Below are 56,807 nucleotides of genomic sequence, written 5' to 3' on the forward strand. Positions count from 1 at the left end.
CGCGCCCTGGAAACTGCGCCGGGAGCTGTGGTGCTGATCAGCAACGAGGTGGGCTGTGGCGTGGTACCGGCCGACCCCTTGAGTCGCCGCTTCGTCGACGAGGCGGGTTGGCTGCATCAGGCGATCGCTCAGCGAGCCCAGCAGGTGGTCTTGGTCACCGCAGGTCTGCCGCTGATCCTCAAGGATGAGACGAGCCAGGGCACCAAGGAATAGGAAGAGAAGCCAATGACACCAGATAACTCAAGTAATCAGCGCAATCCGAGTAAACAGAGCAAGCAGGGCAAGCAGGGCAATAGCCATCAAGAGGCGAGTGGCAATATCTTGATGGTGCAGGGCACCACCTCGGATGCGGGTAAGAGCACCCTGGTGGCGGGCCTGTGCCGCTACTTCGCCCGTCAGGGGCGAAGGGTCGCCCCCTTCAAGCCGCAAAACATGGCGCTCAATAGCGCGGTGACCTTTGACGGCGGTGAGATAGGCCGCGCCCAGGCGCTGCAGGCCGAGGCCTGTTACCTTGCGCCCCACACAGACTTTAATCCCATATTGCTCAAACCTAACTCGGACACCAGCTCCCAGGTGATAGTGCAGGGCAAGGCCCTGTCTCACATGGAGGCCCAGACCTATTTTGGCAAAGACAGCCAGGGCTATCGCACCAAGGCGATGGCGGCGGTGCTCGACTCGCTGTCACGCCTGGAGCAGCAGTATGAGCTGATCCTGGTGGAAGGGGCAGGCAGCCCGGCGGAGATCAACCTGCGCGAGGGGGATATCGCCAACATGGGCTTCGCCGAGGCGGTGGACTGCCCGGTGATCCTGATCGCCGACATCGACAAGGGCGGGGTGTTCGCCCATATCGTCGGCACCCTGGCGCTGTTGTCAGCATCTGAGCAGTCCAGAGTCAGAGGTGTGGTGATCAATCGCTTTCGCGGTGACATCTCGCTGCTTAAGTCCGGCCTGGATTGGCTAGAGGCCAGGATAGACAAGCCCGTGCTGGGCGTCTTGCCCTACCTTAACGATCTGCATCTGGAGGCCGAGGATGCCCTGGATGCCCGTCAGGTGAGCAGTGGCAACGCACGCTTTCGGGTGTTGGTGCTGGTCTTTCCCCGCATCAGCAATCACACAGATTTCGATCCTCTCAGACTGCATCCGGATATCGACTTTCGCTATCAACAGGTAAACGAGGCCTACGACGGTCAGGCAATTGATGCCGATCTCATCATATTGCCCGGCAGCAAGAGTGTGCGGCAGGACCTGGCCGTTATGGTCGAACAGGGCTGGGATCGCGCCCTTAAGCGCCACCTGAGATATGGCGGCAAGGTGATAGGTATCTGTGGTGGTTATCAGATGTTGGGGCTGGCCATCGAAGATCCCCAAGGGGTCGAGGGCGAGGCTGGCGACAGCGATGGCCTGGGGCTGCTGCCCATAGTCACAGAGCTGACCCCTAACAAGCGTCTGGCTCAGGTGACAGGCAGGATAAAACTGGCGGGTGAGCGCGCAAGCATAGCAGGCTATGAGATCCACTGTGGCCGCTCCACTCTGTTATCGGCGGCGACCAAGCCCCTCACCCTAACGAGCGACGAGGGTAACCATTTCACCGAGGGCTGCCTGTCCCATGATGGTCAGATCCTGGGCAGCTATCTGCATGGTCTGTTCGACAGCCCTGAGGCCTGTGCATTGCTGCTAGAGTGGGCCGGGCTATTGACCGCGGTCACCATAGACCCACAGGCCATCAAACAGGCACAGTTAGATCGCCTGGCCGATACCCTGGCCGAGCATCTGGACATGGCGAGGCTGAGCGCCATCCTCGCCGAGACGCCACTAAGGCGACCTAACAAGAATAACTAAAGGAGAGAAGATGAGCGCGGACAAGCAGTCGGAAAATCACAAGGCCGAGCGTCATAAGGCGCGCCAGCAGAAGGTGAAGGAGGCAGTAGACGCCAAGATTGCCAAGGCCCAGACAGAGAAGGGCGTGCTGCTGGTGATGACGGGCAACGGCAAGGGCAAGACCACGGCGGGTTTCGGTAACATCACCCGCGCCGTCGGTCATGGCAAGAAGGCCGCCGTGGTGCAATTTATCAAGGGCAACTGGCCCTGCGGTGAGCGCGCCGTGCTGGAGCAGGTAGGCGTCGAGTTTCATGTGATGGCCACTGGCTTCACCTGGGAGACCCAGGACAGAGAGGCCGATACTCTGGCGGCGCTGAGTGCCTGGGAGGCCGCCGAGACTTTGCTAAAAGACGACACCATAGACATAGTGCTGTTAGATGAGCTGACCTATATGGTGAGTTATCACTACCTGGAGCTGGACAGGGTGCTGGAGGCGCTGAAAAACCGCCCGCCCATGCAGCATGTGATCATCACGGGGCGAGCCTGTCACAGGACGATTCTGGAGCTGGCGGATACTGTGAGTGAGGTGCAGCCGATAAAGCATGCATTCGAGAGCGGCGTTAAAGCCCAGCTTGGCTTCGATTACTAAAAATTGCTTTTGCAGTGCTCAATTGCGGCGTTGCGTCCTCATTCACGGCTCGCCTACCTATAGGTATGTCTTCGCCGTTCATTGCGGGGCGCCTTGCATTAGAGCACTTCATGACGCAATTTGGATTTCTGCCTGTTTGCCTCTGTGGCGGTATTGTCTGCGCCGACTCACCCAATTACATACTCCTGTATGCTCATGGGCTTAGCCACAGAAGCAAACAGTTTGAAATGAAGGATATGGGCTTCATGACGCAATTTGGATTTTTCTTTGAGCTCACCACGCAGTTCTATCTGCTTAAAACTAGAAAGGGAAAAGAATAGATGAGATTAAGGGTTAACCTCTGGCTGATACTGGCGTTATGGCTTTGTGTGCCTGGGCTTATGGCGGCGCCTGCGAAGCGGATCATCGCCTTGTCGCCCCATGGGGTGGAGATGCTGTTTAGTATCGGGGCGGGGGATAGGGTGGTTGCGACCACAGATCATGCCGATTTTCCCGATGCGGCCAAGGCGATCCCGCGGATCGGCGGCTACTACGGCATACAGATAGAGAAAGTTATCGAGCTGGACCCGGATCTGATTGTCATCTGGGGCGGCGGCAACAAGCGCGAGGATATCGAGCGCCTGACTCAGCTGGGTTATCCCATCTATAACAGCGACCCTAAGACGCTGGAGGCGGTGGCTGACGATCTGCTGGCGCTGGGCAAGTTGACTGGCAAGGAGCGCGAAGCGGAGCGAGTGGCCGAGCAGTACCTTATCGGCCTAAAGGCGCTCAGCAAGGAAAATCGGGCCAAGGCGGCGGTGCGGGTCTTCTATCAGCTCTGGTCAGTGCCCCTGATGACGGTGGCCGAGGGTAGTTGGATAGAGCAGATCATCCAGGTCTGCCACGGCGAGAATGTGTTTAGCGACGCGGGGAACGAGTATCCCCAGGTGAGCCTGGAGGCTGTGCTGCTAAAGCAACCTCAGGTGATATTGCAGAGTCAGGACGAGGGTAATGTGCGCGGCATCGACTGGTCTGCCTGGCAGGAGATCCCGGCGGTGAAGCAGCGCCACATCTATCAACTGGATGCCGACCTCTTGCATCGGGCGACTCCAAGGGCCATCTTAGGGATTGAATCTTTGTGCAAGGCCCTGGACAAGGTGAGATAAATACAAACTAAAGCTAAAACAATGCGCTAAACAAAAAGGAGATAAATGATGACTATGCTACTGGCCTGCTTACTCTTTGCCATGTTGCTTCCCTACCTGGCCAAGGTACCCGTGGCCATGGCGATGGCAAAGCAGGGTGGCTATGACAATGCCTATCCCAGAACTCAGCAGGCTCAGCTGACCGGCTTCGGCGCCCGCGCCTTGGCGGCACACCAGAACGCCTTCGAGTCCCTGCTGATCTTCGCCGTGGCGGCGCTGACCGTGATTGCACGGGACAAGGTCGACGACACTGTCGGTCTGTTAGCCCTGGTGCATGTGCTGGCAAGATGTGCCTATCATCTCCTCTACCTGCTGGATAAGAGCACCCTGCGTTCGCTTTCCTGGTTCGTGGCCATCATCGCCGCCTTCGCCATCTTCGCTCGGGCGTTTTAACTCCTTCCTCAATGCCCACTCAGTGGGTTCGCTATGAGAGCAGCCCTTTACCCTCTGTCGTTGGGGCTGACGCTTATTAGCTCGCTAATCTTCCAAGCGTTTTAACGCTCTATCAGGTTTTCTCCTGTGTCCGTACTTTCTCGTCTGTCCGGCTTTCCTCATATGCGGACACTCGGGGAAAATGACCGGACACTTTTGCGGGTGTCCGCGGACACTTTCATGGAATACTTAGCGGACATCTTTGTCTAAGCTGTTGAAAATTACCGAATATAAAAGTTGGCACGGCAATTGTAATCCTAATGGGCAGAAATCGACTCGGTCGAGTAACGGACACTGTTAGGGATAAACAATGATTAAAGATACCAGCGCACAAGATAAGCAAGTTGCCCCCAGCCTGGGACGTCGCATCAAATGGCCTGTCACTATCGGCGCAGGCGTTCTCCTGGTTTCTGGTCTGGTGTGGGCCAGCGTCAGCGGCAGCAGCGTGAGCGAGTCTATCGACCGTAGTGAGCTGCGTTTTGCCACCCTGGAGCGCGGCACCTTAGTGCGTGACATCGCCTCTACCGGCAAGATAGTCGCCGCCAATGCCCCTATCCTCTACGCCCCAGAGAAGGGCACAGTGACCCTAATCGCCAACCCGGGTGACAAGGTGGAGCAGGGCCAGGTGGTCGCCACCATAGAGAGCCACAGCCTGACCAACAACCTCAAGCAGCAACAGGCGCTGCTGGAAGGGATGCAGAGCAGCCTGGAGCGTGCCCGTCTCGACGCCCGCCGCGATCAGCTTAAGGCGATACAGACCCTGGACATGGCCAAGGTGGATCTCGAGGCGGCGGATCGCGAGAGTCGCCGTGGCGACCAGCTGATCGAGTCTAGCCTGATCTCTAAGATAGATTATGAGAAGAGCAAGGATGAGCTGCACAAGGCCAAACTGCTCTACGCTCACGCCCAACAGGAAGCCGAGCTGATGAAAGATACCTTGAGTTTTGAGCTGAAGAACAAGGCCTCAGAGGTGGCTCGCCAGGCTCTGGTAGTCGCCGAGCTCGAACGCCAGGTGGCGGCGCTGAATATCATCGCACCCGTCGGCGGCATCATAGGTAACTGGCTGACGGAGCAGAAGGCCCGTATCGGTCAGAGCCAGCCCATATTGACCGTGGTGGATCTGAGCGCCTTCGAGGCCGAGCTGGCGGTGCCAGAATCCTACGCCGACGAGCTGGGGATTGGCATGGATGTCGAGCTTAACTTCGGCGGCCAACTGGTGATGGGTAAGCTGTCGGCCATCTCTCCCGAGGTGCGCAACCGTGAGGTGACTACCCGAGTGCGCTTCGAGCAGCAAGTTGCCCTGCACCTGCGTCAGAACCAGCGTCTGTCGGCCCGCGTCTTACTGGAAAATCGTCCCGACGTGCTCATGGTCAAGCGTGGCCCCTTCGTCAACAGTGGCGGCGGCACCCTGGTCTATGCCGTCAAGAACGACCTAGCCGAGCGCACCGAGATCCAACTGGGTGCCCGCAGCATGAGCCACATAGAGGTGGTCTCGGGCGGTGAGGTCGGCGACCAGTGGATCATCTCCTCCACCGACGCCTTTAAGAACGCCGAACAAGTATTGATCCGCTAAGGAGCGAAGCGATGAAGACCCTGATGATAAAGCTACATCCAGAACGAGTGGTCGCAGGACTGGCGCTATTACTCCTGCTGGTGGCGACTCAGGTCTATACCCAGGATGCATCAGACTGGTTTCTGCTCGGGCTCAACATATTAGAAGCGACCGGCATGCACGGGCAGCCGGTCGATAGTAACCAACTTCCCGACGTCGCCAGAGTTGGCGGTGATTTAACTCAATGGTTATTGGCCCGATTGTCCTAGTCCGTCCGGGCATAGGTGTAATAACAAACTGAATAACGCGATACAAAAACAAAGGATACAACCCATGTTAACGATGAAAAATATCAACAAGGTGTTTAAAACGGATTTGGTGGAAACCCATGCGTTACGGGATTTCAATCTCGAGGTTAAGGAAGGTGAGTTTGTCGCCGTCACCGGGCCGTCTGGCTCGGGCAAGACCACCTTTCTCAACATCGCCGGCCTGTTAGAGGGCTTTACCAACGGCGAATATCATCTGGACGATGTCAACATCTCTAACCTGAGCGATAACAAGGCAGCCGCCATTCGCAACGAGAAGATAGGCTTCATCTTTCAGGGCTTTAACCTGATCCCCGACCTTAACTTGGCGGAGAATGTCGAGGTGCCACTGCGTTACCGCGGCTTCAACGCCAAGGAGCGTCAGCGCCGCGTGAAGGCCGCGCTGGAGCAAGTGGGCCTGGGGGCACGTATGAAGCATCTGCCATCACAACTTTCCGGTGGTCAGCAGCAGCGTGTGGCGATTGCCCGCGCCCTGGCTGGCGAACCAAGATTTCTCCTCGCCGACGAGCCAACAGGTAACTTGGACAGCCTGATGGCTCGTCAGGTGATGGAGCTTTTAGAAGAGATCAACAAGGCGGGCACCACCATCATCATGGTGACCCACGATCCCGAATTGGCGCGCCGCGCCCAGCGCAACATTCAGATCGTCGACGGTCAGGTGTGTGACTTCACCCTGTACCAGGGCGGTCAGTCGCACCTGGTCGATACGGCCGAAAAAGTGGCCAGCTAAGGAGAGTAAGCATGTTTCTATATTACGTCGATCTCGCCTGGCGCAGCATACGCAAGACGCCGATTCTGTCGCTGCTCATGGTGCTGGCCATCTCTGTGGGGATAGGCATCACCATCACCACGCTGAACGTCTACAGCATGATGGCCTATAACCCGGCCGGTGAGCGCTCCGAGCAGCTTAACGCGATTCAGCTCTGGTCACAGGGGCCGGACACCTGGGATGACTTTCATCGCCTGGTTACCTACCAGGATGCGATGAACCTGCGTAAGGGCAATGTGGCTAATGCCCAGGCGGCCATGTTCCGTAGCGGCATGGCGGTGCAGACAGACAACCCAGAGGTACTGCCCAGGCTGCAAGGCATCAGGGTGACCGACGGCGATTTCTTCAAGATGTTTGAGGTGCCCTTTGTCTATGGTAATCGCTGGGACAAGGCGGTGGACCTAGATCCTGCCTATCAGGCGGTGATTGGCGAGAAGCTCAACCAGAAGCTGTTTGGCGGCGAGAATAGCGTCGGCAAGACCATCTACCTCAACCGTAAGCCCTATCAGGTGGTGGGGGTGATTGGCGACTGGAATCCTCAGCCTAAGTATTACGATCCGACCAGTGGCGCCTTCGCCAAATCGGAGCAGATCTATATTCCCTTTTCGCTGTCGGCAACCGAGGAATTTAGCGTCTGGGGTAACTCCTCAGGTTGGAAACATGAGCCGATGAACAACTATCAGGACAGGTTGAATTCGGAGAAGGTGTGGTTGGAATACTGGACCTATCTGCCGAGCGCCGAAGATCGCGCCGCCTATAAGAACTACTTGGCCAACTATGTGGAGCAGCAGAAGGAGCTGGGCCGCTTCACCGACAACAAGTCACCTGTCGACTCTGTGCTCATGTCTGACGTCGCCGGCTGGCTGGAGCGCAGCCATGTGGTGCCGGAAGATAACAAGATTCTGGTGGGATTGAGTGCCTTGTTCCTCAGCGTCTGCCTGGTGAACATCCTCGGCTTGATGCTGACCAAGTTTCTCAAGCGTGCGCCAGAGGTGGGTGTCAGACGTGCCATCGGCGCCAGCCGTGGACAGATCTTCTCTCAGTACATGGTGGAAGTGGGCGTCATCGGCCTGTTTGGTGGCCTGGTGGGACTCTTGTGGGCCTGGGGCGCCCTCTATGCCCTGTCGGCACGCTTCGGCGTCGCCGAGGGACTGACCCATCTCTCCATGAGCATGTGGTTGATCACCCCCACCATCGCCGTGGGTACCGCGCTGCTGGCCGGACTCTATCCTGCCTGGGTGGTGTGCCGCACTAAACCAAGCGTCTACTTGAAGAGCCAATAAGGGATTGAAAATGCTTAATATTAAACCAATTTTTAGCAGCTTGCTCCGCAGTAAGAGTGGCCCGGTATTGCTGCTGGTGCAGATAGTTTTGTCGGTGGCCATAGTTGCCAACGCCAGTTTCATTATTCATGAACGTCTCGGGATGATGCAGCGTGACTCTGGGATTAATGAAGAGGAGGTGTTGACCTTTAGTGTGTTTAACTTCGACCCCAGCATAGATATCGATCAGCAGAACAAGATAGATCAGCAGATCCTTCGCGCTTTGCCTAACGTGCAGGCGGCCACCTCCACTAACATGTTGCCCCTGAGCGGCAGTGGCTGGTCGAGTACCCTGAATATGGGGCCAGATCCTGAGACGGCTAAGTCTACACCTCAATATGCCATGTATCTGGGCACCGAACACACCATCAAGACGCTGGGGCTCAAGCTCATCGAGGGACGTAACTTCTACGCCGATGAGATCAATAAGAGCGTCAACGATCCCGGTAAATTGATGATCATCTCCAAGGCATTGGCTGAGACGGTGTGGCCGGACGAGTCGGCCATTGGCAAGCTACTCTATATCGATGACGAGCAGCTCGAGGTGATCGGCGTGGTGGAGAAGTTCCAGGGTGCCTGGGTCGACAGCGACGATTTGGAATACAGTGTGATCCATAATGTCGATTTTGCGGGATATACCTACATGGTGCGCGCCGCGGCCAGCCAACATGAGGCGCTGCAGGATGCCATCGTCAAGGCGCTGATGAAGGAGAATCCTAATCGGGTGATCGATGACTTCCAGTCTGTCGCCGAAGTGAAGAAGCGCTCCTACCGGGATCATGAGCTGATGATAACCGTGCTCTCCATGATGGTGGTCTTGCTGCTGTTGATCACGAGTCTGGGGCTGACAGGTATGGTGATGTTCAACATCCAGCGTCGCACCAAGCAGATAGGTACCCGCCGCGCGTTAGGCGCTACCAAGGGGGATATCCTCAGCCTCTTCCTGGTGGAGAATTACCTCATCTGTATCTCGGGAGGGGTGTTAGGCGCCTGTCTGGCGGTACTGCTTGGACAACAGCTGATGAAATACTATGACCTGCCACAGCTCAACCTCTTCTATCCGGTCGTGACGGTAGTGGGTATGATGCTGGTGACCACCATTGCCGTGGTATTGCCGGCGCGCAAGGCGGCCAACATCTCGCCGGCCATGGCAACCCGCAGCGTCTAAGCCTGGTCTTTAACTCACGGCGCTAACCCTGGACGCTAAACAGGAGACGCCGAAAGCGTTTGCCCTTTTCATCGGCGGCGCTTTCGGTTAGTTTGTTGTTTTTATGTGAAAATAAGAATATATGGATACGATTCTCATCGTCGACGACAATCAGGCTGTATGCAGTGCATTGTCTTTGATGCTCGAACTCAATGGATTTAAGACCCTAACTTGTTTCTCTCCTGAAGACGCGCTGCGCCTGGTGGCGGAGCAGGAGATCGCCCTGGTGATCCAGGACATGAACTTCACCCAGGACACCACCTCGGGCGAGGAGGGCAAGCGCCTGTTCTACGATATCCGCGCCAGTCAGCCGCAATTGCCAATCATACTCCTGACCGCCTGGACGCAACTGGAACTGGCGGTAGAGCTGGTCAAAGAGGGCGTCGCCGATTACATGGGCAAGCCCTGGGACGATGATAAGCTGCTCAACAGTGTCAATAACCTGATCTCACTGCACTCCCTGTCGCGGCAAAATTCTCAGCTGGCCCGCTCCGAGCACCAGCGGATGTCGGCGATCAAAGATGCCGACCTCTGCGGCATCGTCTTCGGCAGCGGCGCCATGCAGCGCTGTATCGATCTGGCGCTGCAGATCGCTAAGTCCGATGTCTCTGTGTTGATCACGGGGCCAAACGGTGCCGGTAAGGACAAGCTGGCAGACATACTGCACGCCAACTCGCCCCTCAAACATAAGCCCTTCATCAAGGTGAATATCGGTGCACTGCCGATGGAGCTGCTGGAGGCCGAACTGTTTGGCGCCGAGGCCGGTGCCTTCACCGGGGCCAACAAGGCACGTATCGGTCGCTTCGAGGCGGCCGACGGTGGCACCCTGTTTCTCGACGAGATAGGCAACCTGCCGCTATCGGGTCAGGTGAAGCTGCTGCGGGTGTTGCAGACCGGCGAGTTCGAGCGTCTGGGCAGCCATCAGACCCGTAAGGTTAAGGTGCGGGTGATCAGCGCCACCAACGCGGATCTGGCCGAGGATATCGCCAGCGGTCGTTTCCGTGAGGATCTCTTCTACCGTCTCAATGTGATCGAGCTGGCCTTGCCGCCCCTCAATCAACGCCAGGACGATATCCTGCCCCTGGTGAATCACTTCATCGGTCAGGACTTTAGCCTGAGTAAGCCGACCCAGCAGGCGCTGGTGAGCTATCCCTGGCCCGGCAATGTGCGTGAGCTGGAGAATGCCTGTAAGCGGGCGGTGATCCTGGCCGCCAGCCCGACGCTGACCATGGCCGACTTTGGCTTAAAGCCTGTGAGTGGCGCGTCAGCCACCGCCCCTGAGTCCACGCCGAGTTCGGTCATTGCGCAGCAGATTCCAGCTCAGCAATCGGCTCAGCAACAGCCTCTGCAGCAGGGCGGGGGGGCGCAAGTCTCGACTCCCGCCGAGTCCCAGCCTGAAGCTAACAGGCCTCAGGCCTACGAGCCCACCGGAGCCGATATCGAACTGGCCCTGGCGGAGCATAACGGGGTGATCGCCCGGGTGGCCAAGTCTCTAGGGCTGAGTCGCCAGGCGCTCTATCGCCGCATGGAAAAATTTGGGATAGAGAAATAATGCCTGCGCTGCGCACTAAACTCATCTGGGGCAATGTGATTGCCAGCCAACTGGCGATCGGCCTGTTTATCCTGCTGCTCAATTGGCTGGCGCCCGAGCTGTATCAGGCTGTGGCGCCCGAGCTGATAGTCGCCTGCCTGCTGCTGTCCGGCGGCTTTGCCTGGCTGCTCAGCCGCTGCCTCACCCGAGGACTGTCCACCAGTCTTAAGGCGTTGGAGGTGGGGTTACTCAACATCAAGGACAATGATTTCAGCGTGAACATTCCTGTGACGGGGGACAGCCAGCTCAAGGCGCTGGCCAGCCTGTTTAATGAGTCGGCGGCCGTGCTACGCCGCGAGCGTCAGTATATCTATCAGCGTGAGTTGCTGCTGGATAAGGTGATCCAGAGCTCGCCTAACGTCATGGTGCTGCTCGATGATCGCCAGCGCATCATCTACGCCAACGACGCCGCCCGTCACCTGTTTGCCAAGGGGGCAAGGATAGAGGGCAGCATGCTAGATGAGCTGCTCGATGGTGTCAGCGAGGAGCTGGCCGGCGCGGTCAACAATCCCAAGGGCGGCCTGTTTACCCTGGCAAGTGTGGAGGAGGGCGGCGAAGATGAGACCTGGCATCTCTCCCGTGGCCGCTTCCTGCTCAACGGCCAGTATCATCACCTGATCCTGCTCAAACAGATGACCCGTGAGCTGAACCGTCAGGAGGTGGCGGTGTGGAAGAAGGTGATTCGCATCATCAGCCACGAGCTCAACAACTCGGTGGCGCCCATAGCCTCCATGGTCAACTCGGGTCGCAAGCTCACCGAGCCGCTGGATGATCCTAAGCTCAAGTTGATCTTCGATACCATAGAGGACAGGACCAGTCATTTGAGCCAGTTTATCTTCAACTATGCCCGCTTCGCCAAGCTGCCCCTGCCCAAGAAGAGCGAGGTGGATTGGCATAAGCTGGTTGCCCAGTTGGCGGAACATTTCAGCTTCAGCTTAGTGGGGGAGCTGCCCCAGGGCTGTGGCTATTTCGACCTGATTCAGCTGGAGCAGGTGCTGCTGAACCTGCTCAAGAATGCCCACGAGTCGGGATCGCCAACAGAGGCGATCAGCCTGAGTGTCAGGGCCCAACGCCTGAGTGATGGCAGCGACGGCGTGACTATCGAGATCTGTGATGGCGGCAGCGGCATGTCCCCCGAGGTGCTGACCCAGGCGCTATTGCCATTCTATTCCACCAAGCAATCGGGTACCGGCCTTGGCCTGCCCTTGTGTAGGGAGATCATCGAGGCCCACGATGGCCGTATCAGCCTGCATAACCGCGAACCCAAGGGACTGACGGTGCGTATCTGGCTGCCTGATGATGCCGCCCAGCCGCTGGAGCAGGCAAGCGCCTGAAACTTTTTTCCCGACATCAAAAATCGTTAAGCAATAAAAAAACACCGCCAATTGGCGGTGTTTTTCTTTTTATCTAGAGCGGGTTAGTCTTCTACCTGCCACTCAATGGTTTCGCCGGCGCGGATCGGCACTACGCCCGTGTCACCCAGCGGATAGGTGGCGGGCACCTCCCAGCTGCGTTTCACTAGTGTGATGGTGTCTGTGTTGCGCGGCAATCCGTAGAAGTCTGGACCGTTGAAGCTGGCGAAGGCTTCCAGCTTATCTAGGGCGCCCACCGACTCGAACGCCTCGGCGTAGAGCTCGATGGCGGCGTGGGCCGTGTAAGAACCGGCGCAGCCACAGGCGGCCTCTTTGCGATCCTTGGCGTGTGGCGCCGAATCTGTACCCAGGAAGAACTTCTTGCTGCCACTGGCCGCAGCCGCCAGCAGGGCCTGCTGGTGGGTGTTGCGCTTGAGAATAGGCAGACAGTAGAAGTGAGGACGAATACCACCGGCCAGCATATGGTTACGGTTATACAGCAGGTGATGGGCCGTGATGGTAGCGGCCACATTGTCCGGCGCATTCATGACGAACTCCACCGCGTCCTTGGTGGTGATATGTTCCAGCACTATCTTTAGCGACGGGAAGTCTGCGACCACCTGCTTGAGGGTATTTTCGATGAAGGTGGCTTCACGATCGAAGATGTCGATGCTCGAATCCGTGACTTCGCCGTGTACCAGGAAGAGCATGCCCACTTCCTGCATCGCCTCCAGCACAGGGTAGATGTTCTTCACATCGGTTACACCCGAGTCAGAGTTGGTGGTGGCACCCGCAGGATAGAGCTTGGCGGCAACTACCTTGCCCGAAGCCTTGGCGGCGCGGATGTCATCGGGTGTGGTGTTGTCGGTCAGATAGAGCACCATCAGTGGCTCGAAGTTGGTGGTGCAGACCGTCTTGATGCGCTCATAGTAGGCCAATGCCGAGTCGACATTGGTGGCCGGTGGCACCAGGTTAGGCATGATGATGGCACGGCCCATATAGCGGCCTGTGTCTCTTACGGTATCGGTCAGCACGTCACCATCGCGCAGGTGAACATGCCAGTCATCGGGTCGGGTAATGGTTAATTTGGTCATCGAGGACTCTTTCTTTTGCGTGGACTGGCTGGATCTTATGTGGCTGGCCAAGACCTGTAAAGGGCTATCTTGGTTTTATCCCCCAAGCAAAGGTGGTCAAGATTTAATCTTCCTATGCTCACTATGCCACCGAGATCACTGTTTTCACTATTCGCTTAGATTTTTCTAATAAAAGGAATTTGCATGTAATGGTGAATGTAATACACTCACGGCCAAGGTCTGTTTAGTGCAGTAGGAGAAGCATTGAGATGAAGAAGATACTGATCATTGGTGGCGTCGCGGGCGGCGCATCGGCGGCGGCAAGGGCGCGTAGACTCAGCGAAACTGCTGAAATCATTATGTTTGAGCGCGGCGAGTATGTCTCCTTTGCCAACTGTGGCCTGCCCTATCATATCAGTGGCGAGATAGCTCAGCGCAGCGCCCTGGTACTGCAGACGCCAGAGAGCTTCAAGGCCAGATTCAATGTCGAGGTGCGGGTTAAGCATGAGGTGGTCGCCATAGATCGCGCCGCCAAGTTGGTGACCGTCAGACGCTTGAGTGATGGCAGCGAATATCGGGAAAGTTATGACACCCTGCTGCTCAGCCCTGGCGCGGCGCCAATCGTGCCGCCGATCCCAGGTGTGGATAATCCGCTCACCCACTCCCTGCGTAACATTCCCGACATGGATAGCATCCTGCAGACGATCCAGATGAACAATGTCGAGCATGCCACAGTGGTTGGCGGCGGCTTTATCGGCCTGGAGATGATGGAGTCACTGCATCATCTGGGGATCAAGACCACTTTGCTTGAGCTTGCCGGTCAGGTGATGACGCCTGTGGATCGTGAGATGGCGGGCTTTGCCCATCAGGCGATTCGTGAGCAGGGCGTAGACCTGCGCCTGGGTACGGCACTGTCGGCCGTTGAGTATCAACCGCAGACCCATCTTGCCAGCGAGGCCGCCGGTGAAGAGACGAGCCATCAACACATCAAGGGACACCTGAGTCTGACCCTGAGCAACGGCGAGCTGCTGGAGACAGATCTTTTGATCATGGCCATCGGCGTGCGCCCCGAGACTCAGCTAGCCCGCGACGCAGGTCTGGCCATCGGCGAGCTCGGTGGCATCAAGGTGAACGCCATGATGCAGACCAGCGATCCCGCCATCTACGCCGTGGGTGACGCCGTCGAAGAGCAAGACTTCGTGACCGGTCAGGCCTGTCTGGTGCCACTTGCCGGTCCGGCGAATCGTCAGGGGCGCATGGCGGCCGACAACATGTTTGGTCGACAGGAACACTATCAGGGCACCCAGGGCACGGCGATCTGCAAGGTATTCGATCTGGCTGTTGCCGCCACGGGTAAGAACGAGAAGCAGCTCAAGCAGGCGGACATCGACTATGAGAAGGTGTATGTACACACCGCCAGCCATGCCAGCTACTATCCCGGCGCCGAGGTGGTCTCCTTCAAGCTGCTGTTCGATCCAGTCAAGGGCACTATCTTAGGTGCCCAGGCGGTGGGTAAGGATGGCATCGACAAGCGGATCGACGTGATGGCGGTGGCCCAGCGCGCTGGCATGACGGTCGAGCAGCTGCAGCACCTGGAGCTTAGCTACGCCCCCCCATACGGCAGCGCCAAGGATGTGATCAACCAGGCGGCCTTCGTGGCCAGCAACATCATCAAGGGCGATGCCACCCCGATCCACTTCGATCAGATAGGTGATCTCAGCCAGGATCAGCTACTGCTGGATGTGCGTAACCCGGGCGAGCTGAAAAATGGTGGCCTGGAGGGCGCGGTCAATATTCCGGTGGATGAGCTGCGTGATCGCATGCATGAGCTGCCTAAAGATAAGGAGATCATCATCTTCTGTCAGGTGGGGCTAAGGGGCAACGTGGCCTATCGTCAGCTGGTCAACAACGGCTACCGGGCACGTAACCTGATCGGCGGCTATCGCACCTATATGTTTGCCCGGATGTAAATTTGCTAGGGCGAAAATTTGCCCGCGTGTAAGTTTCAGCCTTTAAAGTTCTCAGGCCGGGGCACCTTGCCCCGTCCCTTCCTTCTGCGACAGATGAAAGAGGTACTCGATGTTTTCATCATTCGCTATCGCCCTGTGCGGTGGTCTGTTAATTGGCTTGGCGGCAAGCCTTCTCATGGTCGTCAATGGCCGTATCGCGGGTGTCAGTGGCATCATATCCGGCGCCTTGTGGCGCAGTGAATCAGCGGGCTCGGCCATAGGCTGGCAGGTCTATTTTCTTGCCGGACTGGTGCTGAGCGGTCTGCTGCTGGCCACCCCCTTGGAGGCGTGGCTGGCTATCGAACCTGTGGTGATTAGTGCCAGGGGAATTGCCTTGCCGACCCTCTTGTTGGCGGGGCTGCTGGTGGGTCTGGGCAGTTCTCTGGGGAATGGCTGTACCAGTGGTCATTGCATCTGTGGCATGGGACGCCTGTCGCCGCGATCCATCGCGGCATCGTTACTCTTTATGCTGGTGGGCGTCATCGCCGCCGTGCTGCTGAGTTAGGAGGGGACTATGCGTAATTTAATGGCGTTATTGTCCGGATTGCTGTTTGGTGCCGGTCTGCTGCTCTCTGGGCTTGCCGATCCCGCCAAGGTGCTTGGCTTCTTAGATATCAGCCGTGTGGTCAGTGGTGAGTGGGATCCGAGCCTGATGCTGGTGATGGGCAGCGCCTTGAGCATCTATCTGCCCGTCTATCTCTTGTGGGTCAAACCCAGAGCCGCGCGTAAGCAAGGCCCGGTGCTGGACAGTCAATACCATCTGCCTGGCAACACCCGTATCGATGGGCAGCTAGTGCTGGGAGCCGCCTTGTTTGGCCTCGGCTGGGGCATGTTAGGCATCTGCCCTGGCCCCGCAGTGGTCAACCTGGCTAGCCTAGATCCCATGGCGCTGGCGTTCATGGCCGCCATGGTGCTGGGGGTCTACCTGGGTAGGCTGATTAAGAGAACGATCGCACGTAGGGAGTCTGGCCCAATCCAGATCTAAGCGGCTTATTTTTATATAAAAGTGCTTGGCAGCCTCACGCTTTGATGCTTAGCTTATAGGTAGATAATTGATAAGGCCAAGGTTGGCCATCTAGTCTGCTGGAGCCTGCTATGCACTGCTTGCTGTTTAGGGATAGGTTTGCGTTCTCTTTCTCTTTCTCTTTCTCTTTCTCTTTCTCTTTCTCGTACTCGTTCCCATTCTTCGTGGCGTTAGCGGTATTAGTGGCGTTAGCCCTGCGGCTGTTGGCGCCGGTCTGAGTCTGGTCGGTGCTATGTCAGAGATACCGCAGCCACTGTTAGCCCTCATCCTTCTTCTGGTTATCGCCTTAGCGGCTTTGGCGACCCTTAATCTTCTGCGCCGCCGTGCTGTCGACTTTGCCGCCTTGGCAAGCTCAGTCGACGATGGACTCATTCTTATCGATGACAGTGCCAGGATCTTGGCCCATAACCCTCTTGCCGCCACCTTGATGAAGGGCGAGGGCAGCGATATCAAGGGCCAAGCGCTCAGCCTCTGGCTCAAGGATTCCAGCGGTGAGCAGTTGCAATTGTTTGCCGACCGTCAGCTTGGCACCAGCATGAATCTGGGCCAAGAGATCTTAAGCTTTACCCGCCTGGCTCGTGAGCCCAAGGGGCTGCTCCTGTTGGTGCGTCATCACGACCTGGAACAGGACATTCGCCAGGATATCGCCCGCTATCACCACAGCCAGTATTTCGCCAAGATAGGCACCTGGGACTGGCAGGTAGGTACAGACACCCTCTATTGGTCCGATGCCATCTACGGCATCTTCGGCTATAAGCTGGGCGAGGTGACGCCCAGCTATGAGTTCTTCTATTCACGTGTGCATCCCGAGGATCGCGACAAGGTCAAGGCGGGTGAGGCGCGCTGCATCGCCACGGGGGAAAATCATGACGAGGAGTATCGCATCGTCTGGCCCGACGGCTCTGTGCACTGGATGCGCGAGACGGGAAACCTGGTGAAGGATAGCGAGGGGCAAGTGGTGAAGATGGTGGGTGTGGTGCGTGATATCACCCAGGAGAAGGCCTTGCATCATAAGCTGGAGCAGATGGCCCACCAGGACCCTTTAACCGGGCTGCCCAACCGGCTGCAGCTTGAGGTGCGCCTGAGTGAGGCGATTGGCGAGGCGGCGGCGCGAGATGGTCGCCTGGGACTGATCTTCATCGATCTCAATCAGTTTAAGGCGATCAACGATACCCAGGGGCATCAGGTGGGAGACAGGGTGCTGATGACGGCGGCGACCAGGTTGCAGAGCCTTCAGGGGCCAAAGGATCTGGTGGCTCGTATCGGCGGCGATGAGTTTGTGATGCTACTGCCCCAGTGGCCGACTGACGCTGAGCTGGAGGAGGTGGCGGCGCGCCTGGCCAAGGCGTTGTTTGAACGCTTCGGCGAGCCGGTGAGCCAGACCGGTAGGGGCATACAGGCCAGCATCGGCTTTGCCATCTATCCGGATCATGCCGGCCATATGGATGCGCTGCTGCATGTGGCCGATCAGGCCATGTATATCGCCAAGGGACGAGGTGACAACCAATATCATCTGGGGCCGGATCATAGAGCCGATCTCGGCCATCGTCTGGTCCTTTGAGCTAGCTGGCCGTCTGCAGCGCCGGGCTGGCCGATAACGCCTGCCGACGACGCAGGAAGAGGGCGTAATACCAGGTGAGCGCCGAGAACCAGGAGATGGTGAGCGTCCACACATCGTGGGAGATGAAGTGAGCCCCCCTGAGCTGTTGGGCGATGCCGAAGGTGAGCCCCAGTAGCAGACCAAAGCCTAAGCCAATCCAACGAAACCTTGGGCCATAGGCCAGGGCGAAGAAATAGAGTGCCACCCAGGCGTAGCCGCCGCTGGAGTGACCGGCGGGAAAGCATTGACCCGGCGAGTCGGCATCAAACTGACCCGAGAATAGCGAGAAATAATCGGCGCTACCGCCGAAGATTTTCAGGTGCCAGGGGCAGTCCAGGTGCACCAAGGACTTGCCGAGTCTTACCAAGAGCACGCTACTCAGCACGCTCATGAAGAGGAAGGCCAGGCCCCTGCGATAGGCCTTCAGGGCCGGTTTCCTGTAGCTTAGCCCCAGCAGGCTAAGCACTATCACCCCCAGCAAGATCACTAGGTTGCGCCCGCCGACATGGATTAGCTTCTCGGTTAGCCAGGCATTGCGTAGCGGCCAGCCGTCGACGCCACCTTCGAGTCGAAACAGCCATTGCCCCAGGGCGATATCCAGGTGGAATAGCTCGATGAGGCTGACCGCCAGTAAGAAGCAGATGGCGGGTAGCATGAGGTGATGACGCCAGAAGGCGGGTGAGGTTGGCGTGTCTACTGGCAGGCTAATCGACTCAGTCATCAACTCTGTCATCGACTCTGTCACCGGTTTGGCAATCGACATAGCAAAGTGTCCCATCGGCACCTAAGCTCAGGTGCAAAGATAAAAATAGCGGTTAGGGAAACAGTCTAGGGAGGGAGGCGTGAATATTATGTGGATCGCCCGGCCGCTTGGGCGCAGCCGGTATTTTTTGGGAAGCTGATTCTGTGGGAGCCGGTTTTTAGGGGGCCAATTTGGGGTACAGCCGAGGAGTTAGCGCTTGCTCGATTCCACGGCGGCGGCCTTGATCGCCTCGGCCAGTGCCAATACACCGTTGGTGCGCGATGGGCTCAGCTGACCGCTCAGCCCCAGTCGGTCGAAGTACTCGTGTAGATCTAAGGCGGCTATAGTTTTCTTATCCTGCCCCTGCACCGCGGTGAGCAGCAGGGCGATCAGCCCCTTGACGATGCGGGCATCGCTGTCGGCCAGGTAGTAGTGTCTGCCGTCTATCTCTCTGTGATAGAGCCAGGCGTTGCTCTCACAGCCTCTGACCTGAGCCGACTCCTGTCTTAACGCCTCAGCCAGTGGCGGCAGACGTTTACCCAATAGCATGAGGGCGCGGTAGCGCTCCTGCCAGTTAGCGGCCTGGGTGAAGCTTGGCAGTATCTCCTGGGGATCCAGTGTCAGGCCGGTAAAGGCCTCTGTGGATGGGCTTAGCTTGTTATCATTCATTTGGACATTGTCTCATACATTTAAAGCAGCAGCTCTTTTACCGATTTTAGCGCCTGGATGAAGCGATCGATATCTTCATCCGTGCTATACACGCCGAGGGAGGCGCGGCAGCAGCCAGCAAGGCCCAGGGTTTGCATCAGTGGCATGGCACAGTGATGGCCACAGCGCACGGCAATTCCCTGCTGATCCAACAAAATCCCCACATCCTGATGATGCTCGCCGCTAAGGTTAAAGGCCACGGCGCCGACATTGTCGTCGTGGGCGCCATAGAGGCTGATGCCCCCAAGTTGTTTGAGTTTGGCCTGAAGGCGTTTGAGCAGAGCCTGTTCGTGCGCCCTGACGGCCTCGCGCGGCAGCGACTGGATGAAATCGATGGCGGCGCCAAGGCCTATCACCTCGGCAATGGGCGGGGTGCCTGCCTCGAGGCGATTGGGCAGGATATTAAATGTGGTGCCTTCGAAGCTCACCTGCTTGATCATCTCGCCGCCGGTGAGCAGGGGATCTAGCTTGTCGAGCGCTTCATAGCGGCCATATAAGATGCCTATACCCGTCGGACCATACATCTTGTGGCCGGAGAAGAGGTAGAAGTCGCAATCCAGGGCCTGCATATCCACCTCGAGATGGGCGATCGCCTGGGCACCGTCGATGAGTGTGAGTGCGCCGACCGCCTTGGCCTGAGCGATCATCTCCTTAACGGGATTGACCGTGCCCAGCACGTTGGAGACATGGCACAGGGCGACGACACTCGGCTTACGGGCGAGCAGCTGTCGGTAGGCGTCTTGGTCGAGGCGCGCCTCGTCCGTGAGCGGGATGGGCACTATCTCGGCGCCGGTTTGTTTAGCCAGCATCTGCCAGGGGACGATATTGGCATGGTGGGCCGCGCTGTCTAACAGAATCAGATCCCCAGCCTTTAGCTGGCTGGCCAGCCCCAGGGCCACCAGGTTGATCCCCTCTGTGGTGCCATGGGTAAAGATGATCTCTTCCCGGCGGTCTGCATTAATGAAAGCCTTCACCTTGTCGCGCACCGCCTCATATTGGCTGGTGGCGCGGGCAGACAGCTGATGGGCTGCACGGTGCACGTTGGCATTGTCCGCCTGATAGTAGCGACTCATCGCGTCGATCACCCCCTGGGGCTTCTGACTGGTCGCGGCCGTGTCCAGATACACCAGCGGATAGTCGCCGAGTGACTGGGTGAGGGCGGGAAACTGACTGCGCAGCTGGCTAAATTCCATCGATTGGGTCCGTTGGGTGGTTCAAACAAAAAAGGCGCTCAGATCTTGGGAGATCTCAGCGCCTAATGCAAGTTCAATTAGCCTTTTAGGGCATCACTAGCCTGGTTTTAGGGGCAGGGGATACGATAGATGTCTGCCAGTTCGTCGATTCTGCCCAGCAGCTCGTCACTCAGGCTGACGGCCGCGCTGTCGATATTCTCTTTCAGCTGGTAGAGGTTAGTCGCCCCTATGATGTTGCTGCCCACGAAACGGCGGCCGTTGACGAAGGCCAATGCCATCTGCGCCGGGCTCAGGTTGAACTCCCGCGCCAGCTCCACATAGGCCTGGGTGGCATCCAGGGCCATCTGCGAACCTGTGTAGCGGGCGAAGCGCTTGAACAGGGTGAGTCTGGCACCCTCTGGCCATTGACCGTCTAGGTATTTGCCGCTCAGGGCGCCAAATGCCAGTGGCGAGTAGGCCAGCAGTGGCAGTTCTTCCCTGTGAGCGATTTCGGCCATGCCCACCTCGAAGCTGCGGTTAAGCAGGTTGTAGGGATTCTGCACGCTGATGATGCGCGGCAGGCCGTGCTTCTCCGCCAGCTGCAGATACTTCATCAATCCCCATGGGGTCTCGTTGGAGACACCTATGTAGCGGATCTTACCCGCCTTGATCAGATCCGCCAGGGCTTCGAGCGTCTCCACTATGGGGGTGAGCTTTTCGTCATCTTGCTCTTGGTAGAAGAGCTCGCCGAAGAAGTTGGTGTTGCGATCCGGCCAGTGCAGTTGATAGAGATCTATGGTCTCTATCTGTAATCGCTCCAGGGAGTCGTTAACCGCCTGATGGATGTTGCGCCAGTCCAGCGCCATGTTCTGACGGATATAGTCGCTCTTGCCACCAGGGGCCGCGACCTTAGTGGCGATAATGAGATCGTCACGCTTGCCCCTGGCCTTGAGGTAGTTGCCCAGGATGCGCTCTGTCTCGCCCTGGGTCTCGGCCTTAGGTGGTACGGGGTACATCTCGGCGGTATCGATAAAGTTGATGCCCTGTCCGATGGCGTAATCGAGCTGCTCGAAGGCCTCGGCCTGAGTATTTTGTTCATCCCAGGTCATGGTGCCCAGGCAAATTTTACTGACGTCTAAGCTGGAATGGGGGAGTCTTGTGTAGTCCATTCAAATCTCCAGAATGCGCGAGGATTACCTCTGAGGCTAGCAAGCTTTAATCTGAAACACTAGCTAATTTATCTCTCCCTAACTCAAAAATTATCTTGATGATTTGTTTGTAATTTCTGCGGCTAAAGTTTAAGCAGCATGGGGATTTCACAGGCATCGTGGCCCGTGTTGCCAAGGGGGGCTGAGAGGTGCTCGAAGCCGAGCTTCTCATAGAGATTGATCGCCTCGCTCAGGCAGGCGGTGGTCTCCAGATAGCATTGGCTAAAGCCCTGAGCGCGGGCAAACTCGAATGCCTGTAGTGCCATGCGTTTGGCAAAGCCCTTACCCCTGAGCTTGGGGTCGAAGTACATCTTCTGCAGTTCGCAGACATCATCGTGCCCCGGTAGCGGCGCGATACCGACGCCGCCCAGCACTAAGCCCTTGTAGTCGACCACCCAGTAGTGGGCCTTATCGTCCTGGTAGACGCTGTAGAGATCATCCAGGGTAGGGTCGGCGACGCTGTAGCCCTTGTCTGGCGTCAGGCCATACTCGGCGGAGACATTGCGGATCACCCTGGCGATATGGGGGTTGTCTTCCCGGGTGAGGCTGCGGATCTCATAGCACTGCTGGGCGTTGGCCAGATCGATGGCGCGGGTGTATTGGCCCAGGCTGGTTTCCAACTGGGTTATCTGCTCAGGTGACAGCTGAGCCAGGATCTCCTGGTACATCTTGTTCTGTTGTTCGTTCAGGCGGCTGAGCTGACGCTTGCCCTGGGGAGTGAGCTGACACAGCGAGCTGCGGCTGTCTCTGGGGTTGTTGCGACTCTTGGCAAAGCCCTTGTCGCAGAGTTGGCTCACGGCGCGGCTGGCATTGGACTTGTCGATATTCAGGGCCAGGGCCAGCTGCTTTATCGACAGCTCCTGAGCGCCGAGTTCGATCAAGGCGTGGGCCTGCACCGGCGACAGTGGCTGATCGCCACAGGCGGAGTTGAGCATGCCCAGTTGCCTCACCAATTGCCTCGACAGGCTGCGCAATGAAGAGCAGGTCTGGGGCAGTTCGACAGCCTGAGAGAGACAGGCTTCTTCGTGTATCGAAGGGCAAGATGGTGACATGGTTAAGATCCGTGTGAGCTATATAGTTGCGATATACATCTAACTTAGATCCCTAAAAAGAGAAATGCAAGCTTTTGCTAATGTAATCATCTGGACAGGTTCGGCCTGGCCTAACCTGCCTCGTTTCTCCTTACCTGGATTAAGACTTGTGGCGACCCCCGACGGCTGATCAGGCGAAGATCGCCGGGTTTAATAGCGGCGCCATCGCCAACACTATCGCCTGGGTATAGACGCTCTCACGGCTGGCCTTGCCCTGGGTAAAGAGACCGATAGCGCCCCCCTTCTGTTTGATGTTGACCGTGTTGAACAGCCTGTCCATCACATCGCCAAGCTCTTCACCGGCCACCAGGGCGTCGTACACCCGGGCGGGCAGGGGAAGCTGGGCGCTGCGACCTATGCTGAGTTGTCCCCTATGGATGATGGCCATGTAGGCGTAGGTGGCCGCGCCGTGATCGAACAGGTCTACCCCGCCCTCCATGGCAACATAAAGATCGGCCGCCAATGCCTCATCCTTCGTACCTTGTTGCTCGCAGTAGCGGGCGCGGTTGATGGCGCCCTCGCGGGTCTCAGTATCTGTCATCGGCTGGGCGGCAACCCCCGAGGGAGCGTGTATGCCCAGGCAGAGGATCTCGGCTTCGGGAAACAGCAGAGAGAGGGCATTGCGGGCGGCGCCTATCTTGACGGGATTGGTCGAGCCGACCGTGATGCGAAGGATAGCTTGTTGGCTGAGAGCGCTGGGCATGGGTATTCCAAAAGTGAATGAATCGACAGGGCGCCATTTTGCCATAAAGCGCCTCGGGATGCATGGCGGCGGAGGCTGGGGGCGCGGCGAATTTCTTAACCCGTTTATGCCAGCCCGTGGCGATGAAAGCCGCTGGCGCTGGGCTGGGCCGAGATGACCTTAGTTTAACAGATGTGAAAAAGGGTAACGTGGATGTGATGTTCAGGTTCGCTTTGGTTAGCGCGAGATTGCCGTTATGAAAATTTATAACGTAATAATTTCGATTTGGCTCACAAAGCCGATTCATTCTGAAAATTCATTACAAAAAAGGGTGTCAGATCAATTTCTGGCGACCCGGCTGCTATATGCTGTGCCCGAATTTTAGTCGTGCTCGCCGGGCGAAAAGCACCTTATGGCGGGGCGTCGGACCACTCAGATGCTAGAGCATCGATAAGGTTATTTTATGCAAAACGAAGCGACAATCTCTGATGTTAATCTCACGCAGCGCCAAGGTTGGACTCGCAGCGATACAACCTGGATGTTGAGTCTTTTCGGCACCGCAGTGGGCGCCGGGATCCTGTTTCTGCCCATCAATGCGGGCATGGGAGGCTTCTGGCCACTGGTGTTGATGGCCGCCATCATAGGCCCAATGACCTATCTGGCTCACAGGGGCCTGTCCCGTTTCGTCTGCTCTTCCCTGCGTCAGGGCAGCGACATCACCCATGTGGTCGAGGAGTATTTCGGTGTCGGCGCCGGTAAGGCGATCACCTTACTCTACTTCTTCGCCATCTACCCCATAGTGCTCATCTATGGCGTGGGGATCACCAACACGGTAGACAGTTTCATCGTTAACCAGCTGGGAATGGCCTCGCCGCCACGCTTCCTGCTGGCCGGTATCTTAGTGCTGGGCATGATGTCTGTGATGGTGTCTGGTGAAAAGTTCATGCTCAAGGTGACTCAACTGCTGGTGTATCCGCTGGTGGGGATTCTGGCCTTCATGTCGCTCTACCTGATCCCAAGCTGGAAGATAGACGCCCTGATGGAAGTGCCTGCCGCCGGTGAGTTCTTAGGTACCGTTTGGCTGACCATTCCTGTACTTGTGTTTGCCTTCAACCATTCGCCGGCCATCTCGCAGTTCTCGGTATCGCTGAAGAAGCAACACGGCAGCCATGCCGCCAAGAAGGCCGATGTGATCCTGCGTAACACCAGCATGATGTTGGTGGGCTTCGTGATGCTGTTCGTCTTCTCTTGCGTGTTGTCACTCAGTCCGGCGCAGCTGGCGGAGGCCAAGGCGCAGAATCTACCGATCCTCTCTTATCTGGCTAACGTGCATGCCAGTGGCTTCGTGAGCTACTTCGGCCCCATCATCGCGGTGATCGCCATCGTTTCCTCTTTCTTCGGTCACTATCTGGGTGCCACCGAGGGCCTGAGGGGGATCATCACCAAGCAGCTGCGCAGCAGCAACAAGGAAGTGTCGGACGCCAAGATCGACAAGTTTATTCTCGGCTTCATGTTCCTGACCATTTGGGGCGTTGCCGTGATCAACCCGAGCATCCTGGGGATGATCGAGGCCCTGGGCGGCCCTATTATTGCAGCCATCCTCTACCTCATGCCTATGTATGCCGTCTATAAGGTGCCTGCACTGAAGGCTTACCGTGGTCGCATTAGCAACATCTTCGTGATCCTGGCTGGCTTGCTGGCGATGACGGCCATCCTCTTCGGCATGCTCTCTTAATCGACTCATGTCGCGCCCGGCGATAGACCGTCGGGCGAATCTCTGTGGAAGTATTTATGGTTAGCGCATTTGATATTTTTAAGATAGGTGTGGGTCCCTCCAGCTCGCACACTGTAGGGCCGATGAAGGCTGCCAAAGGATTTGTTGACGACCTGCGTCAGCGTGGAGAACTACTGAGTATCACCAGCGTCAAGGTGGATATCTATGGCTCCCTGTCGCTCACCGGCAAGGGCCACCACACGGATAGCGCCATCATCATGGGGCTGGCGGGTAACAGTCCTGAGTCGGTGGATATCGACCTGACGCCCGAGTTTATTCGCCAGGTGGCCTTGACCTCCTGTCTGCCGCTGGGCAGCGAGGCCCACGGGGTCGACTTTCCGCCCGAGGCCGTGGTGTTTCATCGCGAAGCCCTGGCGCTGCATGAAAATGGCATGACCCTGAGCGCCTATATCGGCTCCCAGTGCGTCTACAAGAAGACCTATTACTCTATCGGCGGCGGTTTCATCGTCGACGAGGAGCATTTTGGGATGACGGCGGCCAACGAAGTGGTCTTGCCATATCCCTTCGCCAATGCCACCGAGCTGCTGGATTTGTGCCAGGAGACGGGCATGAGCATCAGTGCCATCATGATGGACAATGAGCGCTCGCTACATAGCGAGGCCCATATCGCCGAGGGGTTCGAGGCGGTGTGGCACACCATGAAGGAGGCGATCGAGCGCGGTTGTCACACCGAAGGAGTCTTGGCCGGCCCGTTAAGGGTACCGCGCAGGGCGCCGGCCTTGTATCGCCAGCTGGCCACGGGTGAGCGCCTGTCGGCGGATCCTATGATGATCGTCGACTGGATCAACATGTTTGCCCTGGCGGTGAGTGAAGAAAATGCCGCCGGGGGCCGTGTGGTGACCTCGCCCACCAATGGCGCGGCGGGGATCATCCCGGCCGTGCTGGCTTATTTCGACAAGTTTATTCAGCCCGTCGGCCCCAAGGAATACAGCCGCTACTTTCTCGCCGCCGCGGCGATCGGTGGCCTGTATAAGCGTAACGCCTCTATCTCTGGCGCCGAGGTGGGCTGTCAGGGAGAGGTGGGGGTTGCCTGCTCTATGGCGGCCGCCGGCTTGGCGGAGCTGATGGGCGGTAATCCGGCCCAGGTCTGTATCGCCGCCGAGATCGGCATGGAGCACAACCTGGGGCTGACCTGCGATCCCGTTGCCGGTCAGGTGCAGGTGCCTTGCATCGAGCGCAATGCTATCGCCTCGGTGAAGGCGATTAACTCGGCGCGCATGGCACTACGCCGCAACAGCGAGCCCAGAGTCAGCCTGGATAAGGTGATCGCCACCATGTATGAGACCGGCAAGGATATGCATGTGAAATACCGCGAGACCAGCCAGGGCGGCCTGGCGATCAAAGTCACCAGCATATGTGCATAAGGCTTGTGTATAAGCCTTGCGCATCAGCTCTGTAAATGAGCCATAAAAAACGCCCTCAGGGGCGTTTTTTTATTGAGTGAGGTGTTTGCTTTAGCCGCTACTTTTCTTCATACATCAGGTAGTAGCTCTGCTTCATGCCGAGGGCCTCATAGGTCTTTTGCGCCTTGTGATTCTCTTGCTCGACATAGAGTCTGAAGCTGGCGGCGCCGCCTGCCTCCTCGGCAATCTGCTTCACCGCCTGATACAGCTTGGCGTAGATCCCCTGACGACGATTCTCTGGGCGGATATAGACGCTCTGGATCCAGTAATAGTCTTTGGCGCGCCAGTCGCTCCACTCGAAGGTGACCATGAGTGAGCCCAAGATCTCGCCAGCCTCTTCTGCCACCAGATAGAAGCCGCGGGCAGGGTTTTCGAGTAGTGTCTGTACGCCCTTGGTGAGGGTCTGTTGATCTAGGCTGAGCCCCTCGGTTTCGTTGGCCATGGCCTGGTTAAACTGTACCAGTGCGCCGAGATCTGATTGTTGGCCTTTTCTTATTTGCATTATCGCCTCCTTAAATTTGGCCATACTCTAGCATGCTTCTCTGCCAAGCAAAGCCAAACCGGGGCAGAATTTTTTCGATTGGCTCTTAGACTAAAGTCTAACTCTGCTATGCTTTGAAGATGGGGCTGCGAAGTGTCTATGGGGTGAGAAGATGAGTGATTCTGAGCAGAGAGAGTCTAGTAAAATTAATCAAAATCAGCGTGATAGCTTGGTTCGTGGTCAGGAGCTGGATAGGGTGAACCATCTGCTGCATTTCCTGCTGACCCTGGCCACCCTCGGCGTCTGGGGACTGGTGTGGTGGCACCTGATCTTAAAATCCCAGGGCAAGGCGGAGCGCCTGTTTCATGGCTTCGACGACGCCTACTGGAGCCACCTTATCGAGCGCGAACAGCCCCCTGCCGCCCTACATACCTTTAGGGTCGACGCCAAACAGGAATCAGTTTACTTCGAGGCCTGATGGGCCGCGCTTGATATGAATCACAGCTTACTGCAGGTTTCTCTGATATTATCCCGTTCCCATTTGCGTCTGCCGCTTGCAGCATTGCAACTTGCTCTGAAGGAATAAGGGCGGCAGAACCAAACCACTCTCGCGATTCAAGGTTATTAATGATGCGTCAACAAACCTCTTCTTGGCTGGGCCGTGCCTGGTCTGGCTGGATGTCTGTGCCCCTGTGGCTACAAATCCTTATCGGTATGCTCCTGGGTATTTGTACCGGTTTAGGCCTGGGTGAGCAGGCGGTACTGCTCAAGCCGATAGGTACGCTTTTTGTCAACACCATCAAGATGTTGATCGTCCCCTTGGTGTTCTGTTCCCTGATTGTCGGCGTGACTTCGATGCAAGACACGGCCAAGATGGGCCGAATCGGCTTTAAATCCTTCGCCTTCTATCTGGGGACCACCTCTATCGCCATCACACTCGGCCTGGCCGTGGGGCACTTCATGCAGCCCGGCGCCGGGCTGGCGATGACCTCGGCAGAGAGTCACAGCGCGGTGAAAGAGGTGCCCTCCATTATGGAGACACTGATTAACATAGTACCCACCAATCCCATCGCGGCGCTGGCCAGTGGACAGATTTTACAGGTGATCGTCTTTGCCGTGGCCTTGGGTATCGCCCTGGTGTTGATTGGCGATCACGGTAAGCCCGCCATCAAGGTGTTCGAGAGCCTTGCCGAGGCCATGTATAAGCTGACCGACATGGTGATGAAGCTTGCGCCTTACGGGGTATTTGGCCTGATGGCCTGGGTGGCAGGCGAATATGGCATGGACATGTTGATGCCGCTCATCAAGGTGATCCTGGCGGTTTATATCGGCTGTGCCCTGCATATCATAGGCTTCTACAGCCTGGTGCTGACCTTTGTGGCCAAGCTTAACCCGGTGCAGTTCTTCAAGGGGATCAGCAATGCCTTGGCGGTGGCCTATACCACCTCGAGTAGTGCCGGTACTCTGCCTGCTAGCATGAAATGCGCCAGCGAGTCTTTAGGGATCAACAAGAAGATCTCCAGCTTCGTCCTACCCCTGGGCACCACCATCAACATGGATGGCACCGCCCTGTATCAGGGGGTTACCGCCCTGTTTGTTGCCCAGGCCTTCGGTATCGATCTCACCTGGGTCGACTATATCACCATTATTCTCACCGCGACCCTGGCCTCTATCGGTACCGCGGGTGTTCCTGGTGCCGGTCTGGTGATGTTGACCCTGGTACTGACGACAGTTGGTCTGCCGCTGGAAGGGGTGGCCATCATCGCGGGTATCGACCGTATCCTGGATATGGCGCGCACCGTGGTTAACGTGTCGGGAGATCTGGTGGCCACCACAGTGATCGCCAAGTCAGAAGATGAGCTTGACCTGGAGCACTATAACGCCGACGCCGAGCAGAGCCAGATACTGGCAGAGCGGCTGGATAGCTAATTTAGGCTAGCTAATTTAGGCTAGCTAAGCCGCTAGGCTATAAAAAAACCGCCTTAAAGGCGGTTTTTTTGTGGGGCTAATCTCGACAATTACTGCTTACTGAGCACCAATTGGGTCTTACCGTCTGCGTCTTTGAGCAGCAGCTTACCCTTGGCCAGCTCGGCCTGGGTCACCTCAGACATCGCCTGCATGACGGTATGCTCCTGCTGCATCAGGGCATCGACACAGGCTTTCATCGTGCTACCAGCTGGGGAGAGGGACAGCGCTTGGCCGTCCAGTTGATACTTACCGAAAAATTGGTTGCAGCTGTTATTGCCGCTGAGTGCGCCATCTTCGGCGAACACCAGCTGAGCCGGGCTGTAATCGATGGCGGCCTTACCCTGGGCGGCCTCTATGTGCCAGCTACCTAAAATATCCAGATCCTCGCCGCCCATGAGAGATGTGCTTTGACAGGCTGATAAGCCGAGCAAGGTACCGGCGATAAAAATAAACTTCTTAAACATGGGGAAACTTCCAATTCTGTGAGACAGATATTTTGACAAGCTTACTCTTAATTAAAAAGCCTTAATCGGGGTTTTTCCATGATATTTTGTTCATGCTAAGCTGTTTCTACTGTCGGCTGGCGGACACCGACGGCAAATTTTCTGATATGGGAAAGATAAAGCGATGATGACAGGATTAAAACTGGCCCACTGGCTGGGACTCGCGATGGTGATGGTGGGCCTGGGGATCTATGGCCTGACCTCTTGGGCAGAGCAGATGCAGGGGATACTGCTGGTCTCTAGCCTGCTAGGTCTGGGTCTGGTGATGATGTCGCCTTTCCCCATAGTGCTCTTCATTCAATGGGCAAAGGCGCAGGATCAGACTCAAGCGGAAACACAGCAAGATAACCAAGGCTAAATTTGCCTTAAGCCTTTACGTCGCCCTGCTGTGCCAGCTTTTGGTTGGCATGTAGATTCTGTCTCGCCGCCTCGACCATAGGTTCTATGGCCAGATGTGTGGTAGGGGTGAAGAAGCTCACGCCTATGCTGATCTCCGCCTTGATCTCTTCCTTGGCGATCTGCTTGAGCAGACGCTTGGTGAGGGATTCGAGATTGGCCTGACTATCCACGAAGGCCAAGATGGCAAACAGGCCATCCTCGATCCGGGCCGAGACATCGGCATCACGCATATTATGGTGTATGACCCGCGCCAGCTGTCTGAGTCCATGACTCTGCTCGAGTTGTCCCTTGTACTGGGTATTATCTTGCAACAGGACGATACCCGCATGGGAACCGAAACGACGGCTGAGGCTGAGTTGTCTCGGCGCCATCAGGTTGAAACCATAGGGGTTGAGCATGCAGGTAAGGTCGTCTTGTACCGACATCATCTGGATCTGCTGCATCAGGAACAGATGCTTGAGCTCCGCCTGGATCAGGGCCTTGGCGTTTTCCATAAGCGGCAGGAGTCGCTGAAAATGTTTGCTGCGCTGGCTGTCACAGATCAGCATCACCCCGAAGGCCTGACCGTCTGACCAGTAGAGGGGCAGGGCCAGTAGGCTGTCGAAGCGGGCCAGATGACTCTCGGGATCTTGGCTCTCTGTGAGATCCAGCAGGCCGTAGGCGGTATGCTTGCTCAGGGCGTGGGTCAGGCTGGCATCATAAAACTGGGTGCCGGCATAGAGATTGAGATCCGTGCGCTGGCGACTACAGACGACCTGATATTCGCCGTCGATACATTGCAGTACCACACTGGCCTGAGCCTGATAAAATTCATTAAGTAGATCAACTTGTTGCTGCCAACGTGGCAGAGTAATGGCGGGATGATCGGCTTCCCTGAGCCAGAGGCTGGTATCGGCGCATTCTAACAGCATAGTAGTGCTCTCTTATTGTTATTATTTAATTGCATAACTCGCTAGTCTCTGTCGATCAGCCTAAAGACTGACGACACAAAGTGTTTACATCATACTCAAAAATCATATGTTGTGAGAATGTAAATTTTCAATTTTTGCGAGCAAAATCTATTTTCTATTCTCTATTACCCCACTGTGCAGGTATCTGTTTGCTAACAGAAACGGCCGAAATTAGCCCTTGCTCTCCGTCTCCACCGCATCCTCGTTCCGATGATAGGACTTGAGCTGTTGCTTGGCCTGTTCCAGCATAGGCGCCAACTTGGCGGAGGAATCGGGAGCGAAGAAGGAGTGCCCCGAGTCCAGCTGTAGGCGATCGTTTTGTTGGGCCAGCAGCTTTTCGACCCTGCGGCTGATATGGCTAAGGTCGCGCTCGGCATCGACGAAGACCAATACCACGAACTGGCTGTGGCTGTAGTGTGCGGCGATGTCGGCGGTGCGTATGGTGTCCTGGATGATGTTGCCAAGTAGCCGGATATGTTTGTCCTCTATCTCATCTATCATAGGTGGATTGGGATAGAGCTCGAAGAAGAGTATGCCTGCATGGGCACCGAAGCGTCTGCCCAGGTTGAGCTGTCTGGGCGCCATCATGATAAAGCCGTAGTGATTCAACATGCCTGTGTCACGGTCGCGCATCGACAGCGACTCGATACGCTGACTCTGACAAAGTAGCGCCAGATCTTGCTGCAACAATATTTGGAAGGGTTCCAGCATGAAGGCGTTATTGCTGGCGGTTTCTCTGCTGCCAGGATTGACCACACAGAGGCAACCGAAAATTGTGCCGTCTGGCCAGAGAATCGGCCGGGATAACAGGCTGCTGGCGGTGGCGAGATCCTTAGGCAGCTCGGCATTGGATTCTCGGCTCAGATCCAGGTTGATCCCTTCGGGCTGGCTGTTGGACAGGCGGGTAAAGAGCTCGAATTTTTCGTTATACAGGGTGCCGGAGAGAAATTTGCGGGTGTCGTTGATGGAGCTGACGATGATCTCAAAGCCAAGATCCGTCTGCTGGGCGACGAAGGCGACATCGGCCTCGAAATAGCGTTTCATCAGCTCACATTGATGCATCCACCTGACTAAGTTGATTTGCGCGTTATCGTTTTCAAGTATACTCACACCCGTATGAATGTTTTCCGGCAGCATGATCGGCTCTAACCTATTGGTGTTTCAAGTTTGTTAAGTGTGGTAGTCGATGAGCTATTTTGCAAATAGCCCGAATATTTAAGGGGATATCCTTGTTTCAATTGAGTATAGAGAGTCTGTCATGACTATCCGCTTGGCCACAGGTGCCGATCTCGATGCCCTCGTCGAATTGGAGGCGAGGGAGTGGCAGGCCGAGTTGACCCCAGGACAACGCGGCGCTTTGATGACGGGCCAGCATTTTAGTCGCCAGGAGTTATCCGAGCTGATTCAGAAGCATTGGTTGCTGCTGGCCGAACGTGGAGGGGAGATCGCCGGCTATGTGATCGCTGGTCACTGGTCTTTCTTTGGTGACTGGCCCCTGTATCGCTCTCTGGTGAAACGGCTCGAGACGAGCCGCTTCGAGATGCCCCAGGGCATGGTCGGCGCCAGCAATAGCTGTCAGTATGGTCCCATATGGATAGCGCCGTCCCAGAGAGGCAGAGGTCTGTTTGCCGAGTTGGTGGCCGAGCTCAAGACACGGGTAGCTCCTCAATATCCCTACATGGTTACCTTCATCGCCGAAGAGAACGAACGCTCCTTCGCCGCCCATACCCAGAAGGGGGGCATGCAGGTGCTGGACTTCTTCGAGTTCGACGGCCGCGGCTACTATCTGCTGGCGGCATCGACAAGATAGGCCTTGAGAGGCTAACGAGTACCCTTATGACAAGCAAAGAGATGAAGGGCAGGATGACTTCTAAGAACAAGACGACAGATAGCAAGGTAACAAATAGCAAGAAGAATGGTTTTCCGCCGCGCCTTGCCGAGCTACTGACCTCCTATGAGGGCGTCTCGCTCAGCGCCCTGGATAACCTCAAGTTGTTAGCCGCCTTGGCGGCCCAGGCCGAGTTTGGCTGCGAGTGTCTCGAGCTGAGCGATGAGCCGCGTGCCATCTATGTTGCGAATTGGGATGGGCACTGGTTTGATTGTGGTTTCAGTAACGCCTATAGCGCCGAGATTCGGCCCATGGTGCGGCCGTCCGAGGCGCGATTGGCGACGGCTAGAAGGGTCGAGGTGCCACTGTTAAATGCCCAGCAGCTGAGCTTCATGTGTATGCAGTATGCCCACTTCGACCACTGTTAGCCTGCTGGTTCGGGTGAGTTAAGCATGAGCGCGAGCCGCCAAGAGGAGCGCCTGGCAAGCGGCGTGAGAATGTTAAGGATGAGTCGTTAGTGATGGTGAGAACCTTTGCCCTGCTGGGCGTATTATTCAGTGGTTTCCTGGTGTGGCTTATCGTCAGCGCCGATGCCGGGCGCAGCAACCCCTTGTTTGAGCTGGCCCATTCGATTCCCTACGGTGACAAGCTGGGACATATGATCTTGTTTGGCACCCTGACCTTGTTTGCCAATGTCGGCAGTCGTTTCAGGCGTGTGTCCCTCGGCAAGGTGCGGCCCTATCTAGGGGCCGTGGTGGTCACGATTGTGGTGATTATCGAGGAGTGCAGTCAGCAGTATTTTCCCAGTCGTACCTTCGATGGCTATGATCTACTGGCCGACGGGGTGGGTATCATGCTGTTTAGCCTGCTGAGTCTCTATCTTGAGAAGCGATTCTTTACTAGCAATGAGTCGACTCGTTAAAGCTAATGCTATTTCATTGACAAAGATACAAAAAAGCCGCCAAAAGGCGGCTTTTTGCTGACTGGCTTGCGCCAATCTTATAGCTTGGCGTCTGCGCGTAGCGCCTCTGCCTTGTCGGTACGCTCCCAAGGGAATTCGTTACGACCGAAGTGACCGTAAGCGGCGGTCGACTTGTAGATAGGACGCGCCAGGTCCAGCATCTCGGTCAGGCCGTATGGACGCAGATCGAAGTGCTGACGCACCAGGCCGATAAGCACTTCTTCAGAGACCTTGCCCGTGCCGAAGGTTTCGACGCTGATAGAGGTTGGCTCGGCCACACCGATAGCGTAAGACACCTGGATCTCACAGCGATCCGCCAGACCGGCTGCCACTATGTTCTTCGCCACATAACGTGCCGCATAGGCCGCGCTGCGGTCAACTTTCGATGGGTCTTTGCCCGAGAAGGCGCCGCCGCCGTGACGTGCCATGCCGCCGTAGGTATCGACGATGATCTTACGACCCGTCAGACCACAGTCACCCATAGGACCACCGATAACGAAACGGCCGGTTGGGTTGATGAAGTACTTGGTGTCTTTGTTCAGCCACTGTGCTGGTAGCACTGGCTTGATGATGGTTTCCATCACGCCTTCGATCAGATCAGACTGGCTGACGCTGTCGCAGTGCTGAGTAGAAAGCACGACGGCATCGATGCCGACGATCTTGTTGTCTTCGTAGGCGAAGGTCACCTGGCTCTTGGCATCTGGGCGTAGCCAAGGCAGTGTCTTGTCTTTGCGTACTTCCGATTGACGCTTCACCAGTGCGTGGGCATAGGTGATAGGCGCAGGCATGAGCACGTCGGTTTCGTTGCTGGCGTAACCGAACATCAGGCCCTGGTCACCGGCACCTTGCTCTTTAGGATCGGCGCGATCGACACCCTGGTTGATGTCTGGAGACTGCTTACCAATGGCGTTGAGTACCGCACAAGAGTCGGCGTCGAAGCCCATGTCCGAGTGGGTGTAGCCGATCTCGCGTACCGTCTTACGGGTTAGCTCTTCGATGTCGACCCATGCAGAGGTGGTCACCTCACCACCGACCATCACCATGCCGGTTTTGACGTATGTTTCGCACGCCACACGTGCCTTAGGATCTTGTTCTAAGATCGCGTCGAGTACCGCATCAGAAATTTGATCGGCGATTTTATCTGGATGACCTTCTGAGACCGACTCAGAGGTAAACAAGTGCTTTGCCATAATGGAAAAATCTCGTCTTTAAACAATTCGAATGTGTAGAAGTATCTACATCTAGACGGCCATTTTAGTGGAAATCAGATCGGATAACACCCTTTTCGATGAAAATTGTGGAGTAAAACCGGGTAATTATTCTAATGCCTCGGATGAGTTTAAATAAAAGTTATCCATAACTTATTGTTATTGCTGATTTTTAATTGACGTTATAAGCCGCCAATTTTTTATTGCCAAAGGATCGCTTCGGACGGATTAGTGCCGCGGCGGCCAAGAGGGGTGGCTAGGAGGTGCGGGTTGTTCCGGCGCGGGTAAGTGAAATCCTGACTCCCCCTAAGGCGGTAAGCGAGGTTTTACCTGGGATGGCAGAAGCGCCGTTTTTCGGGTCTAGAAGGATTTAATCTAAGCTAAAGGGCGAAATTTATTTGCGTCCCATCCGCGAGTAGGGGAAAATATGCCCCCATTGTTGCCCGCAAATTCGGCCCGCAAAATCCCCAACATTCAAATCAGCAGGAGAGAGCATGTCATCTCGTAAAGAACTCGCAAACGCTATCCGTGTGTTAAGTATGGATGCCGTTCAGAAAGCCAACTCTGGTCACCCAGGTGCGCCATTGGGTATGGCCGATATCGCCGAAGTGTTGTGGAATGATTTCCTGAAGCACAACCCAAACAACCCAGAGTGGGTCGACCGCGACCGTTTCATCCTTTCAAACGGCCACGGCTCTATGCTGATTTACTCTCTGCTTCACCTGACGGGTTATGCACTGCCGATGGATGAGCTAAAGAGCTTCCGTCAGCTGCACTCTAAGACCCCAGGTCACCCTGAGTATGGTTACACCCCAGGCGTTGAAACGACTACGGGTCCTCTGGGCGCGGGTATCAGCAACGCCGTAGGTATGGCGATTGCCGAGAAGACTCTGGCGGCGCAATTTAACCGTCCTGGACACGATATCGTTGACCACTTCACCTACTGTTTCCTAGGTGATGGCTGTCTGATGGAAGGTATCTCTCACGAGGCCTGTTCACTGGCGGGTACCCTGGGCCTTGGTAAGTTGATTGCCTTCTGGGATGACAACGGCATCTCTATCGATGGCCACGTCGAAGGCTGGTTCACCGACGATACCGCCAAGCGTTTCGAATCTTACGGCTGGCACGTGATTGCCGGCGTCGATGGTCACGACAGCGATGCTATTCGCAAAGCGATCGAAGAAGCCAAGTCAGTCACCGACAAGCCAACCATGATCTGCTGCAAGACCATTATCGGTTTCGGTTCACCAAACAAGTCTGGCAGCCACGACTGTCACGGCGCGCCACTGGGCGATGCCGAAATCGCTGCGGCCCGTGAATTCCTGGGTTGGGAACATGGTCCATTCGAGATCCCTGCCGACGTGTACGCAGGTTGGGACGCTAAAGAAGTGGGCGCGGCTAACGAGTCTGCCTGGAACGAGAAGCTTGCTGCCTATGAAGCCGCTTACCCAGAGCTGGCTGCCGAATATAAGCGCCGCGTGATCACTGGCGAACTGCCAGCCGATTTCGAAGAAAAAGCACAGGCTTTCATCAAAGAGTGCCAAGAGAAGGGCGAAAACATCGCCAGCCGCAAGGCATCACAAAATGCTATCGCGGCCTTCGGCGCAGCCCTACCTGAACTGCTCGGCGGCTCTGCCGACCTGGCCGGTTCTAACCTGACCCTATGGTCTGGTTCTAAGGGCATCCAGGAAGATCCAGCCGGTAACTACATCTACTACGGTGTGCGTGAGTTCGGCATGAGCGGCATCATGAACGGTGTGTCGCTGCACGGTGGCTTCATCAACTATGGCGCGACCTTCATGATGTTCATGGAATATGCGCGCAATGCGGTACGCATGTCTGCACTGATGGGCATCCAAAACATCTTCGTATACACCCACGACTCTATCGGTCAGGGTGAAGATGGCCCGACTCACCAACCGGTTGAGCAGCTGGCTAACCTGCGCATGACACCAAACATGATGGTATGGCGTCCATGTGATGCGGCCGAAACTGCCGTGGCATGGAAGATGGCTATCGAGCGTCGTAACGCGCCGACTTCACTGGTGTTCAGCCGCCAGGGCCTAGCTGCACAGCCACGCACCGAAGCGCAACTGGCTAACGTCGCCAAAGGCGGTTACGTGTTGCAAGACTGCGCCGGTACACCAGATCTTATTCTGATCGCTACGGGTAGTGAGGTGCAGCTGGCACTGGATTCTGCTAAGGCGCTGACCGAACAGGGCAAGGCGGTACGTGTAGTCTCTATGCCATCGACCGACGTGTTCGACGCGCAAGACGCCGACTACAAGGCCTCTGTACTGCCAGCTTCTGTCACCAAGCGTGTCGCTATCGAAGCGGCTCACGTGGACTACTGGCACAAGTATGTTGGTTTCGACGGCGCCATCGTTGGCATGACCACCTTCGGTGAGTCTGCACCAGGCGGCGCACTGATGAAGCACTTTGGCTTCACAGTGGAAAACGTGGTAGCCAAGGCTAACGCCATACTATAAGGCATTGCCACCAAGGGCGTAGGGCAAGCAGTTGCCCTATGCCATGATGACTCGGCTTATCGATAACGATAGGCCGTTGTCGCATCAAGAAGCCTATCTCAGGACGGTGTTAGGAGTGGAAGCAATTAATGATTAAAGTTGCGATTAATGGTTATGGCCGGATTGGCCGCTCGATTCTTCGTGCCCTCTATGAGTCAGGCAAGCGGGATCAGATCCAGATTGTCGCCATTAATGAACTTGCCAACCCCGAAGCCATGCTTCATCTGACCCAATACGATACCACCCATGGTCGCTTTCAGTCTCCCGCGTCACTCGACGCCAATACGATGACCATAGGGGATGACCATATCCAATTGCTGCATGAGGAAGATGCCGAGAAGCTTCCCTGGAAATCTCTGGATATCGATATCGTGTATGAGGCCACGGGTGCCCTCATCGACCGCCAGGCCTGTGAGGCCCACATCAAGGCGGGCGCCAAACAGGTGCTGATCAGCCACCCCTCATCCGGCGACGTAGACGCCACCATAGTCTATGGTGTGAATCATCAAGATCTCAAGGCGGAGCATCAGGTGGTCTCCAACGCCTCATGCACCACCAACTGCCTGGTGCCCATTATCCAGGTGCTAGACCGCGCCTTTAAGGTGCGCAGCGGCGCCATCACTACGATTCACTCGGCGATGAACGATCAGCAGGTGATCGACGCCTATCATGACGACCTCAGACGTACCCGCGCGGCGGGGCAGTCGATCATTCCGGTCGATACCAAGCTGGCCAGAGGGATCGAGCGTATCCTGCCCGAGATGAAGGATAAGTTTGAGGCGATATCTGTGCGCGTGCCGACAATTAATGTGACTGCAATTGACTTATCGGTCACCTTAGATAAACGTGTCGATATCGATACAGTGAACCAGGTATTATCTCAGGCGGCAAATGGCTCATACCAAGGGGTTGTGGGCTATACTAATGCGCCATTGGTATCGTGCGATTTTAACCATGATCCCAGATCCAGTATCGTCGACGGCACCCAGACGCGGGTGAGCGACGGCCATCTGGTGAAATTACTCTTGTGGTGTGACAACGAGTGGGGCTTTGCCAACCGTATGTTGGACACCAGTTTAGAGATGATAAAGGCCGTAAGAGCCTGATTTGAATGTTTTTAGCCTAGTGCCGGTGAAGCGTCCCGGCGGTGGGAAATCCAGTTTTGCTTTAACTTTTATTTTTAACTTTAAACTTAAGGAAACGTGAAATGGCGATTATCAATATGTCAGCGTTAGATCTTCAGGGCAAGCGCGTGCTTATCCGTGAAGACCTCAATGTCCCGGTCAGCAATGGTGTGGTCACCAGCGATGCGCGTCTGCGTGCTTCTCTGCCAACCATCAAGCTGGCGCTGGAGAAAGGCGCGGCCGTGATGGTGATGTCTCACCTGGGTCGTCCGACCGAAGGCGAGTACAACAGCGAGTTCTCTATGCAGCCGGTTGTGGATTACCTGGAGAAGGCGCTGGATTGCCCGGTACGTCTGGCCAAAGACTACCTGGACGGCGTAGAAGCCAATGTCGGTGAAGTCGTGGTGTTCGAGAACGTGCGCTTTAACGTGGGCGAGAAGAAGAACGACGAGGCGCTGGCCAAGAAGCTGGCCGCCCTGTGTGATGTCTATGTAATGGATGCCTTCGGCACCGCTCACCGCGCTCAGGCATCGACCCATGGTGTCGGCCTGTACGCCCCTGTGGCCTGCGCCGGTCCGCTATTGGCCGGTGAACTGGAAGCCCTGGGTAAGGCGATGGACAACCCGGCGCGTCCTTTGGTAGCCATCGTAGGTGGCTCTAAGGTATCGACCAAGCTGACCGTGCTCGAGAGCCTCTCTGGTGTGGTTGACCAGCTGGTCGTTGGTGGCGGTATCGCCAACACCTTCATCGCCGCAGCCGGTCACAACGTGGGTAAGTCCCTCTATGAAGCAGACCTAATCGATGAAGCCAAGCGTCTGGTGGCTAACGCCCAGAGCCGTGGCGGCGATATCCCAGTCCCTACCGATGTGGTTGTGGCTGGCGAGTTCAGCCCAACGGCGAGCGCGACCCTCAAGCCGGTCGAGCAGGTGGCAGATGAAGATATGATCTTCGATATCGGTCCCGACAGCGCCGAGGCCTTGGCCGAGATCCTTAAGAATGCCGGCACCATCGTCTGGAACGGCCCTGTAGGCGTGTTCGAGTTCGACCAGTTCGGTGAAGGCACCAAGCGCATCGCTCAGGCGATCGCCGACTCTTCTGCCTTCTCTATCGCCGGCGGTGGCGATACCCTGGCGGCGGTCGACAAGTATGAGATCGCCGACAAGGTCTCTTACATCTCTACCGGTGGTGGCGCCTTCCTGGAATTCTTGGAAGGTAAGGAACTGCCTGCTGTGGCTATGCTGGAAAGCCGCGGCGAATAAGTAAAAAAAGATAATTAGTATTATAAGAAACCGCCGATAGTCGGGCCGCATGGAATTGCAGGTTTGGCTATCGGTATAAAAATCTGTCCAAACGATAGTGACCTCGGTGGTTAAGCGGGCTGCGCCCGATGACCACCCTATTATTGGAGTTAAAAATGGCCTTAATTTCCCTACGTCAACTGCTAGACCATGCCGCAGAGCACGGATACGGCGTTCCCGCGTTCAACGTTAACAACCTGGAGCAGATGCGCGCCATCATGCAGGCGGCAGAAGCCACAGACAGCCCGGTTATCGTTCAGGCGTCAGCCGGTGCACGTAAGTATGCTCGTCCTCAGTTCCTTAAGTATCTGATGGCGGCGGCGCTCGAGCAGTACCCAGATATTCCTGTGTGTATTCACCAGGATCACGGTACTCACCCTGACGTGTGTCAGCGTTCTATCCAGCTGGGTATGTCTTCAGTCATGATGGACGGCTCGCTGATGGCCGATGGTAAGACACCGGCTACATACGAGTACAACGTCGACGTAACCCGTAAGACGGTTGCCTTCGCACACGCCTGTGGTGTGTCGGTAGAAGGTGAGATCGGTTGTCTGGGTAGCCTGGAAACTGGCCAAGCCGGTGAAGAAGATGGTGTTGGCGCCGAAGGTATCCTGAGCGAAGAGCAGCTGCTGACTACGCCGGAAGAAGCGGCGCGTTTCGTGGCCGACACTCACGTCGATGCCCTGGCTATCGCTATCGGTACCAGCCATGGTGCCTACAAGTTTAGCCGTAAGCCTACCGGTGACGTGCTGCGTATCGACCGTATCAAGGAGATCCACGCGCGTATCCCTAACACTCACCTGGTGATGCACGGTTCATCTTCTGTGCCACAAGAGTGGCTGGAAGTGATCAACCAGTATGGCGGCGCCATCCCTGAAACTTATGGTGTACCACTGGAAGAGATCGTCGAAGGCATCAAGCACGGCGTGCGTAAGGTTAACATCGACACCGACCTGCGTCTGGCCTCTACCGGTGCGGTACGTAAGTTCCTGGCGGAAAACCCAAGCGAGTTCGACCCGCGTAAATTCCTTAAGGCCTCTATGGAAGCGATGGCAGACATCTGTACCGTACGCTACGAAGCCTTCGGTGCGGCTGGCATGGGCTCTAAGATCAAGCCTAAGTCACTGCAAGCCATGTACAAGGCATATCAGTCTGGCGAGTTAGATCCACAGGTGAACTAATTCGGTTTGATAGCCATAGGTAGTTTGACAAAGGCCCGCCATTTCGGCGGGCTTTTTTATGGCCAAAGCGCAATAAAAAGTAAGGACTAACTCTCGCCGTTAGGTGAGTGGCTAGTTCAAAATGCTGCAAAGGCAAGTGCAATTTTCATTTCTGTGCGCCGAATGATACTATTGCGCCAATTTTTAAGGGACTTAGATAAATAGGTAAACAAATAATGAAAAAACTGCTGACAGCCACGGCCATCCTGATGGCGGCTCCTTTTGCTGCCCATGCGGGTGCCGATTTTGTTAAGGGTGACAGAACCTTTGCCGCCGACGCCGAACTGGGTGCGACGGTTACCACAGGTAACACAGAGACGACCTCGCTCAAGGGCCGTCTGGACATGAAGCATGAGCTGGGCAACTGGGAAAACCAGTACCTGTTAGAAGCCCTCTATAAAGAAGATAGCGGCGAAGAGACGGGTAAGCGCTACTACGGTCTGGTACAGGGCAACTACAAGTTCAGCGACGTGAACTATATGTTTGCCAACGCCAACCACGAGATCGATCCCTTTACCGGTTTCGATTCTAAGTCTACGATTTCTGCCGGTTATGGTTACAAGTTTGTCGATACCGAGAAGACGACCTTAGCTATCGAAGTGGGTCCTGGTTACCAGTACAAGCGCCTGGACGATGAGAGCGCCGCCGAAGCGGGTTATGACACCGAAGATAGCTGGGTGGCACACGGCGTGATGAACTTCGAAACCGAGATCACCGACAACTCTAAGTTCAAGCAGCTGTTTGTGGCCGATTATGGTGAGAGCCTGGAAGGCCGCTCAGAGACTTCTATCACGGCGAATATCGTTGGCGCGCTGGCGATGAAGTTTGCGGTTATCGTGCGTTACAACAGCGAGCCGCTGGACGACAAGAAGAGCACAGATACCGAAACCAACATGACCCTATTGTACTCTTTCTAATAGGGTTTTTATTGGGTTCAAGAGACGCCTTTCGGGGCGTCTTTTTTTTAGCTGAAATCAGCCTGAAAATAGGCCTGGGTCAGCTTAAATCTGTATCGAGATGTATCATAATTATTTAAATAATTTAATGGGTTATGTGCTGATTGTCACGAAAGTCGCCGGGCTTAAGTGTCACACTAGCAAAGAGACGATAGCCAGGTTTGGCTTCGTGATTTTTGTGTGATTCCCTTAATGTGAGACCCCGATGCAAATAGGTTGCTGTTGGTTTGAGCCGTCTCAGTCGACGCTGTCAAATCAAGACAATGACACCAGCTGGCGTATGCCGGGTGCGGAGTTTGCCGTACTCAAATTACTGACCGAGCGCCGTGGACAGGTGATGTCCAATGCCGACCTCTTGGCCTGCCTGCCAGAGGAGGAGGCCAACATGGCGCGTCTGGTACAGGCGGTGGATCGTATTCGCTTCTTTCTCGGTAGCCCGTCGGGCAAGCTGCTGGAGTCGGTGGGCGATCAGGGTTACATACTGCACGCCAAACTCTCACCTCACCGCGAGCTGCTGGGCAGCGGCCCAATTCGCCGCATGACCAAGCAACAATATATCCTGCTGATCTCCCAGCTGTTGCTGCTGTTTCTGCTCATCTATTCCGTATTTGAGCCCTCCAACTATCTGCCTTCCCTAGGCGAACTGCTCGGCGAGCAATAGCCTCCTCCCGATCTCTGGCTAGGCCAGTTCATGCCCATACTCGTGCGCATGTGTAGTTTGCATACCTAGTCTCAGCCTCGGCCGACACGGGATGCTTTCTAATACCAATCACAGTAAATATGGGATCAGAAATAGCGCAGAAAAAACGCTTGAGAACAAAGCAGGATTTTTAGATAAGTAGTTATTCTACAATTAAAAATACTAATACAGTTATCGAGCGTTTTAACAAGCTAGAATGATCAATTATTTATTACGATTGGTATAAAATCGGGTCATAAAAAAAGGGCCACACGCTAGGCGGTGACCCTCAAAGTGGTGCAGTGGGTTAAGTGGAGGGGAGCAGAACCAGTTCGTTGGTCGCCTTGGCACCTTTTATCTCGATTCCGACCTTATATTCCTTTACTGAACCAGGCGCCGTGTTGGCGTCCCAGTTAAGATCGGTTGCATCGAAACTGTACTGACCCTTGTCAGTCTCTGTTAGCACGCCCTGGCAGTCGCCTTCGGCGCTGTCACACAGATAGCTCTGGGTCACGTGCCAGTGTTTCCAAGCCTTGGCGTTAGAAGACGCTGTCGTGCTGTCGGGGAAGCCGAAGTAGACGATGCGATAATCCTTGGCATTGGTGATGGCCAGGCCGTCAGCATCCTTCAGGGCAAAGTTCAGTGCGCCCGTTGCGCCGTCAAACTCGGCCAGGGTCAGGTTGATGGCTAAGGCCTCACCGGCATCTATGGTGTCGGCAACTGGTGGCGGAGTAATGTTACCGCCGTCATCCTTATCATCGTTGTCGTCGCTACCGCAGCCGCCGCAGATAAGCGCCGTTGCCAGTAGGGCAGTTAATAACTTCTCATTCATGACCTGCTCCTTTAGTTAAAGTGGCCGGTATGGCAAGTCGTACATTCCATGTCAGACTTCACGCTGGCGGCGCTGCCCATGGTGGTCTCTACGCCGTGACAGCTTTGACAGCCTTGGGCCTCGCTTGAAGGCTTTGACTCAGGTAGTGCCGAGATATCTTCGCCTGCATGGGCGCGGTTAAGCAGCTCGACCAGATGATAGGCCACAGAGGCCGACAGACGCTTACAACGCTCGCCCTTCTGGCTGAAGGTAAAGCCAGAGGCCTTAGACCAGTTACTGATAGATGAGTGACACAGGATACTGTTGGCAACCGATGACTTACCGACCAGGGCCGTCTTCTCGGCGGTAGAGCCGATACCAGCCACGAACTCATCGCTTGAATACGGCAGCTCGGTCACCTCGTAGTAGCGGAAAGAGGCACCGATCACGGCAGAGTTTTGACCGTTGATGTCGTCTAAGATGTTGACCAGCATGCCGGTGGCGTTGTTGTTACCACACACTGTGCCCTGGCCCACGATACCCGCCCAGCCATAACCGGCCAGCGCCGTTGGAATCGTCTTAAACTTGTCGGCGTCTGGGCTGTCAGAGTTGGCCAGCATAGTCACTAAGGCGTAGAACACCTGGTGCATACATCCGCCGCCAGTCTCATAGGCCAGCTTGGCCGTCGCCATAGGATCGAGTGGAACATACTTGAGCTTTTCACCCAGTTCCAGTTTGTAGTTGCCTTGTTCGTCGGTGGCGGCGAAGGCCGATGTGCCCATTAGGGTTGCGCCTGCCGCGGCGGTGCTGATGCCGATGATTTGGCTAAGTGCTTGGCGTCTATTGATGGTCATGACAATGTCCTCACTTGGATAGATGTTATTTTTGTTGTTGGCGTGGTTAAAGGGATACGCCGGTTTGAACTTGGGGTCAGTGTGGTCCGGGTAGATTGCAAATAGTGTGATTTGGGCTGGATGAAGCCTTGGGATGGATGAGCATCTGCTGGCAGGCGTTTTTTGGGTGCCTTGCATCGATTTGTTCAATTAATGTGTTGGCTGGGTATTGTTTGGCTAGATTGCACTGTGGGCTAGATCATCTTATTTGTAACATTCATGTTAATTTGCAGCTTTCGCGTGGCGATAAATAGTGGGCCTATGGACGTGAAGAAGGCGGCGGGGATCACATAGCTTATTATTCCCTAGCGACTGTAAGGTCATTTTTTAGATGAGTTTCGAGGAGATAGAGGGGATCACAGATTTTTTTACTGCGTTTGCATAAGCTTATTAGCAATGAAACGACAGAGTAACAAAGATGCAACTGGGTGATTGCCGATTCGACAGACATGCTGGCGTGCTCACCAACGAGCTGACGGGTGAAGAGTGGCATCTACCGCGCGCCGAACTGCAGGTGCTATTGCTCCTGCTGGCCAATAGCGACAAGGTGGTGGCTAAGCGCGTCTTGGGTGCCGGGGATGACGAACACCCGCCGCTAAGCGATTCGTCGGTGGCGCGGGCAGTATTTATGTTGCGCTCCTTCCTCGGCCCGCTGCATGAACATATGATAGAAACCGTCAAGGGCAAGGGCTATCGCCTGCGCCTGGATAGCGCCGTGCCCTCAAGCGTGCATCATGCCGATAACGCACCTGCAAAGGGAGAGCTCCATGGTGTGGGCGAGCGCATAGAGGCGGTTTTAGCCTGGCTGTTTGGCAAACGCCATCGCTGGATCAAGCTGTGGATAGGGCTGATCGTCCTGCTACTGGGCGCTTTGGTCTCCTTGCAGCTCTTCTCTTCGGTGAATCTCGAGGTGCAACATAGCGAACCCTATCTGCGCCACGGTATCACCCTGGAGTCGGGGCAGAAGATGATGTTTATCAGCTACGCCAAGTCCAAGACCAATAACACCTCTTTGCTGCGCCTGTCGGAGAAGATGTCTCAGGCGTTTGAGCGCTGTGAGTCTTCGCCCTGGAAAGAGGTCTATATGTCGCTGTCCCACGACAAGCAAGTGTTTAACATCACCATGCGAGGCGAGAAGATGGGGCAGTCATTGGTGCGCAACCTTAAGTTAACCGATTACAGGCAGCAGAAGCGGTTTATCTCCGAGGCCTGGTTTAAAGAGGTATCTCTGTGTGAATAGAAAGGTACTGTGGGCGATCAATATTATTGTGCTGGGGCTGCTGGCGATAAGCATCACCATCAGTTATCGCTATCTCTATCCCAGCGAAAGCATCATGCTCAGCTGTAGCTCCGAGCTGTTCGATCGCCGCGACGAGGCTCAGGCCGAGGGACGTCACTATCTGCTGGTGGATATCATGGCCAAGAAGCAGCAGGCGCAGATCAACTATCGCTACTTTAACCTCGACGGCACTTCGGCGGGCACCATACGCATGCAGGGCAGCTTCCTCGATTTCGATAAGGCCAACGGCCGTTATCACTTCTCGGTAGAGACCAAGGAGGAGATAGGTACCGAATCGGCCGAGACCATGCCAAGGCATATGCAATATCTCTCCTATATCAGCTCGTTTAACTTAGACAGCAAGGGGATGCATAACCTCTCCATCGAGACATTGGAATTAGATCCCCACAGGGACTATGCGGTGGTATTATTCCAGCCGAGTAATACCGTCTGCGGTTGCCGTATAGTGCAATAGTCGCACTTAGGCTATACTCAGGATGTGCATTTCTAAATTACTGAAATAATTCTATTATTCTGAGGTTTTGTGTCTAAGGTCAATATCAAGCAGGAAGAGTCTCTGTCGATCAAGTTTACCCATCAGATGAAGGTGGGTGACCATAGGCGGCTCGACCTCTATTTCTTTCTGCCCAAAGAGATGGGGATCAATCCCCAGAGCCTTGACGAAGAAGAATATTATCATGCGGCCATCGCCGGCCGACGCTCCTATTACTCCTCAGGCTTGCATCTGCCGCTGGTGCAGGGGCGTTTCATCAGCCAGAAGAAGCGTACCGTCGAGGAGTTCAGACTCTACCTCAACTTGTTTGCCTATCAGTTTGCCGTGGCCATCGAGACCGACAGCAAGGAGCTGGCCCAGGTGGAGGATGTGGAGCAGTTTTATGCCTCCCTCAAAGATCTCAGCGAGATCGTCACTCAGCTGCTGAAGAAGTTTCGCCGTAACGAGCCCAGCGACCCTAAGTGGAAGCACTACTTCGAGAACGCCGACAACTACCTCTCCTGGTTCTGTGAGCAGCGCCTGTTGAAACTCATGTCCCACGCGCCCCGCAGCAGCGACTACAGCGAGGTGACCGAGGAGGTGATCAACCTGTGCCGCAGCGAGAGCAGCTATCGCGACAGCAAGAACTATAACTCCTCCCAGACTCTCAACGATCCCAACCGCATCTCCAACAAGATGTTGCTGCTGCGCCGCCTGATCCAGCAAGGGGTTGTGTTGAAAGAGGAGCAGAAACGATTAGGTGTGGGCCTGAAGAAGATGACCACGGGGATCGCCACCGCCTTCGTGATGTTGGTGGTCTCGTCGCTCATCATCAAGGCCCAGGGGATCTTCAGCGGCCTCACCATGGCCTTGGTGTTCACCCTGGCGGTGATCTATGGCTTTCGTGAGATCTTCAAGGAAGATATTCGCAACGCCCTGTGGCGGGTGATCCAGAAGGGCCGTCCCCGCTGGAGCCGCATCCTGCGTGATACTACCAGCCAGGCGATGATCGCCAGGCAGCATGTGTGGATAGACTTCATCAAGTCTAAGGATCTCCCCGAGGAGATAGACGAGATATTGAAGCGCCGCCACAGCCAGAATAAGCTGGACGCCGACATACTGCACTATGGCATCAACTCGCGTATCGCCAGCAAAGACTTCCTCGCCGGCTACTCCACCATACAGGAGCAGGTGAACTTCAGCCTGGCTCCCTTCGCCCGCTACCTGGAGCGCGGCAAGGCCAAGATCTACAAGGAGGCCGATGGCAAGATCAGCAGCGACTCGGTAGAACGCCGCTACCAGATCAACCTGGTGCTTTCCCTGCTGGAGGGCCGCAAGCCCCCCCAGTTTGCCCGCTACAAGATCACCATGAACCGCTCCACCATAGTGGATATCAGTGAGAGTGCGCTACCAGATGGGGTAGAGGCCATTGGGATGGAACACGATGAGGAAGGCGCAAGTCCAAGCGCCTAGATTGCGGTATTGGCAAGCAGACCTAGCTTGGATTTATTTAAACGTAATGTAGCGTTAACCTTCATTTTTTTGAATTGCCTGCGGAAGGTGCAGTGCATGGATGCACCAATGTCGCGATCACATGGATGTGAATGAGCGACCTTACGTGCAGATACGCCTGTGAGACGCCGCAAGTACATTCCCTGTAGGCTCTGCCGAAACATCTGACCTCCATGGACGGAGGGAATGCCAAAAATGTAGGGAACATTTTTGGCCCTGTTTCGGAAGCTCACCGGCGTATCTACACCTAGTTTCTCATCTTTTCGATTAACCATTGTGGTTGATGGATAGGGTTTATTAGATAAAGCATTTAGTTTTTGAGCTTCAACTAGCTTTGACGAATTTGGCTATGTATAGCGTTAACCGTTATTGTTTTGAATTGCCTGCGGCAGGCTTTACGTGCAGATACGCCAGTGAGACGCCGCAAGTACATTCCCTGTAGGCTCTACCGTGACATCCCTGTCACGGAAGCTCACCGGCGTATCTACACCTAGTTATTCATCTCTTCGATTTAGCCGTATTTGATCTTTGCAATTGTTCAAGTTAAGCCATTTTTGGACATTTCCGAGTTAAAGCCTTAACTCTAACTTGTCAGTTTCGGATAAAAATTTCTAAGGGCTAACGCCGCGTTAAGTGCTGAGCAACGCTACCCCCTACCTAAACCATTGTGCCGTAAACACTAAAACTGAATCAAACGGAGAATACCAAGCGTTGGGAATCCGCCTTAAACGCCTTATTATACGAAACTTGCTACATGTTTAAATATTTCTCTAATTTACTGCTGAGAGATTTGACGGCTTCAACTGACCAGTTAACTACCTCTAGAGACTCTTGTGCCGCTTTGCTGAATATTTCAGGGCTGGACTCAAGTTCTTTACGATGACCTTTGAAAGCTTTTACCTTAAATGACTTTTCGTGCAGTTCATTGAGCAATTCGTAAATTGATGCATCTTCTGAGAACAAGAATTTGGCTGCTTCCTTTTTCTCGATGAAGTCCTTGTGAGTTTCTGAGGTAACACCATCGCCTATTAGTTCTTGGTAAAACTTTAACGTAGCCGTATATACCTCAAATCTCTTATTGTAGAGATCTAGTTTGAGTTTCTGACGGTTAGTTACTAACTGTTGATACGTAATATAAGCTAAAAACAGCGCCATTAAGACTGCAAATATGTAGTCTTTAAAAATTTCTAAGATATCCAATTATTAACTCTTAACTAAGTAAATGATGAGCTCATACCAACGCCGCATTCAGCGGCTTGGTAAGCCTCTAGAACAGTAGACACTTTGTAGCATTACTAAAATTAGGTCAACAGTCCAATACCAATCAAAGCTAGTTCAGCCATACTAAACAAGGAATGGGGCAAAAATAATCCAGCCTTTAGATTCGCTACTCGCGCCAAATACCGCTAAATCGAAGAGACGTTGGATACCCAGTGTAAACACGATTTTGGCCTTCGAAATCAGGGATGATTTCGCAGAGCCCACAAGGAAGTGCTCGTGGCGAGCCAAAATAGTGTTTGCACGCTCCCCGCCGGACAGGCGTTAGATTGCCACGAAGGTGCAACCTTCAACTCGCATTCCAACAACAAACCCGGTAGACGCTACAACATAGAAAACCCGCTTGAGGAAAGGTATCAAGTCGCCATGTCGGGCGCTCCATCCCCCACTCGCTAAACAAAAAGTTTAGCGGCAAAAAAAGGCACCCGAAAGTGCCTTTGACATTGCAGGGTGGAACTCGGTGCTCGGTGAGGGCGAGCACCTTTGGGTCTTACAGTTGATGACCGTGAGCGTGCATCAGCTTCTCAGGTGTATGGCAGGTCGCACAGGCTTCGCGTGCCGCCTTGGCGCTGGCCTTGTCGGCACCTATGTAGGCGCCGTTGCCCTCCATGTGAGCCACGGTCGCCTCAGAGAGATACTTCTGGTGACAGCTCATGCAGGCTGCGGCATCGGATGAGGCATACCAGGTCGCTACCGGGTTGACCGCAGGGTCGTTGCTCTTAGCTGGGATGAAGCTAGGTACCGTATGGGCTTGTCCTGGGTTACGACCCAGCTCAAAGCCATAGGACAGGCCGCCCCAGTCTTGCTCGGCTGAGTGACAGGTCATACAGTCGGTCTTTAGCAGGGTGCCGCTGCCGCCATGGCCATTGTCATGGCCTTTCGCCTTGTGGGCCTTGTACATAAAGCTGGTGGACTTCATCTCACCCCAGGCAACGGCGTCACCGTTGGCGTCTTCGACCGCGCCCAGCTTCTTGTCATTGGTGTGGCAGGCGATACAGTTGACGCCGTTTGAGTCATGATAGAACTCAAAGCTGTGGCAGCCATAGCAGCTTTGACTGTCGATGATGGCGCGGCGATCGGCCACCACGGCTTCACTGTTATCAAGCACGGTGCGTAAGGCATCGGTCTGCACATAGGCAGGGTAGGCGTTGTCGGCATCGCAGCTAACACGGGTGTCGCTGCCTTCTGCAAAGCAAACCTTGAGTACAGGCAGGATTTCCAGCGAGCGTGAGGCGATGTCGGCTGGGAAGTTCATCGCGACCTTTACACTGACGCTGTTGTCGGCATTCCAGGTTGCCTTGGTGGGATCTTTGATGTCGATACGGCGCTGGCTGTAGGGCGACTGATCATAGTCGGGATAATCTTTGTCGACGTCCCAGCTCACCACCATGTAAGGCTTGCTGTAGCCAAGCTTGTAGACCTCTTGCTGGCTCACCAGGTTACCGGCTGGATCTGTGATGGCCATGTCGAAGCTGATCTCGTTGGCGGCAGAGATGGCGACCTTGCTGATGGTGACATCATAGTCTTTGGCTGCCTGATAGGGCTTGGCATGATCGCCATGCACTGCGGCGCTATGACAGTCGGTGCAGCTCAGCGCCGGGTTCTTGTCTGACTGATGCTGGGCTGGCGAGTCGGTATGACAGCCAGTACAGGCGTTGGCATTGGCGTTGGCGAGCCAGAGATCTTTGTCTGCCAAGTTGTCATCTTCGACATGGCAGGCCGCGCAGTCCATGAAGGGTTTTGTCGGGAAGGCTGGGTAGTCGAAGGCATGATCGCCACCGTAGCCGGCGATGGTGTATGGCATGGGCACCACATTGCCATCTGCGTCTTTACCTTCACGGTGTGGCCCCATATGGATGGCATGGACCATGTGGCCAAACTCGACAGAGATGGCATTGGGATCTGTGACTATACCGTTATGACAGGCCTGGCAGTTTTCCAGGTCTAGGCGACGTCCACCGTGTGCCTTGAGGCTATCGGCTTGGTGGCAGGTGTAGCAGGTCTGCATGGTCACCAGCTCCCGGCTCTCTATGCCTTCGCTGCCATTGGTGGAGGGGATCCAGTCGAAGTGAGCATTTTCGGCCAGTTCATGGCCTGAGTCATATTCGAACTGCATCTCGATGGCGATACGTTGGGTCAGGTCAGGGTTAAACTCGATACCGGCGGCATCTTCGGCGGTGAGCAGGTTGGTATTAAAGGTGTAGGTGTAGCTGCCGTCGTTATGATCGACTAGGCATTCGATACAGTCTTTAATCTTCTCGAAACCTTGCTCAAAGGTGGTGCCGTCGTCGTTGGTGGTGTCGTTGAGCAGGGATATCCATTGTTTCAGGTCGCTGCCTTCATGGGTTTGCAGCTGTGCCAATGAGAAGCGGAAATCGTGAAACGGATTCTCACCGGTTAAACCAAACAGGCCTACGCCTTGGCGGTTTTCCAGCTCAAAGTCGACGCTTATGATGCCGTCGGCATAGCTTGCCTTGTTGATATTGGCGATAGCTTCTTCTGCCATGTCAATATGTAAACCGACGGCGCCAGGTGTGCCCGGTGTACCGGGTTGACCATTTTCACCGTCGATACCATCTTTTCCATCATTCCCATCTCCACAGGCCGACAGCATCATTGCCGAAGCGATAAGTGCCGCCAGTGTGGTTGTTTTTGTTGTTATCATCATTTTTTCTCCAAGATAAACCACTGGGGTATAGCCAGGAGAAATGTTAAAGAAGCGGGCTTTTGTCAGATATGAAGCACATCACCTTAACAATAAAGTTTTCAGTTATATAAAACACTGCCTAGCTTGATGTTTGTTTGGTGTTTGCTTTGCTGGTGCGCCTGTTTTTAGAGCGGTGGTCTGTTTGGCTTGCTGTTACCAGTGAGGCATCTCGATTTTTAGAAAGTGGAACTCTCATATTCATATTATGCAAATGGCAAAAGTGAATTTTATCTGCAAAGGCCTACGTCTATCTATCCTCATGTTTAATATGAAGTATTCTGTTTTTATGGTGTCGGGTTATTCCCGGTTGTCGGTTATCTGTGTCAGAGAGGCATGGCGTTTTTCGATGTCACATATTTAACAAATGCACGGGGGAAGAGATAAAACTTTGCACTGGATAAACGTAATGCCAGGTGACTTAGCGTACATTAGCTAACGGCACTTAAGCCTAATTTAAGGGCGATTCTTCAAGGAGAGGCATGAGCAAGATTAATACTAATACCCTGTTCAATATTAAAGTGTTTGTCTTACTGTTTGATACCTTAAACGCCACTGAGGTGGCCCAGCAACTCGGGGTGGCATCTTCTAAAGTCAGCCGGAGTTTAAAGGCATTACGCCACTCCTTCGATGAACCCTTGTTTGTCCGCAGGCAGCATGGTTTCGAACATACGCCTTTTGCCCAGAGTATCTATCCTCACCTGAAGCAGATGTTAGCCCTGTCTGAGGCGAGTCTCTCCTGCGCCAGTAAGGATACCGAGCAGTCTCATACCGAGCTGACTATTGCCTGTCCGCCTCCTATTTCACTAAACCTGTTAAGTTACCTTCAGGACAAGGCCTCGCAGCTTAAGCAGCGTTATACCTTCAATATCAAGCCTTGTAGCAATGATATCGACAAGCTGCTTATTCGTCAGAATGTGGATTTAGCCATTACCCTGAGGGCATTTAATTCTGAGCGTCTATCGTCTGACTTCGTCGCGCGGGCAGACGCCTATGTGCTGGTAGGCAACCAGCAGCATCCGATTTTCCATCACCAAGCCCGAGCGGATATTGAGGCTATGCTGCAATATCCCTATATAAGCTTTAACGGTCATGAGCTGGAGCAGGAGCATGATCCGCTTACCCTCTATGCACTAGACCGTGGATTGCCCATTAACCTAGTTGCTAAGGTCTGTTTGCTGTCGGATCTCATGATTCAGCTAGAGCGTAGCGATGCATTAACCCTTATCTGTTATCGCGATGCGGTCGCCTTCCTATGTGCTAAGGCGAATCTGTCGGCCCTGGCGTTGCCAGAGGATCAAAACAGGCTACTCAATCGCCGCGCCGATGGTCATCGCCACTACTTAACCAAGCTCAGAGAAGGGGGGAATAGGCCGCCATGGTTGGAGCAGGAGATCGCTTCCTATATCCAGGGAAATGTCATTCTCAACTGTGAAGGAGCTGGCAATGCCAAAGGATAAGCTGCTGGATATTTCCCTGTCGACCATAGAGATATTCTGCCAGGTGTATGTGAAGAAGAACGCCATCGAGGTGGCAAATCATTTAGATCTGTCACAGCCCAAGGTGAGCCGTGCCCTGGCGGCACTGCGTAACGTATTCGATGATCCTTTGTTTATTCGCAGGGAAAGCCAGTTTCAGGCGACAGACAGGGCCCACGACCTCTACCCTCTGTTTAACGAGATGCTGGCGTGTCGTCAGCAGGTGGATCTCTTGATGCGAGGTGTGACTGGGGTGGTTCACGACCATGTTGAAATCGCCACCGTGCCTCAGTTGGAGGTTAATTTAACCCAAAGCGTCAAGCAGGCCGCTTATCGTGTCTTTGACAGCGAGTTGATGGTGAGCACGTCCCCCTGGGGCGAGTTAACCCAGCAACAACTGCTCAACGACGAGATCGCCGCTGCAATCTGTTTCGAGCGGGCAAATGATCGCGCCATCTTGTCTAAATCCGTTATTCAGCATCGTGGTGGCTATCTTGTTGCTCGGGAAGATCACCCCATCTGGTCGGCGCCCAATGTGGATAACATGATCAATTACCCCTTGGTTAAGCTGAGGACCATGCCGTTTCCCGCCAACAAGTCGCCGCTGGGAAACTACGCCAAGCGAGTAGGGAAGCAGCTAGAGATCTATGCCACGGCGCCCGACTTGGGGAGTGCGGCTAACAGCCTGTTAAACTCAGATGCCATCATTATCATCGGCGTGAAGGGAGCCGTAAACTTCTTGAGAAACATCAAAGGGCTGCGCGCACAGCAGATAGAGCTTGTGCAGGACAACATCATCTTGGAAAACTTCAGCCACCCCACAGTCTATCTATGGCTAAGGCTCGATGCGAGTGGCAAGGTGACGACGCCATTTTGGCTGCAACACTGCCTGGAAGATTACATCCTTTCCATGCATCAGTAATGCTGATTCCGTCAGGCGTCTAGTGTGGGCTTTAGTTTTGCCGCGTAAACGCCTGGCAAATATTCTGCTCGCCTATCTGCTTGGCGCGCTTGAGCGCCACCTCGGCATTACTCAGGTACTGCTCCAGGTTCTGACCCGTCTGGTAGCTGGCGATCCCCATGCAGATCCCCGTACCCAGGCCGATCTCGTTGAGGCCATTTAACGACTTCACCGCGAAATGGTGGGCATCGTCCGAGTTGGTGTCGGGCAGGATGACGATCAGCTTGCCCAGCTGCCAGTGAGACATCTGGTAGTTGACCGGCAGGGTTCTGAGGATATGGATCTCCACCTCGCGCTGACGGTTCTCCAGCTGACCTATGTCGCTCATGTGGCTCAGCATGCTCTCGGCGGTGATGTCGATCAGGAGCAGGCTGGAGTGCTCACGGCTGGTGGCACTGAGGGACTTAAAGTAATCGTCCAGATCCCTGAGGTTGACTAAGATGGCGCTGCGGTGAGGGATGAAGTCGCCGGAGTCCTGCAGCAGGGCTCGCTTCTGCGCCTGTTCCAGGGTACAGACGATATGTTCTATCTCACCGGCGGCGTCGAGGTGGCCCTTGAGGGTCGCCTGCAGGCAGGTGTTCTCCTTGCTGTTGGGGTCGCAGAGGATCTGCCCCTTCCAGCTGCCCTGCAGCAAGATCTGCTGGGTGATCCTCGGCCATTGGGAGCTGAGATCGTTATTGAGCAGCTCGGTGAGGTTCTTGCCCTGAATATCATGGATGGAGACCAGCTGCATGAAGGCCTGGTTGGCCAGCTCCAGCATGCCGTTGGCCTGCACCAGGGCGCAGGGGATGGCGTTGTCGTTCAATAGCTCATTGAGCTTGGCCTGATGCTGAGCCTTTCTTAGCTGAGACACATCCTCGAAGGTGACCAGATAATATTTTTCCTGACGGCTGCGGCGCGGCGAGCTGGTGACAGTGATGGCCAGATGGCTACCGCCGGGCGAGTCGAAGTCGATGACTCCCTGCCACTTGTTGTTGGCCTCCAGCTGGGCGGCGACCTCGGCGTACTGCTCGTTCTCGAACTGCAAGATGCGTTGCAGGTTACGATCTTGCAGCTCGTCCAGGGGCAGGCACAGCAGCTCGGCGGCCTTCTCGTTGGCGGTCATCACCCGGTTCTTGTCGTTGATGATCACGCAGCCGATATCCTGGTGGAACAGGCGGTGAGCCAGCTCTATGCTGTATTCCCGCGAGCGCTGACCGATGCGGTAGGAGTGGCTCAGCAGGATCAGCGCCAGGGCCAGCAGGGTGAGTACCACGGCACCGACGATTAAGATGTTGCGCCACTCGGAGAACAGCTCGGCGATGGCGTCGTTGCGCACATAGGAGACTAGGTAGTATTCCCGGCGCGTCTCATACTGAGTGGTCAGCTCTATCTTGAGGTAGACGAAGGTGGCGTCGTCGCCATGGAACTGGCCGAAGTTGCTCATGGCCATCTTGCGCCACAGCGCCGGATAGGTCTGACGCAGGCTGCCGCCCATGGTATCTGGGATGCGGTTGATGGTCGGTTTGCTCTCGGCGCCGGCATACAGCAGCCCTTGGGTGTCGAGCATCAGCAGCGGCGACTCGGCGCTGGAGTAGGCGGGCTTGATGCTCTTTAGCATACGAGTCATCGACTGATAGGTCAGCAGGTAGCCGCGCACGCTCTGATCGGGATTCTCAAGCCAGGCCAGCTGATAAAGGTAAGGCTCCAGCTTGCCCTTTATGGGGGTAAACTCCAGCGGCGAGGTGTAGACCTCGTTGCCGCCCATGTTGCGCGCTCCGCCCAGTAGCGAGGGTGGCAGCGGGTCACGGCTAAAGTCGTTGGTGGTGGAGAACTTATACTTGCCCTGGGGATCGAACAGGGCGATATCGAGCAGCTCGGGGATGTTGCGTATCATCACCTCCCAGCTTTCTTGTAGCTTGCGCTGACGCACCTCGCTGGGAATGGTCAGGTAGCGCTTGAGCAGCTCATCGTTGGCAAACATCTGGGTACGAAACTGCTGGAAGGAGACCTTGTCGGCGATCAGGGTGCCGACAGATTGCAGCTCGCTGTATCTCTGGGTAGCCCAATCTTCCTGCAGGCGGCGCTCGCCCAGGGTGATGATGACGTTAGTCAGAAGCAAGACGCTGATCAGCAAGATGATGATCTGGGTGACCACCGAGAAGATGCGTTGCGCAGACCAGTGCAGGCCCTGTCCGGCGATCAGTTGTGGTTGTTTCTGCGTCAGCATTGCAAGCGGTGTTTCCCGAGTGATTTTGCGGCTATGTTAGCATGATTTTCGCCGCAGAACACAGTCGGTTACAAACCGGCAACGCTAGCCGACGACCCCAAGTTTTCTGTGTTTAAATTCAGCCTTGGTCTCACCTATCAGCTCACGGCAGCGGTCGATATCGACACCTTGTAAGCCTTCGATGGCAGATACCTGCACCTGGTCGATATAGCGGGGTGCCTGGCGAATAAAGTCCCACAGTGACTCATAAGCACCTTTAAGCTTGGGCTTACAATGTTTGAGGTAGGCGGCCTCGGTATCGGCGTTGAGGGAGATGGAGAGGGCGTCGACCACCAAGGAAAGCTCAGGCAGTATGTTGCGCCGGTGAAACAGGTTGC

The 56,807-nt window shown here is 55.3% G+C and carries 54 protein-coding genes (2 of these 54 only partly in view); 36 read left to right on the top strand and 18 right to left on the bottom strand.

Annotated features, from left to right (window positions below; translation table 11 throughout):
• The 13 genes from cobU to L2731_RS03205 all read left to right on the top strand — a co-directional run.
• A protein-coding gene (gene cobU, locus L2731_RS03145) for a bifunctional adenosylcobinamide kinase/adenosylcobinamide-phosphate guanylyltransferase (RefSeq protein ID WP_249251800.1) crosses the window boundary here: on the top strand, positions 1-213 show its final stretch. Its footprint begins 336 nt before the window's first position; 213 of the gene's 549 nt are visible here — the last part of the coding sequence; its start codon lies off the left edge, out of view; the stop codon is at positions 211-213.
• Between the two features lie 12 nt (positions 214-225).
• The gene (locus L2731_RS03150) at positions 226-1,839 is read left to right on the top strand and encodes a cobyric acid synthase (RefSeq protein ID WP_249251801.1); all 1,614 of its coding nucleotides are present in this window, start codon (positions 226-228) and stop codon (positions 1,837-1,839) included.
• A 10-nt stretch (positions 1,840-1,849) separates the two neighbouring features.
• On the top strand, positions 1,850-2,467 hold the full coding sequence (gene cobO / locus L2731_RS03155) for a cob(I)yrinic acid a,c-diamide adenosyltransferase (protein WP_249251802.1): 618 nt from the start codon (positions 1,850-1,852) through the stop codon (positions 2,465-2,467).
• 110 nt (positions 2,468-2,577) lie between these two features.
• Positions 2,578-2,787, top strand: a complete 210-nt coding sequence (locus L2731_RS03160; RefSeq protein ID WP_249251803.1) for a hypothetical protein — start codon at positions 2,578-2,580, stop codon at positions 2,785-2,787.
• Positions 2,788-3,612, top strand: coding sequence for a cobalamin-binding protein (locus L2731_RS03165; protein ID WP_249251804.1), 825 nt, complete (start codon positions 2,788-2,790; stop codon positions 3,610-3,612).
• A gap of 48 nt (positions 3,613-3,660) precedes the next feature.
• On the top strand, positions 3,661-4,044 hold the full coding sequence (locus tag L2731_RS03170) for an MAPEG family protein (protein WP_239869250.1): 384 nt from the start codon (positions 3,661-3,663) through the stop codon (positions 4,042-4,044).
• A 349-nt stretch (positions 4,045-4,393) separates the two neighbouring features.
• A complete protein-coding gene (locus L2731_RS03175; protein WP_249251805.1) occupies positions 4,394-5,656 on the top strand; it encodes an efflux RND transporter periplasmic adaptor subunit in 1,263 nt (420 codons plus the stop codon).
• An 11-nt stretch (positions 5,657-5,667) separates the two neighbouring features.
• Positions 5,668-5,904: a hypothetical protein gene (locus tag L2731_RS03180; RefSeq protein WP_220044297.1), complete on the top strand. Its 237-nt coding sequence runs from the start codon at positions 5,668-5,670 to the stop codon at positions 5,902-5,904.
• A 64-nt stretch (positions 5,905-5,968) separates the two neighbouring features.
• The gene (locus L2731_RS03185) at positions 5,969-6,691 is read left to right on the top strand and encodes an ABC transporter ATP-binding protein (protein WP_011864529.1); all 723 of its coding nucleotides are present in this window, start codon (positions 5,969-5,971) and stop codon (positions 6,689-6,691) included.
• An 11-nt stretch (positions 6,692-6,702) separates the two neighbouring features.
• The gene (locus L2731_RS03190; protein ID WP_249251806.1) at positions 6,703-8,013 is read left to right on the top strand and encodes an ABC transporter permease; all 1,311 of its coding nucleotides are present in this window, start codon (positions 6,703-6,705) and stop codon (positions 8,011-8,013) included.
• 10 nt (positions 8,014-8,023) lie between these two features.
• A complete protein-coding gene (locus L2731_RS03195; RefSeq protein WP_249251808.1) occupies positions 8,024-9,220 on the top strand; it encodes an ABC transporter permease in 1,197 nt (398 codons plus the stop codon).
• Positions 9,221-9,341: 121 nt separating this feature from the next.
• Positions 9,342-10,811 (top strand): sigma-54-dependent transcriptional regulator, encoded by a 1,470-nt coding sequence (locus tag L2731_RS03200; protein WP_249251810.1) that lies wholly within the window; start codon positions 9,342-9,344, stop codon positions 10,809-10,811.
• Positions 10,811-12,184 carry a sensor histidine kinase gene (locus L2731_RS03205; RefSeq protein WP_249251811.1) on the top strand — a complete coding sequence of 458 codons (1,374 nt, stop codon included), beginning with the start codon at positions 10,811-10,813 and terminating at the stop codon, positions 12,182-12,184. The genes L2731_RS03200 and L2731_RS03205 overlap by 1 nt, the downstream gene beginning before the upstream one ends.
• Positions 12,185-12,267: 83 nt before the next feature.
• On the opposite strand, the gene pyrC is transcribed toward L2731_RS03205, so the two are convergent.
• Complete coding sequence (pyrC, locus tag L2731_RS03210; protein WP_249251812.1) at positions 12,268-13,296, bottom strand: dihydroorotase; 1,029 nt, start codon at positions 13,294-13,296, stop codon at positions 12,268-12,270.
• 248 nt (positions 13,297-13,544) lie between these two features.
• On the opposite strand from pyrC, the gene L2731_RS03215 reads away from it, so the two are divergent.
• The 4 genes from L2731_RS03215 (at position 13,545) to L2731_RS03230 (ending at position 17,869) form a co-directional block, all read left to right on the top strand.
• On the top strand, positions 13,545-15,245 hold the full coding sequence (locus L2731_RS03215; protein WP_249251813.1) for an FAD-dependent oxidoreductase: 1,701 nt from the start codon (positions 13,545-13,547) through the stop codon (positions 15,243-15,245).
• Positions 15,246-15,354: 109 nt separating this feature from the next.
• Positions 15,355-15,789 (top strand): YeeE/YedE family protein, encoded by a 435-nt coding sequence (locus tag L2731_RS03220; protein WP_239852368.1) that lies wholly within the window; start codon positions 15,355-15,357, stop codon positions 15,787-15,789.
• Between the two features lie 9 nt (positions 15,790-15,798).
• On the top strand, positions 15,799-16,269 hold the full coding sequence (locus tag L2731_RS03225; protein WP_041508511.1) for a DUF6691 family protein: 471 nt from the start codon (positions 15,799-15,801) through the stop codon (positions 16,267-16,269).
• A 271-nt stretch (positions 16,270-16,540) separates the two neighbouring features.
• A complete protein-coding gene (locus tag L2731_RS03230; protein ID WP_249251814.1) occupies positions 16,541-17,869 on the top strand; it encodes a diguanylate cyclase domain-containing protein in 1,329 nt (442 codons plus the stop codon).
• Position 17,870: 1 nt separating this feature from the next.
• Here the strand turns inward: L2731_RS03230 and L2731_RS03235 are convergent, their stop codons facing one another.
• The 6 genes from L2731_RS03235 to yjjX all read right to left on the bottom strand — a co-directional run bounded on the left by L2731_RS03235 (position 17,871) and on the right by yjjX (position 23,532).
• A complete protein-coding gene (locus L2731_RS03235) occupies positions 17,871-18,671 on the bottom strand; it encodes a phosphatase PAP2 family protein (RefSeq protein WP_249251815.1) in 801 nt (266 codons plus the stop codon).
• 189 nt (positions 18,672-18,860) lie between these two features.
• Positions 18,861-19,319: a SufE family protein gene (locus L2731_RS03240; RefSeq protein WP_249251816.1), complete on the bottom strand. Its 459-nt coding sequence runs from the start codon at positions 19,317-19,319 to the stop codon at positions 18,861-18,863.
• A gap of 20 nt (positions 19,320-19,339) precedes the next feature.
• Positions 19,340-20,551, bottom strand: coding sequence for a cysteine desulfurase (locus tag L2731_RS03245; protein WP_249251817.1), 1,212 nt, complete (start codon positions 20,549-20,551; stop codon positions 19,340-19,342).
• 107 nt (positions 20,552-20,658) lie between these two features.
• Positions 20,659-21,699 carry an NADP(H)-dependent aldo-keto reductase gene (locus L2731_RS03250; protein WP_249251818.1) on the bottom strand — a complete coding sequence of 347 codons (1,041 nt, stop codon included), beginning with the start codon at positions 21,697-21,699 and terminating at the stop codon, positions 20,659-20,661.
• Between the two features lie 122 nt (positions 21,700-21,821).
• Positions 21,822-22,790 (bottom strand): bifunctional helix-turn-helix transcriptional regulator/GNAT family N-acetyltransferase, encoded by a 969-nt coding sequence (locus L2731_RS03255; RefSeq protein ID WP_239852357.1) that lies wholly within the window; start codon positions 22,788-22,790, stop codon positions 21,822-21,824.
• A 169-nt stretch (positions 22,791-22,959) separates the two neighbouring features.
• Positions 22,960-23,532: an inosine/xanthosine triphosphatase gene (gene yjjX / locus L2731_RS03260; RefSeq protein ID WP_249251820.1), complete on the bottom strand. Its 573-nt coding sequence runs from the start codon at positions 23,530-23,532 to the stop codon at positions 22,960-22,962.
• 442 nt (positions 23,533-23,974) lie between these two features.
• Here yjjX and L2731_RS03265 point away from each other — a divergent pair, with 442 nt between their 5' ends.
• Positions 23,975-25,246 carry an aromatic amino acid transport family protein gene (locus L2731_RS03265; RefSeq protein WP_249251821.1) on the top strand — a complete coding sequence of 424 codons (1,272 nt, stop codon included), beginning with the start codon at positions 23,975-23,977 and terminating at the stop codon, positions 25,244-25,246.
• 56 nt (positions 25,247-25,302) lie between these two features.
• Positions 25,303-26,670 carry an L-serine ammonia-lyase gene (locus tag L2731_RS03270; RefSeq protein ID WP_249251822.1) on the top strand — a complete coding sequence of 456 codons (1,368 nt, stop codon included), beginning with the start codon at positions 25,303-25,305 and terminating at the stop codon, positions 26,668-26,670.
• A gap of 97 nt (positions 26,671-26,767) precedes the next feature.
• Here L2731_RS03270 and L2731_RS03275 read toward each other — a convergent pair whose 3' ends face one another.
• Complete coding sequence (locus L2731_RS03275; RefSeq protein WP_239885548.1) at positions 26,768-27,211, bottom strand: GNAT family N-acetyltransferase; 444 nt, start codon at positions 27,209-27,211, stop codon at positions 26,768-26,770.
• A 151-nt stretch (positions 27,212-27,362) separates the two neighbouring features.
• On the opposite strand from L2731_RS03275, the gene L2731_RS03280 reads away from it, so the two are divergent.
• Together L2731_RS03280 and L2731_RS03285 are read left to right on the top strand one after the other, a co-directional pair.
• Positions 27,363-27,668 (top strand): DUF4234 domain-containing protein, encoded by a 306-nt coding sequence (locus tag L2731_RS03280; RefSeq protein WP_052813598.1) that lies wholly within the window; start codon positions 27,363-27,365, stop codon positions 27,666-27,668.
• A gap of 152 nt (positions 27,669-27,820) precedes the next feature.
• Positions 27,821-29,119, top strand: a complete 1,299-nt coding sequence (locus tag L2731_RS03285) for a dicarboxylate/amino acid:cation symporter (RefSeq protein WP_239853223.1) — start codon at positions 27,821-27,823, stop codon at positions 29,117-29,119.
• Between the two features lie 89 nt (positions 29,120-29,208).
• On the opposite strand, the gene L2731_RS03290 is transcribed toward L2731_RS03285, so the two are convergent.
• Positions 29,209-29,622 (bottom strand): META domain-containing protein, encoded by a 414-nt coding sequence (locus L2731_RS03290; protein WP_249251823.1) that lies wholly within the window; start codon positions 29,620-29,622, stop codon positions 29,209-29,211.
• Between the two features lie 163 nt (positions 29,623-29,785).
• Here L2731_RS03290 and L2731_RS03295 point away from each other — a divergent pair, with 163 nt between their 5' ends.
• Positions 29,786-30,019, top strand: coding sequence for a hypothetical protein (locus tag L2731_RS03295; RefSeq protein ID WP_239852351.1), 234 nt, complete (start codon positions 29,786-29,788; stop codon positions 30,017-30,019).
• Between the two features lie 7 nt (positions 30,020-30,026).
• On the opposite strand, the gene L2731_RS03300 is transcribed toward L2731_RS03295, so the two are convergent.
• Positions 30,027-30,971, bottom strand: coding sequence for a GGDEF domain-containing protein (locus tag L2731_RS03300; protein WP_249251824.1), 945 nt, complete (start codon positions 30,969-30,971; stop codon positions 30,027-30,029).
• A gap of 210 nt (positions 30,972-31,181) precedes the next feature.
• The gene (locus tag L2731_RS03305) at positions 31,182-32,147 is read right to left on the bottom strand and encodes a nucleotidyl cyclase domain-containing protein (protein ID WP_249251825.1); all 966 of its coding nucleotides are present in this window, start codon (positions 32,145-32,147) and stop codon (positions 31,182-31,184) included.
• A gap of 121 nt (positions 32,148-32,268) precedes the next feature.
• On the opposite strand from L2731_RS03305, the gene L2731_RS03310 reads away from it, so the two are divergent.
• From L2731_RS03310 to L2731_RS03320, 3 genes are all read left to right on the top strand, one after another.
• Positions 32,269-32,820: a GNAT family N-acetyltransferase gene (locus L2731_RS03310; protein WP_249251826.1), complete on the top strand. Its 552-nt coding sequence runs from the start codon at positions 32,269-32,271 to the stop codon at positions 32,818-32,820.
• A gap of 26 nt (positions 32,821-32,846) precedes the next feature.
• Complete coding sequence (locus L2731_RS03315) at positions 32,847-33,266, top strand: hypothetical protein (RefSeq protein ID WP_249251827.1); 420 nt, start codon at positions 32,847-32,849, stop codon at positions 33,264-33,266.
• A 92-nt stretch (positions 33,267-33,358) separates the two neighbouring features.
• Positions 33,359-33,760, top strand: coding sequence for a VanZ family protein (locus L2731_RS03320; protein ID WP_249251986.1), 402 nt, complete (start codon positions 33,359-33,361; stop codon positions 33,758-33,760).
• 77 nt (positions 33,761-33,837) lie between these two features.
• On the opposite strand, the gene metK is transcribed toward L2731_RS03320, so the two are convergent.
• A complete protein-coding gene (gene metK, locus L2731_RS03325) occupies positions 33,838-34,989 on the bottom strand; it encodes a methionine adenosyltransferase (RefSeq protein ID WP_249251829.1) in 1,152 nt (383 codons plus the stop codon).
• A gap of 512 nt (positions 34,990-35,501) precedes the next feature.
• On the opposite strand from metK, the gene tkt reads away from it, so the two are divergent.
• The 6 genes from tkt to L2731_RS03355 all read left to right on the top strand — a co-directional run bounded on the left by tkt (position 35,502) and on the right by L2731_RS03355 (position 42,794).
• Positions 35,502-37,496 carry a transketolase gene (gene tkt, locus L2731_RS03330; protein ID WP_249251831.1) on the top strand — a complete coding sequence of 665 codons (1,995 nt, stop codon included), beginning with the start codon at positions 35,502-35,504 and terminating at the stop codon, positions 37,494-37,496.
• A gap of 128 nt (positions 37,497-37,624) precedes the next feature.
• A complete protein-coding gene (gene epd / locus L2731_RS03335) occupies positions 37,625-38,641 on the top strand; it encodes an erythrose-4-phosphate dehydrogenase (protein ID WP_249251832.1) in 1,017 nt (338 codons plus the stop codon).
• Between the two features lie 101 nt (positions 38,642-38,742).
• The gene (locus L2731_RS03340; RefSeq protein ID WP_249251833.1) at positions 38,743-39,918 is read left to right on the top strand and encodes a phosphoglycerate kinase; all 1,176 of its coding nucleotides are present in this window, start codon (positions 38,743-38,745) and stop codon (positions 39,916-39,918) included.
• A gap of 155 nt (positions 39,919-40,073) precedes the next feature.
• Positions 40,074-41,138, top strand: coding sequence for a class II fructose-bisphosphate aldolase (gene fba / locus L2731_RS03345; RefSeq protein WP_041508528.1), 1,065 nt, complete (start codon positions 40,074-40,076; stop codon positions 41,136-41,138).
• A 215-nt stretch (positions 41,139-41,353) separates the two neighbouring features.
• Positions 41,354-42,094, top strand: coding sequence for a DUF481 domain-containing protein (locus L2731_RS03350; RefSeq protein WP_249251834.1), 741 nt, complete (start codon positions 41,354-41,356; stop codon positions 42,092-42,094).
• Positions 42,095-42,338: 244 nt separating this feature from the next.
• A complete protein-coding gene (locus L2731_RS03355; protein ID WP_052813600.1) occupies positions 42,339-42,794 on the top strand; it encodes a winged helix-turn-helix domain-containing protein in 456 nt (151 codons plus the stop codon).
• Positions 42,795-43,119: 325 nt separating this feature from the next.
• Here L2731_RS03355 and L2731_RS03360 read toward each other — a convergent pair whose 3' ends face one another.
• Positions 43,120-43,644, bottom strand: coding sequence for a hypothetical protein (locus L2731_RS03360; RefSeq protein ID WP_249251835.1), 525 nt, complete (start codon positions 43,642-43,644; stop codon positions 43,120-43,122).
• A gap of 11 nt (positions 43,645-43,655) precedes the next feature.
• Positions 43,656-44,477, bottom strand: coding sequence for a cytochrome c3 family protein (locus tag L2731_RS03365; RefSeq protein ID WP_041508665.1), 822 nt, complete (start codon positions 44,475-44,477; stop codon positions 43,656-43,658).
• 457 nt (positions 44,478-44,934) lie between these two features.
• Here L2731_RS03365 and L2731_RS03370 point away from each other — a divergent pair, with 457 nt between their 5' ends.
• From L2731_RS03370 to L2731_RS03380, 3 genes are all read left to right on the top strand, one after another.
• Positions 44,935-45,756 carry a winged helix-turn-helix domain-containing protein gene (locus L2731_RS03370; RefSeq protein WP_249251836.1) on the top strand — a complete coding sequence of 274 codons (822 nt, stop codon included), beginning with the start codon at positions 44,935-44,937 and terminating at the stop codon, positions 45,754-45,756.
• Positions 45,749-46,270, top strand: a complete 522-nt coding sequence (locus L2731_RS03375; RefSeq protein WP_041508532.1) for a hypothetical protein — start codon at positions 45,749-45,751, stop codon at positions 46,268-46,270. The genes L2731_RS03370 and L2731_RS03375 overlap by 8 nt, the downstream gene beginning before the upstream one ends.
• Before the next feature lie 69 nt (positions 46,271-46,339).
• Positions 46,340-47,761, top strand: coding sequence for a hypothetical protein (locus L2731_RS03380; RefSeq protein ID WP_249251837.1), 1,422 nt, complete (start codon positions 46,340-46,342; stop codon positions 47,759-47,761).
• 789 nt (positions 47,762-48,550) lie between these two features.
• Here L2731_RS03380 and L2731_RS03385 read toward each other — a convergent pair.
• Entirely contained in the window at positions 48,551-49,000 is a 450-nt protein-coding gene (locus L2731_RS03385; RefSeq protein ID WP_239852326.1) for a hypothetical protein, read from the bottom strand.
• A 568-nt stretch (positions 49,001-49,568) separates the two neighbouring features.
• Positions 49,569-51,746: an OmcA/MtrC family decaheme c-type cytochrome gene (locus L2731_RS03390; protein WP_249251838.1), complete on the bottom strand. Its 2,178-nt coding sequence runs from the start codon at positions 51,744-51,746 to the stop codon at positions 49,569-49,571.
• A gap of 518 nt (positions 51,747-52,264) precedes the next feature.
• Here L2731_RS03390 and L2731_RS03395 point away from each other — a divergent pair.
• Together L2731_RS03395 and L2731_RS03400 are read left to right on the top strand one after the other, a co-directional pair.
• Positions 52,265-53,242 carry a LysR family transcriptional regulator gene (locus L2731_RS03395; RefSeq protein ID WP_249251839.1) on the top strand — a complete coding sequence of 326 codons (978 nt, stop codon included), beginning with the start codon at positions 52,265-52,267 and terminating at the stop codon, positions 53,240-53,242.
• Entirely contained in the window at positions 53,229-54,182 is a 954-nt protein-coding gene (locus L2731_RS03400) for a LysR family transcriptional regulator (protein WP_249251840.1), read from the top strand. Before L2731_RS03395 ends, L2731_RS03400 begins: the two co-directional genes overlap by 14 nt.
• Positions 54,183-54,213: 31 nt before the next feature.
• On the opposite strand, the gene L2731_RS03405 is transcribed toward L2731_RS03400, so the two are convergent.
• Positions 54,214-56,430 (bottom strand): PAS domain-containing protein, encoded by a 2,217-nt coding sequence (locus L2731_RS03405; protein ID WP_249251841.1) that lies wholly within the window; start codon positions 56,428-56,430, stop codon positions 54,214-54,216.
• 84 nt (positions 56,431-56,514) lie between these two features.
• Positions 56,515-56,807, bottom strand: the final stretch of a protein-coding gene (locus L2731_RS03410) for a TatD family nuclease-associated radical SAM protein (protein WP_249251842.1). 310 nt of this gene lie beyond the right edge of the window; 293 of the gene's 603 nt are visible here — the last part of the coding sequence; the start codon falls outside the window, past its right edge; it ends in the stop codon at positions 56,515-56,517.

The organism is Shewanella aquimarina (genome assembly GCF_023349185.1).
In the GTDB taxonomy this organism is placed as follows: Bacteria; Pseudomonadota; Gammaproteobacteria; order Enterobacterales; family Shewanellaceae; genus Shewanella; species Shewanella aquimarina.

Excerpts from the sequence above, each read along its gene's own strand:
- L2731_RS03220 (WP_239852368.1), top strand. The coding sequence starts at position 15,355 with ATGTTTTCATCATTCGCTATCGCCCTGTGCGGTGGTCTGTTAATTGGC.
- L2731_RS03205 (WP_249251811.1), top strand. The coding sequence starts at position 10,811 with ATGCCTGCGCTGCGCACTAAACTCATCTGGGGCAATGTGATTGCCAGC.
- L2731_RS03300 (WP_249251824.1), bottom strand. The coding sequence starts at position 30,971 with ATGCTGTTAGAATGCGCCGATACCAGCCTCTGGCTCAGGGAAGCCGAT.
- L2731_RS03315 (WP_249251827.1), top strand. The coding sequence starts at position 32,847 with ATGACAAGCAAAGAGATGAAGGGCAGGATGACTTCTAAGAACAAGACG.
- L2731_RS03165 (WP_249251804.1), top strand. The coding sequence starts at position 2,788 with ATGAGATTAAGGGTTAACCTCTGGCTGATACTGGCGTTATGGCTTTGT.
- L2731_RS03350 (WP_249251834.1), top strand. The coding sequence starts at position 41,354 with ATGAAAAAACTGCTGACAGCCACGGCCATCCTGATGGCGGCTCCTTTT.
- L2731_RS03160 (WP_249251803.1), top strand. The coding sequence starts at position 2,578 with ATGACGCAATTTGGATTTCTGCCTGTTTGCCTCTGTGGCGGTATTGTC.
- L2731_RS03240 (WP_249251816.1), bottom strand. The coding sequence starts at position 19,319 with ATGAATGATAACAAGCTAAGCCCATCCACAGAGGCCTTTACCGGCCTG.
- L2731_RS03180 (WP_220044297.1), top strand. The coding sequence starts at position 5,668 with ATGAAGACCCTGATGATAAAGCTACATCCAGAACGAGTGGTCGCAGGA.
- fba (WP_041508528.1), top strand. The coding sequence starts at position 40,074 with ATGGCCTTAATTTCCCTACGTCAACTGCTAGACCATGCCGCAGAGCAC.
- L2731_RS03275 (WP_239885548.1), bottom strand. The coding sequence starts at position 27,211 with ATGCAAATAAGAAAAGGCCAACAATCAGATCTCGGCGCACTGGTACAG.
- L2731_RS03190 (WP_249251806.1), top strand. The coding sequence starts at position 6,703 with ATGTTTCTATATTACGTCGATCTCGCCTGGCGCAGCATACGCAAGACG.
- L2731_RS03390 (WP_249251838.1), bottom strand. The coding sequence starts at position 51,746 with ATGATGATAACAACAAAAACAACCACACTGGCGGCACTTATCGCTTCG.
- L2731_RS03170 (WP_239869250.1), top strand. The coding sequence starts at position 3,661 with ATGACTATGCTACTGGCCTGCTTACTCTTTGCCATGTTGCTTCCCTAC.
- L2731_RS03215 (WP_249251813.1), top strand. The coding sequence starts at position 13,545 with ATGAAGAAGATACTGATCATTGGTGGCGTCGCGGGCGGCGCATCGGCG.
- L2731_RS03195 (WP_249251808.1), top strand. The coding sequence starts at position 8,024 with ATGCTTAATATTAAACCAATTTTTAGCAGCTTGCTCCGCAGTAAGAGT.
- L2731_RS03175 (WP_249251805.1), top strand. The coding sequence starts at position 4,394 with ATGATTAAAGATACCAGCGCACAAGATAAGCAAGTTGCCCCCAGCCTG.
- L2731_RS03290 (WP_249251823.1), bottom strand. The coding sequence starts at position 29,622 with ATGTTTAAGAAGTTTATTTTTATCGCCGGTACCTTGCTCGGCTTATCA.
- L2731_RS03235 (WP_249251815.1), bottom strand. The coding sequence starts at position 18,671 with ATGTCGATTGCCAAACCGGTGACAGAGTCGATGACAGAGTTGATGACT.
- L2731_RS03310 (WP_249251826.1), top strand. The coding sequence starts at position 32,269 with ATGACTATCCGCTTGGCCACAGGTGCCGATCTCGATGCCCTCGTCGAA.
- L2731_RS03200 (WP_249251810.1), top strand. The coding sequence starts at position 9,342 with ATGGATACGATTCTCATCGTCGACGACAATCAGGCTGTATGCAGTGCA.
- L2731_RS03270 (WP_249251822.1), top strand. The coding sequence starts at position 25,303 with ATGGTTAGCGCATTTGATATTTTTAAGATAGGTGTGGGTCCCTCCAGC.
- metK (WP_249251829.1), bottom strand. The coding sequence starts at position 34,989 with ATGGCAAAGCACTTGTTTACCTCTGAGTCGGTCTCAGAAGGTCATCCA.
- L2731_RS03365 (WP_041508665.1), bottom strand. The coding sequence starts at position 44,477 with ATGACCATCAATAGACGCCAAGCACTTAGCCAAATCATCGGCATCAGC.
- L2731_RS03250 (WP_249251818.1), bottom strand. The coding sequence starts at position 21,699 with ATGGACTACACAAGACTCCCCCATTCCAGCTTAGACGTCAGTAAAATT.
- pyrC (WP_249251812.1), bottom strand. The coding sequence starts at position 13,296 with ATGACCAAATTAACCATTACCCGACCCGATGACTGGCATGTTCACCTG.
- L2731_RS03280 (WP_052813598.1), top strand. The coding sequence starts at position 27,363 with ATGAGTGATTCTGAGCAGAGAGAGTCTAGTAAAATTAATCAAAATCAG.
- epd (WP_249251832.1), top strand. The coding sequence starts at position 37,625 with ATGATTAAAGTTGCGATTAATGGTTATGGCCGGATTGGCCGCTCGATT.
- L2731_RS03405 (WP_249251841.1), bottom strand. The coding sequence starts at position 56,430 with ATGCTGACGCAGAAACAACCACAACTGATCGCCGGACAGGGCCTGCAC.
- L2731_RS03255 (WP_239852357.1), bottom strand. The coding sequence starts at position 22,790 with ATGTCACCATCTTGCCCTTCGATACACGAAGAAGCCTGTCTCTCTCAG.
- L2731_RS03320 (WP_249251986.1), top strand. The coding sequence starts at position 33,359 with ATGGTGAGAACCTTTGCCCTGCTGGGCGTATTATTCAGTGGTTTCCTG.
- L2731_RS03285 (WP_239853223.1), top strand. The coding sequence starts at position 27,821 with ATGCGTCAACAAACCTCTTCTTGGCTGGGCCGTGCCTGGTCTGGCTGG.
- L2731_RS03395 (WP_249251839.1), top strand. The coding sequence starts at position 52,265 with ATGAGCAAGATTAATACTAATACCCTGTTCAATATTAAAGTGTTTGTC.
- L2731_RS03225 (WP_041508511.1), top strand. The coding sequence starts at position 15,799 with ATGCGTAATTTAATGGCGTTATTGTCCGGATTGCTGTTTGGTGCCGGT.
- L2731_RS03400 (WP_249251840.1), top strand. The coding sequence starts at position 53,229 with ATGCCAAAGGATAAGCTGCTGGATATTTCCCTGTCGACCATAGAGATA.
- L2731_RS03295 (WP_239852351.1), top strand. The coding sequence starts at position 29,786 with ATGATGACAGGATTAAAACTGGCCCACTGGCTGGGACTCGCGATGGTG.
- tkt (WP_249251831.1), top strand. The coding sequence starts at position 35,502 with ATGTCATCTCGTAAAGAACTCGCAAACGCTATCCGTGTGTTAAGTATG.
- L2731_RS03185 (WP_011864529.1), top strand. The coding sequence starts at position 5,969 with ATGTTAACGATGAAAAATATCAACAAGGTGTTTAAAACGGATTTGGTG.
- yjjX (WP_249251820.1), bottom strand. The coding sequence starts at position 23,532 with ATGCCCAGCGCTCTCAGCCAACAAGCTATCCTTCGCATCACGGTCGGC.
- L2731_RS03150 (WP_249251801.1), top strand. The coding sequence starts at position 226 with ATGACACCAGATAACTCAAGTAATCAGCGCAATCCGAGTAAACAGAGC.
- L2731_RS03340 (WP_249251833.1), top strand. The coding sequence starts at position 38,743 with ATGGCGATTATCAATATGTCAGCGTTAGATCTTCAGGGCAAGCGCGTG.
- L2731_RS03305 (WP_249251825.1), bottom strand. The coding sequence starts at position 32,147 with ATGCTGCCGGAAAACATTCATACGGGTGTGAGTATACTTGAAAACGAT.
- L2731_RS03360 (WP_249251835.1), bottom strand. The coding sequence starts at position 43,644 with ATGAATGAGAAGTTATTAACTGCCCTACTGGCAACGGCGCTTATCTGC.
- L2731_RS03230 (WP_249251814.1), top strand. The coding sequence starts at position 16,541 with ATGTCAGAGATACCGCAGCCACTGTTAGCCCTCATCCTTCTTCTGGTT.
- L2731_RS03355 (WP_052813600.1), top strand. The coding sequence starts at position 42,339 with ATGCAAATAGGTTGCTGTTGGTTTGAGCCGTCTCAGTCGACGCTGTCA.
- cobO (WP_249251802.1), top strand. The coding sequence starts at position 1,850 with ATGAGCGCGGACAAGCAGTCGGAAAATCACAAGGCCGAGCGTCATAAG.
- L2731_RS03245 (WP_249251817.1), bottom strand. The coding sequence starts at position 20,551 with ATGGAATTTAGCCAGCTGCGCAGTCAGTTTCCCGCCCTCACCCAGTCA.
- L2731_RS03370 (WP_249251836.1), top strand. The coding sequence starts at position 44,935 with ATGCAACTGGGTGATTGCCGATTCGACAGACATGCTGGCGTGCTCACC.
- L2731_RS03265 (WP_249251821.1), top strand. The coding sequence starts at position 23,975 with ATGCAAAACGAAGCGACAATCTCTGATGTTAATCTCACGCAGCGCCAA.